Origin of the sequence: Streptomyces sp. NPDC007971 (assembly GCF_042958635.1) — a bacterium.
Taxonomy (GTDB): domain Bacteria; phylum Actinomycetota; class Actinomycetes; order Streptomycetales; family Streptomycetaceae; genus Streptomyces.
The window spans coordinates 57,672-115,342 of sequence record NZ_JBIBJK010000018.1 but is presented as its reverse complement, the minus strand read 5'-3'; the positions used below and the strand labels follow the sequence as shown (position 1 = coordinate 115,342).

Sequence of the window (57,671 nt, the reverse complement as noted above, 5' to 3'; positions counted from 1 at the left end):
CGGCGCAGCCGGGGCCGGCCGGCAGCAGGGGGCGCACCTGGGCCGCGCTCGCCGCGTCGTCCAGCACCAGGAGGATGCGGGCCGGAGCGAGGAGCGAGCGGAGCAGGGCGGCGGCCGCGTCCGGGTGTTCGGGGATGTTGCGGGGCTCGGCACCGAGGTCGCGCAGGAGTGAGGTGAGCGCCTGAGAGGTGCTGAGCGGGGGCATGCCGGGGGTGGCGCCGTGCAGGTTGATGTACAGCTGGCCGTCGGGAAAACGCTCCCGCAGCGCGTGGGAGACGTGCAGGGCGAGGGCACTCTTGCCGACGCCGGCCATGCCGCTGATCACGGCGAGGCGGCTCTCCCGGGTGGCGAGGGTCTGCTGGAGCTCACGCAGTTCGGCGGCTCGGCCCGCGAAGATGGCTGGGGCGGGCGGAAGTTGGGCAGGGGCGGGCGGGCCCTGCACGGCGGGCGAACCCTGGGTGACGGGCGGGCCCTGGGTGACGGGTGCCGCGCCGGCGGGTGTTCCGGCGGCGGATGTCGCGGCGGCGGCCGCGCGCGTGCCGTGGGGGGTTGAGCCGCCGTCGCCGGATGGCGGCGCGCCGCGGAGGGCCGGCTCGGCGCCGGTACGTCCCGGTGCGACGTGGAGAGTCGGCCCGGCGTCGGCATGTGCCGGTGGACCGGGGGCGGGCGGTGCACCGTCGGCAGTCGGTGCGGCGTGGGCGGGCGGCGCGCCGTGGGCGGTCGGTGCACCGTGGACGGGCGGCACGGCGTCGGCGGGCGACCTCGGGCTCGGGTCCGGTCTCAGGTCCGGGTCCGGGCTCAGGTCCGCATTCCTGCTCAAGTCCGCGTTCGGGCTCGGGGAAACCGGCCGGCCGGCCGCCGGAGCGGGTGCACTGTGCGGGGCCGGTCCGCCGTGGGCGGACGACGGGGCGCCGTCGGCCGACGGGTGGTCGGTGGGCCTGTGCGAGGGCAGGGGCGCGGGTCCGGCGGCCGGGCCATCAGACCTCGGGGGCGAGAAGGTGCGCAGCACCTCCAGGTGGGCCTCGCGGACCGCATGGCCGGGCTCGACGCCGAGTTCCTCGATGAGGCGGGCGCGCAGGTCGCGGTGGACGGCCAGGGCCTCCGCCTGGCGGCCGGTGCGATGCAGGGCGAGCATCAGCTGGCGGTGGTACGCCTCGCGCAGCGGATGCTCGGCGACCAGAGCCGCCAGCTCCGGCACGAGTCCGGCCGTCCGGGCGCCCCCGAGGGCGAGTTCGGCGTCGTAGCGCCACTCCAGCAGGAGCAGCCGCGCCTCCTCCAGACGCTGCACCAGGGCGTAGCCGCCGAGGTCGGCGGGGAGCCCGCTGAGCGGTGTGCCGCGCCAGAGCCCGAGCCCCGCCGCGCAGGCGCGTACGACGCCCGCCCAGTCCCGCCGGGCGTGCGCGGCGCGCGCCTCGACGACCCGGGTGTCGAAGACGTGCACGTCCAGCTCACCGTCGTCGACGCGCAGCAGATAGCCGGGCGATACGGCCCTGAGCCGTTCGGGGTCGTCCAGGAGCCGGCGCAGCCGGGTGACGTGGTTGTGCAGCGAGGCCTGCGCCGAGACGGGCGGTGCCCCACCCCACAGGGCGTCCTTGAGGGCGTCCACCGACACCACGCGGCCGGCCTCCAGCAGCAGCGCGGCGAGCAGGGCCCGCACCTTGGGGCTGCCGATGGAGTGGACGAGGTGGTCGGGGGCGATGTCGAGGACGGCGCCGGTGCCCTCGTACGAGTCCGCACTGCCGGAGTCTGCGCGACCCAAGCCCGCACTGCCGGACCCCGCGTTGCCGGAGTCCGCGTCACTGAAACCTGCGTCACCGGAACCCGCGTTGCCGGAGCCCGAACTGCCGGAGTCCGCGGCGCCCGGCACCGGGTGTTGGCCGCCGGGGGCGCCGGTCGAGGCACCGCGGGCGGTGGCGTGCGAAATACCGTGCGGCGGTCGGTCGTACAGGACGGGAGGCCCCAGGAGTCCGAAACGCAGCTTGCATCGCCGCATCACGCCGCCACTGCCTTCCCGCGGTCCTGTCCGACCGTGCTGTGCGGGCCGGTGCCCGCCGTTCCCTGGCGGAGTTCCGCCCCATCTCAACGGCTTCCCGCCGCGGCCTGCCGGTCGGGGCCGGACTCCGTCAGGGTCCGGCTTGCTGCCGCCGTCCCCCAAAGACGTCCGGCCAACCGGTTCGCGACCTACGGAGGAACCGTTGGCCACATGTTAGCGATCTGTTGGTGAGCCCTGATGTGATCATTCCATCGGATCCGGCCCCACGGCGCGCGCGTCATGTCGCGCAACTCGGGGGAGTGTCGCCGCAGGCCTGGTCCGGGGACGTCAGTGGGTCCCGGTCGTCGGAGGTGAACGACCGGGGCCCTGTCCCGCATCCCGGGTTCGGCTCCTCGAACCCCGCTCGGCACCCGGTCCGAGCCCCTCGAACCCCGCGCCGAGCCCTCCTCCCCCGGACCTTGCTCATCCGTGGCTCAGATGACGGGCGGGCGCCCCAGCCGGGCGAGCCGCCACACCGTCCGCCAGCGCATGGGCCGGCGCTCACCGGCCGGTTCCCGCAGCCCCTCCACGAATCCGCCGAACCAGGCCCGCAGCCCGGCCACCGACCGGGTACGGGCCAGGGTGAGCAGCGTCCACACCCCCAGATGCACCGGAACGAGCGGCAGGGGCAGCCGGCGCCGGACCAGCCAGACCCGGTTGCGCGCGTTGACGCGGTAGTAGATGGCATGCCGGGCGGGCGAGGTCTTGGGGTGCTGGAGCAGCAGCTCGGGGACGTAGCGGATCCTCCAGCCGGCGTCGGCGGCCCGCCAGGCCAGGTCGGTCTCCTCGTGCGCGAAGAAGAACTCGGCGGGCCAGTCGCCGGTCTCGGCCAGCATCTCCATGCGCAGGGCGTGTCCGCCGCCGAGGAACCCCGTGACGTCGCCGCCGCGCATCGGATCGGACTTGCCCACCCTGGGCACGTGCCGCTGCTGGGTCTCACCGTGTTCGTCGGCGATGCGGAAGCCGACGATGCCCAGGCGCGGGTCGGCCGCGTACAGGTCGCGGACCCGGCGCAGCACGTCGACGTCCACGAGCAGCCCGTCGTCGTCCAGTTCCACGACGACGTCGACGTCGTCGTACTCGCGCAGCCGGGCCAGGGCCACGTTCCGCCCGCCCGGGCAGCCGAGGTTCTCCTCGACGTCGATGGTGGTCACCTGCCCCGGCAGGAACAGCCGCTCGGCGAACTCGGGCAGTCGGCAGCCGTTGCCGACGATCACGATGCGGGCGGGTTCGACGTCCTGCTTGGCCACGGACTCCAGCAGGGCATCGACTTCGGCGGGCCGGTTGCCCATGGTCACCACGGCGACCGCGATCCTCGGCTCCACCACGTCCCTCACCCCATCCGGCAGAGGGCGGCACCGCGTCCCGACCGCGCAGCGCTCGCCGTTCACCAAGATGTTGCCTCAAGGGTGCCGGTTCACCAGAGGCCGGTTCACTTGACAGCCCCTTTGCGCTTGTTTTGTCCGTGCGTTTGGCCGTCTTTCCCTGTACACGGCGTGGACGCGGACGCAGACCGGCGGACGTCGCCGGACACCGCCTTCCGAGCTCGTACGCCCGGCCGGCCACAGAGGCAACCCGCGCCCTCTCCCCCGCCCTCTCCCCCGCCCTCTCCCCCGCCCCGGGCCTGCGCCTTTTCCGCGCTCCACTCAACCCGGCGAACAGTCCGCGGAGTCTTCCCAAGTCCGCGAACCGATGACCACCGGTTCGCACCGCTACTTCGGGGGCCTCAACAACTTCATGTCTTCCCGCATAGCCGCGCGGCGCCGCCGCCTGCTCACCCTGCCCATCTGGTGGATCCCGGTCCTGTGGACCCTGGCCCTCGGCCTGTGGGGACTGCCCCGGCAGCACAGCGTGTGGCGGGACGAGGCCGCCACCTGGCAGGTGGCCGAGCGGTCCGTCCCCGAGATCTCGCACATGCTGAGCCATGTCGACGCCGTGCACGGGCTCTACTACCTGCTGATGCACGGCCTCTTCGAGGTCTTGGGGCCCGGCACCACGACCCTGCGGCTGCCCTCCGTGCTGGCCATGGCCGTGGCGGCGGCCTGTGTGACGGTCCTCGGCCACCGGCTCGCCGGACCGCGGGCGGGTCTGGGTGCCGGCCTGGCGCTGGGTCTCCTGCCCTCCGTGCAGTTCCAACTCCAGGAGGGCCGACCGTACGCCCTGGTCGCGGCGGGGGCGGCGATCTCGACGCTGCTGCTGGTGACCCTGCTCAAGGACCGCTGCCGTGCACGTCGTTGGGCGGCTTACGGCGGCACCGTCCTGCTGTGCGGTCTGCTGAACTGGCTCTCGCTGATGATCCTGCCGGCGCATGCGGCGACCCTGCTGTGGACGCGGGCCGGGCGCCGGGTGTGGAGGCGCTGGGCCGCGGCCTCGGCGGCCGCCACGACGGGGGTGCTCCCGCTGATCCTGTTCAGCCGGAGCCAGTCCGAGCAGATCTCCTGGATCCCTCCGCTGACCTGGCACATGCTGATCGGCCCGGCGGTGCTGCTGGCGATCGGCGGCCTGGGGGCCCTGCTGGACCGCCCGGCGGCGGGCCGTCTGTCGGCCGCGGCCGTCGGACTGCCCCTCCTCGCGGTGCCCCAGCTCACCCTGATCGGGCTGTCCCTGGTCCGGCCGCTGTTCCTCGACCGCTATGTGCTGTTCAGCATGCTGGGACTGGCCCTGTTGATCGGGGCGGCACTGGGCGGTGCGGTACGGGCGGCAGCGCCCCGCTTCCCGAGAGCGTCCCGGTGGATCCTGCCCGTGACGGTCGCCGTGGCGCTCGTGGCCCTGCTGCCGCAGTCGCTGGCCGAGCGCTCCCCCGCGAGCCGGGTGGACGATGTCATGGCGGTGGCGGCCCACGTCCAGCGGCTCAAGCGGACCGGGGACGCGGTGCTGTTCGTACCGGCCGCCCGGCGCGACACCGCGCTGGTCTGCCCCGAGGACTTCACCGGCCTCCACGACATCGCCCTGCGGGACAGCCCCGAGGACTCCGGGACCCTGAAGGGTGTGGAGGCCGCCCCCGGGCAGATCCGCGCCGCGATGCTGGCCCGGCACCGCATCCTGCTGGTCACGGACGCGACCGGGGTGGCGAGCCCGGTGTCGGCGGAACGGGACCGGGTGAAGATCTCGGTGCTCAGGGGACACTTCGCCGTCGTCGCGGACGAGGAGGTGCGCGGCCGCAGGGTGACGGTGTACGAGCGTCGGGCACCCGGCCACTTGCCGCCGACGCGGCGGGCTGCGAGCCGTGGGCGTGCGGGCTCACCCGTCGGGATCGTCGAACTGGTCGAGGAGGAAGTCGACCGGGGTGTGGCTCATGGCGGGTGAAGTGCTGTCGTGGAGAAGCAGTTCGGCCCAGATGACCTTGCCGCGGGTCGTGTAGCGCGTTCCCCACCGCTGGGCGAACTGCGCCACCAGGAACAGCCCCCGCCCGCCTTCGTCCATGGTGGCCGCCCGCCGCAGGCGTGGAGAGGTGCCGCTGCCGTCCGACACCTCACAGATCAGACAGCGTCCGTGCAGCAGCCGCACACCGACCGGTGGCGAGCCGTAGCGGATCGCGTTCGTGACCAACTCGCTGAGGATCAGTTCCGTGGCGTATCCGGTTTCCTCAAGGCCCCATTCCCGCAACGTCTCCCTGCACCTGGCCCGCACCGAGGGAACCACCGCCGGGTCCGAGGGCACGTCCCACTCGGCCACGTGCGAGCGCGGGAACATCCGGGTGCGCGCCGCCAGCAGCGCGATGTCGTCGCAGGAGTGTGACGGCTTCAGCGCGTCGATCAACGCCTGGCAGGTCTCCTCGGGAGTACGGCGTTCGCAACCGTGCAACGCGCGGCGCAGCCTCTCCATCCCGACGTCGATGTCCTGGGTGCGGTCCTCCACCAGGCCGTCGGTGTAGAGCACCAGTTGCGAACCCTCCGGCAAGGAGAACTCCGCGGTCTCGAACGGGTAGCCGCCCAGGCCGAGAGGCGTCGACGCCGGGACGCCGGGACAGGTGACCGTCCCGTCCGGACGCACCACCACCGGTTCCGGATGTCCCGCACGGGCCATCGTGCAGACCCCTGTCACCGGGTCGTAGACGGCGTAGAGACAGGTCGCCCCGGTCACCCCCTCCCCCTCGTGGCCCTCTGCGGCACGGCCCGCGTTCTGCGCGCTGTTCGTGCCATGCGTGCTCTCGGCGATATCCGTGTTCTCCTCGTTGTCCATGCGGACGACGAGGTCGTCCAGGTTCCCGAGCACCTCGTCCACAGGGAGATCCAGGGTGGAGAAGTTGTGCACCGCGGTGCGCAGCCGGCCCATCGTCGCCGCCGCGTGCAGCCCGTGACCGACGACGTCACCCATGACCAGGGCCACCCGGGCGCCCGGGAGCGGGAGGACGTCGAACCAGTCCCCGCCCACCCCCGCCTCCGCGGGCAGATACCGCCAGGCCACCTCCAGAGCGTCCTGCTCCGGGTGGGCCCGCGGCAGCAGACTGCGCTGCAGGGTCACCGCCATCGCGTGCTCCCGGGTGAACCTCCGGGCGTTGTCGATGGCGAGGGCCGCCCGCGCGGCCAGTTCCTCCGCGAAATAGAGATCCTCCGGCTCGAACGCCGGGGAATCCACCGTCCGGTAGAAGTTCACCACGCCCAGCGGTACGTTCCGCGCCCGCAGCGGCACGGCCACCAGCGAACGCACCCCGCACTCCAGTGCCTTGCGGGCGCGCTCCGGATCCTGTTCCAGCCAGCCCTGTGCCTGCCGCAGGTCCGGCTCCAGCACGACCCGTCGCTCCTGCAGCGTCCGCATCTGCGGTGTCCGGCGCGAGAACGTGATCACTTCGCCGAGCGGATACACCGGGATCATCCGCTGCTCGCCGCCGATCGCGGCCCGGCGCAGATGCCGCCAGCCCTCCGCCGTGGGCTCCCACCCCCTCAGCACCGCGTCGAGCAGGTCCACCGTGACCAGATCGGCGAACTGCGGCGCCGCGACGTCGGCGAGTTCCTGGGCCGTACGCCTCACGTCCAGCGTCGTGCCGATCCCCACCCCGGCCTCGTACAGCAGCTTCAACCGTTCCCGCGCGACCTCGGCCCGCCCCGAGACCGCCGACAGTTCCGTGGTGTCCCGCAGGGTCACCACACTGCTCGCCGGGTCGGCCTGCGGATACGTCGGCCGCTTGTTCACCGCCAGCAACCGGTCCCCTGCGAGGTGCACCTCGTCGGTGACCGCCTCCGGCGACGACAGCAGACGCATGAGCGGCTCCGGCAGTCCCAGCTCCCGCACCGGGCGCCCGTGCACGTCCGCCGGCAGTCCGAGCAGCCGTTTCGCCTCGTCGTTGGCCAGCAGCAGTCGTCCGTCGACGCCGGTGATCAGCACTCCTTCCCGCACGGCGTGCAGGACCGCGTCGTGGTGCTCGTACAGCTGCGCCAGCTCCTCCGGGGCCAGGCCGTGCGTCTGCCGCCGCAGCCGCCGGGACACCAGCGTCGTTCCCGTCACGGCCAGCGCCAGCGCGGCCGCGCCGCTGCCCAGGATGATCGGCAGCTGTGGCATCCACAGTCCCGACACGTTCCTGACCGTGATCCCGGCGGCGACCAGGCCGACCACCTTGCCGTGCGAGTCGGTCACCGGGACCACCGCCTGCACGTCCGTCCCTCTGCCCGCGGGCAGCGGCGGCCCGCCGGCCTGTTCGACGACGGTACGGCCCTTCAGCGCCGGTGCGATGGTGCCGACGAACTTCTTCCCTATCTCCCGCGGATAGGGATACGTGTACCGAATCCCCTGCGTGTTCATGGCGACGACGAAGTCCACGCCCGTGCGTTTGCGTGCCGCCTCGGCCCGCGGCTGGAGCACCGCCGTCGGATCACTGCTCTGCAGCGCCTCGGCCGTACCAGGGGCGCTCGCGAACGCCTGGGCCGTGACCACCGACTCACGACGCCCCCGCTGCACCGCATCGTGCGCCGTCTGGAACACCATGGCCGCCACCGCGGCCACGACCAGCAGGACCACGATGACGACCTGGAGAAGGAACACTTGACCGGCCGCACTGCACAGGTCCAGCAGGGGAGCCCGGCCGTGCCGCGAGCGCCCGATGAGCGGATGACGTTCCGGACCCCGAGAGCGTCCGGAAAATACCTCCATACACCTTTGATAACACCGCTGCGCCCAAGCTGACGCCGATCCCGCCGGTTGCACCGCCGTATCCATGACCCCTGGCGGGACGCTCGGCGAGAGACAACGAAAGAACCCCAGGTCAGATGATGTCTGTCCTGGGGTTCCGATGGAGCCGCTTTCGGGATTCGAACCCGAGACCTACGCATTACGAGTGCGTTGCTCTGGCCATCTGAGCTAAAGCGGCGCGCTGCCCGCACTATGGTGCGATCAGCAACGTCGGTAAGTCTACACAGTTTCCGGGGGTGCTTCGCACACGCCCCGGAGCGCCGGGTCCGGGGCGGGCGCGCGCGGCTACGAGCAGCGTTTTCCGTGCGCCGGCGGGGTGCCGTGCAGGAGGTAGGCGTCGATCGCCGAGTCGATGCAGGTGCTGCCCCGGCCGTAGGCGGTGTGGCCGTCACCGACGTAGGTCAGCAGGCGGCCCGCGGAGAGCTGGCGGGCGAGGGACTGCGCCCAGGGGTAGGGGGTCGCCGGGTCGCGGGTGGTGCCGACGACCACGATGGGAGCCGCTCCCTTCGCCTCGATGCGGTGCGGCCGGCCCGTGGCCTTCACCGGCCAGTACGCGCAGTTCAGCGAGGCCCAGGCCAGGCCCGCGCCGAAGACCGGGGACGCCTTCTCGAACTCGGGCAGGGCCTTCTCCACCTGCTCGGGGCTGGTGAACGCGGGCGGCAGATCGAGGCAGTTCACGGCGGCGTTGGCCATCATCAGGTTGCTGTAGTGGCCGTTCGCGTCACGCTCGTAGTAGCTGTCGGAGAGGGCCAGCAGGCCCGCGCCGTCCTTGTTCTTCATCGCCGAGGACAGCGCCTCGCGCAGCTGCCCCCAGGTCGCCTGGTCGTACATCGCCGCGATCACCCCGGTGGTGGCCAGCGACTCGGTGAGAGTGCGGTGGTCCGCCGGGACGGGGTGGGCGTCCAGCGTGCGGAAGAAGGCCGTGAGGTGGTCGCCGACCTGTGCGGGCGTGGTGCCCTTGCCGCCGAGCGGGCAGTCGGTCTGGCGTACGCAGTCCCTCGCGAAGGCCTGGAACGCCGTCTCGAAGCCGGCGGTCTGCTCCAGGTTCAGCTTGCGGGCGTCGAGGTCCGGGTCCATCGCGCCGTCCAGCACCACGCGGCCCACCCGGTGCGGGAACAGGCCGGCGTACGTCGCCCCGAGGAAGGTGCCGTAGGAGGCGCCGACGTAGTTCAGCTTCGGGTCGCCCAGCACCGCCCGCAGGATGTCCATGTCCCTTGCGGCCTCGACGGTGGACACGTGCCGCAGCAGCCGCGCCGAGTGCGCCCCGCAGCTCTCGGCGAAGTGCTTGTACTCCCCGACCAGCGCGTTCGTCTCCGGCTGGTCGTCGGGGGTGGTGTCCGACTGGGTGAAGGTGTCCATCTGGCGCCCGCTCAGGCATGCGACGGGCTCGCTGCGGGCGACGCCCCGCGGGTCCATGGCGACCATGTCGTAGCGGGCGCGGACGTCGGCGGGGTAGCCGATGCCCGCGTACTGCTGGAGGTAGGCGATCGCCGAGCCGCCCGGGCCGCCCGGGTTGACCAGCAGCGAGCCGAGCGGCCTGCCCTTGCCAGTGGCCTTCTTGCGGGCGACGGCGAGCCGGACGTCACCCGCGCCGGGGTCGGCGTAGTCCAGCGGGGCCTTCATCGTGGCGCACTGGAAGCCGGGCGCACCACAGCTGCGCCAGCTCAGGTGCTGCGTGTAGTACGGCGACAGCGCCGCCGGTGTGGCACGGGGCAGTGCGGCCAGCGCCGCCTCCGCCGTACCGCCGGACGACATGGTCGAGCTCCCGGAGGAACAGGCGGACACGAGCAGCGCTACGGCCGCGACAAGAGCGCCCGTGACGCGCGCGGTCGCCCGGGTTCGGGGGCCGGTCCGAGTTCCGGTTCGGGTCCGGTGGTTCCAACGGGGGGAAGACCAGGTGTGCATCGGTCGAGCGTAACGCTGTGCGACAGGATGAGTGCGGCGCGTTCGGGCCGTGGCCTCGTACGAGGGATACGGGGCGTCAACCACCGTACGCCCGGTTCACCCTGCCCGCAGGGCCATCGTCATCGCCTCCACCGCCAGCAGTGGGGCCACATTGCGGTCCAGCGCCTCCCGGCAGGCGGCGATCGCCTCGATGCGGCGCAGCGTCGATTCCGGGCTGCTGCCGCGCGCCAGCCGGTCCAGGGCGTCCTCGGTGTCCGCGTTGGCGATCGCGACCCGGGAGCCCAGCTGGAGGGCGAGGACGTCGCGGTAGAAACCGGTCAGGTCACCGAGGGCGACATCGAGGCTGTCGCGCTGCGTACGGGTTCTGCGGCGCTTCTGCATGTCCTCGAGGTCCTTCATCACGCCCGCCGTACCGCGCGGCAGCCGGCCGCCCTGGACCGCGCCCAGCGCCGCCTTCAGCTCCTCGGTCTCCTTGCCGTCCATCTCCTCGGCGCGCTGTTTGGCGTCCTCGGCGGCCGCGTCGACCAGTTCCTGGGCCGCCCTCAGGCAGGCGCCGACCTCGTCCACACGCAGCGGGAGCTTGAGGACGGCGGCGCGGCGCTCGCGGGCGGCCGGGTCGGTGGCCAGGCGGCGGGCCCGGTCGACATGGCCCTGAGTGGCGCGGGCGGCGGCCGCGGCGACCTCCGGTTCGATCCCGTCACGGCGTACGAGCATGTCGGCGACCGCGTCGACCGAGGGTGTCTGCAGGTTCAGGTGGCGGCAGCGGGAGCGGATCGTGGGCAGGACGTCCTCGACGGAGGGGGCGCACAGCAGCCAGACCGTACGGGGGGCGGGCTCCTCCACCGCCTTGAGGACGGCGTTGGCCGACTTCTCGTTCAGCCGCTCGGCGTCCTCGACCAGGATGATCTGCCAGCGGCCGTTCGCCGGGGCGGTGAACGACTTGCGGACCGTGTCCCGCATGTCCTTCACCAGGATCTCGGCGCCGACGGCGGCGACCGTGTTGACGTCGGCGTGGGTGCCCAGCAGGGCGGTGTGACAGCCGTCGCAGAAGCCGCAGCCGGGGGATCCGCCGAGGGCACGGTCGGGGCTCACGCACTGCAGGGCCGCGGCGAAGGCCCGCGCCGCCTGGTTCCGGCCCGCGCCGGGCGGGCCCGTGAACAGCCAGGCATGCGTCATCTTCGACGCCTCGGGCAGCGGCTCGGCCGCCGCCGCGGCCGTGACGAGCGCGTCGGCGTCCCGCGCGGCGGCGTCGAGCACCGCGCTCACCTTCTCCTGCCCGACGAGGTCGTCCCACACGGTCATGGGTCACGCCGCCCTTCCGTCACACTCCGCGTTCCGGAGTCCATTGTGCGGGTCCCCACTGACAGCCGGGGCCGTACGGGGCGAGGACCGACCGCACCCGGCGGACCCAGCAGACCGACCGGGCCGACGCCGGGCCGAGCAAGCCGAGCAGGCCGAGCCCCCCCAGTCTCAGGTCCCGACAGTCTCGGGGGCCGGCCGCAGCCTGCTCCCGGCCGTCTCGTGGCCGGGCGCGCAGCCCGGTCCCGTCGGTCTCAGCCGCGGCGGTCTCAGCCGCGGCGGCCGCGGCCCCGGCGGCCCTGGTCCTCACCGGCTTCGCCGTGCTGCTCCTCGTCGTACGACCCGAGCAGTTCGTCCGCCAGCGTCGGCAGATCGTCCAGCGGGGTCTCCTCGGCCCAGTCGGAGCGCGGGCGGCGGCGGGGCCTGCCCTCGGCGTCGACCTGGGGCATCTCGCGCGTGCGGCCCTCGGAGCCGTCGGGGCCCGCCGCGGGCCGCTCGTCGCGGAAGAAGCCGGACGGCATGCGCCCCGCCGGATCGTCACCCCGTACGGGCGGCAGCACGGCGGTCTCCTCGGCGGACACGGGAGGCAGCACCGCGGTCTCGTCGGCCGCTCCCGGGACCACCGGCGGCAGCACCGCCGTCTCGTCCGCCGCGCCGGAGGCCACCGGCGGCTGCGGCAGCTCGGCCGTCACCTCGGACTCGGGGGCGGAACCCGCCTTCCGGCCGTCCGCGGCACGCTCCTCGCGCACCGGCCGCAGCACCGTCGTATCGTCCGTCTTCGGGGAGACGACCGGCGTCGGAACCGTCTCCTCGACACCGCGGGCCGGCGTCGCGTCCGCGCCCGTCGACACCACCGGCGTCGGCACGGTCAGCGCGTCCGCGGTCACGCCCGGAGCCGTCGGCCGCGGAGCGCTGGGCCGGCGGGCCGCCTCGTCGGCCGCCGCCGCGGCCTCGGCCGCCTGACGGCGGGCCTCCTCCGCACGCAGCAGGGCCTCCTCGGCCTTGCGCTGCTTCGCCAGACGCTGTGCCTCGGCCTCGGCGCGGATCCGGGCCTGCCGCGCCTCTTCCTCGGCGCGCAGCCGGGCCTCCTCCTCGGCCTGCTTGCGCCGCTGCTCCTCCTCGGCCCTGCGACGGGCCTCCTCCTCGGCGCGGGCCTTCTCCTCGGCCAGGAGCCGCTGCCGCTCCTCCTCGGCGCGGCGCTGCGCCTCCTCGGCCCGCTGCCGGGCCTCCTCCGCCTGCCGTTCGGCCTCGCGGCGCTGTGCCTCCTCCAGCTCGCGGCGCTTGCGCTCCTCCTCCTCGGCGCGCAGCTTGGCGAGCTGCTCCTCGCGCTCGCGCTCCAGGCGCTCCTCCTCGGCCTTGCGCGCGGCCTCTTCCTCCGCCTTGCGGCGGGCCTCCTCCTCGGCCTTCTTCCGCGCCTCCTCCTGGGCCTTGATCTCGGCCTCGGACAGCGGCAGCACGGTGTCGAGCCGGTGCCGGATCACGGTGGTGACCGCCTCCGGCTCCTGCCCGGCGTCCACGACCAGATAGCGGCCGGGGTCGGAGGCGGCGAGCGTGAGGAATCCGGCCCGCACGCGCGCGTGGAACTCGGCCGGCTCCGACTCCAGCCGGTCCGGTGCCTCGGTGAACCGCTCGCGGGCGGTCTGCGGCGAGACGTCCAGCAGGACGGTGAGGTGGGGGACGAGCCCGTTGGTGGCCCAGCGGTTGATGCGGGCGATCTCGGTCGGGGACAGGTCCCGGCCGCCGCCCTGGTAGGCCACGGACGAGTCGATGTAGCGGTCCGAGATGACGACCGCGCCGCGCTCCAGGGCGGGCCGCACGACGGTGTCGACGTGCTCGGCGCGGTCGGCCGCGTACAGCAGCGCCTCCGCGCGGTGCGACAGGCCCGCCGAGGACACGTCCAGCAGGATCGAGCGCAGCCGCTTGCCCACGGGGGTGGCCCCCGGCTCGCGGGTGAGCACGACCTCGTGGCCCTTGGCACGGATCCACTCCGCGAGGGCCTCGGCCTGGGTGGACTTGCCGGCGCCGTCGCCGCCCTCCAGGGCGATGAAGAACCCGCCCGCCGCGGGCGCCTCCACGGGGTCGTCGCCGCCGAGCAGCGCGTCCTTGAGGTCCTGCCGGAGCGGGATGCCGGAGCGGTCGTCGACCTTGGCGAGCACCAGCGCGGCCACCGGCAGCAGCAGCGCGCCGACCAGCATCAGCGTGAACGAGGCACCGCCGTGCGCGAAGACGAACCGGCCGTTCTCCAGCCGGTGCCGGCCGATGAGGCCCGCGACCACGGGCGCGATCAGGACGCCCAGGGCGATGAAGACCCGCACGACCGCGTGCAGGTGCTCGGTGACGCGTGCCTTGCGGTACTCCTCGGTCTCCTGGTCCAGCAGGGCGTGCCCGGTGTTCGCGGCCACGCCCGCGGCGACGCCGGCCAGCGTGACGATCAGCAGCACGGTGGTGACGTCCGGGACGAGCCCGGCGGCCAGTAGGGCGATGCCGGTGAAGGCGATGGTCAGAGCGAGGAGCCGACGGCGCGAGAGCGAGGGCAGCAGCGAGGGCGCCGTACGGATGCCGACGGCGACACCGCCGGTCAGGCCCAGCACCAGCAGGCCGTAGAGGACCGGGCCGCCGCCCAGGTCCTTGGCGTGCAGGACGCACACCCCGACCGCCGCGGAGATGGCCCCGGCGACGGCGGCGCAGGCGGGGACGAGCAGCGGGATGGCGCCCGTGCGGCCCTTGTCGACGCCCGTGCCGGTGCGCGGGCGGCGCAGCCCCTCCAGCGGGGACCGCGCGCGCGGGGTGCGCGTGTCGGGCAGCTCCAGGTAGGTCAGCACGGACAGGGACGCGGCGAACAGCCCGGCCGCCACGTACGACGCGAGGGCCGCGTGATGCTGGTCGAACCAGGCCACGACCGTGCCCAGCAGGTTGTTGAGCAGGCCGGCGACGACCAGGGCGGCGGCGCCCAGCGGGATCGCCAGGAAGCCGGTGCGCAGCGCGAGGCGGCGCAGGGCGTCCATGTGGTCGGGCAGCGGCCGTACCGTGGCCCCCTCCAGGGGCGGGGCGGGCAGCAGGGCGGGCGCCGCGCTCTCCCGGCACACCGTCCACAGCCGCTCGGCGACGCCGATGACGAAGGCGGTGACCAGCAGGGCGGCGAGTGCGTTGTCCGGGGTCCAGTCGATCCACAGAGGCGCGATGATCAGCAGGAGGGCGCGCAGGCCGTCGGCGCCGACCATGGTCCAGCGGCGGTCGAGCGGGCCCTCCTGGGCCGTGAGCGTGGTCACCGGGCCGAGGAGGACGGCGCCGAAGAGCAAGGTGGCGAGGATCCGCGCGGCGAAGACGGTCGCCACTGCGAACGCCACTCCCCGGTAGCCGCCGCCGAAGGAACCCTCGGTGACGGCCGCCTGGAGGGCGAGGAGGACCAGCACGAGAAGCGCGAGGATGTCGCCGACACCGCTCACGAGCTGTGCGCTCCACAGGCGCCTCAACTGAGGTCGGCGCAGTAGGGCGCGGACGGCGCGCTCGCGGGAGTCCGCGACCAGGGCGTCGTCGGGTGCTGTGGTGGGGGCCGTTGGCTGCTCGGCTCGCGTCATGCGTTCAGCCTATCCGCAGCCACCGACACGACACCTCGGTCGCCCGGGCATGAGCACGCCCCGACACCAAAGTGATGCCGGGGCGGTGCCGGGGCGTTCGTTTCGCGAAGCCGGGCCGGGGGCCGACGGAGCGTCAGTCCTCCGCGCCGGAGGAGGTCGCCTTCGAAGCCGCCGCCTTCTTGGCCGTCGTCTTCTTCGCCGTGGTCTTCTTCGCGGCCGCGGTCGTCTTCTTCGCCGCCGTCTTCTTGGCCGCGGTCTTCTTCGCCGGAGCGGCCTTCTTCGCCGTGGCCTTCTTCGCCGTCTTCTTGGCGGGCGCCTTCGCGCGCTTCTCGGCGAGCAGCTCGAAGCCGCGCTCCGGGGTGATCGTCTCCACGCTGTCGCCGGAGCGCAGGGTCGCGTTGGTCTCGCCGTCGGTGACGTACGGGCCGAAGCGGCCGTCCTTGACCACGACCGGCGTGCCGGAGACCGGGTCCGTGCCCAGCTCCTTCAGCGGCGGCTTTGCGGCCGCGCGGCCACGCTGCTTCGGCTGGGCGTAGATCGCCTGCGCCTCCTCCAGCGTGATCGTGAAGAGCTGGTCCTCGGTCTGCAGCGAGCGCGAGTCCGTGCCCTTCTTCAGGTACGGGCCGTAGCGGCCGTTCTGCGCGGTGATCTCCACGCCGTCGGCGTCGGTGCCGACCACGCGCGGCAGCGACATCAGCCTGAGCGCGTCCTCCAGCGTCACCGTGTCCAGCGCCATGGTCTTGAAGAGGGAGGCCGTGCGCGGCTTGACCGCGTTCTTGCCGGTCTTCGGGGTGCCCTCGGGGAGGATCTCCGTGACGTACGGGCCGTAGCGGCCGTCCTTGGCGACGATCGCGTGCCCGGTCTGCGGGTCGGTGCCCAGCTCGAAGTCGCCGCTCGGCTTGGCCAGCAGTTCCTCGGCGAGTTCGACGGTCAGCTCGTCCGGCGCCAGGTCGTCCGGGATGTCGGCGCGCTGGTGCTGCTCGGTGTCCTTCTCGCCGCGCTCGATGTAGGGGCCGTAGCGGCCGACGCGCAGCACGATGTCGCCGCCCACCGGGAACGAGGACACCTCGCGCGCGTCGATCGCGCCCAGGTCGGTGACCAGTTCCTTGAGGCCGCCGAGGTGGTCGCCGTCGCCGTTGCCGGCCTCGGCCGCACCCGCGACGGTCCCCTCGCCGAAGTAGAAGCGCTTCAGCCACGGCACGGCCTGCGCCTCGCCGCGGGCGATGCGGTCGAGGTCGTCCTCCATCTTGGCGGTGAAGTCGTAGTCGACGAGCCGCCCGAAGTGCTTCTCCAGGAGGTTGACCACGGCGAAGGACAGGAAGGACGGCACCAGGGCCGTGCCCTTCTTGAACACGTAGCCGCGGTCGAGGATCGTGCCGATGATCGACGCGTACGTCGAGGGGCGGCCGATCTCGCGCTCTTCGAGCTCCTTGACCAGGGAGGCCTCGGTGTAGCGGGCAGGCGGCTTGGTGGCGTGGCCGTCGACCGTGATCTCCTGGGCGGACAGCGCGTCGCCCTCGGCGACCTGCGGCAGCCGGCGCTCGCGGTCGTCCAGCTCGGCGTTCGGGTCGTCGGCTCCTTCGACGTAGGCCTTCAGGAAGCCGTGGAAGGTGATCGTCTTGCCGGACGCGCTGAACTCGACATCGCGGCCGTCGGCGGCGGTGCCACCGATCTTCACGGTCACGCTGTTGCCGGTCGCGTCCTTCATCTGGGAGGCCACGGTCCGCTTCCAGATCAGCTCGTAGAGCTTGAACTGGTCACCGGTCAGGCCGGTCTCCGCCGGGGTGCGGAAACGATCACCCGAGGGACGGATCGCCTCGTGCGCCTCCTGGGCGTTCTTCACCTTGGCGGCGTAGGTACGCGGCTGCGGGGGCAGGTAGTCGGCGCCGTACAGCTGCGTGACCTGGGCGCGGGCGGCCGCGATCGCGGTCTCGCTCAGCGTCGTGGAGTCCGTACGCATGTACGTGATGTAGCCGTTCTCGTACAGCTTCTGCGCGACCTGCATCGTGGCCTTCGCGCCGAAGCCGAGCTTGCGGCTGGCCTCCTGCTGCAGCGTCGTCGTACGGAACGGGGCGTACGGCGAGCGGCGGTACGGCTTGGACTCGACCGAGCGCACGGAGAAGCGGGTGTTCTCCAGGGCGGCGGCGAGGGCGCGGGCGTTCGCCTCGTCGAGGTGGAGGGTGTTCGCGGTCTTCAGACGCCCGACGGAGTCGAAGTCGCGGCCCTGTGCGACACGCCGGCCGTCGACGTTCTGCAGGCGGGCGACCAGGGACGACGGGTCCGAGGGGTCACCGGCGCGGCCGGTCGCGAAGGTGCCCGTCAGGTCCCAGTACTCGGCGGAACGGAAGGCGATGCGCTCGCGTTCCCGCTCGACGACGAGCCGGGTCGCGACCGACTGGACACGGCCGGCGGACAGGCGCGGCATGACCTTCTTCCACAGGACCGGCGAGACCTCGTAGCCGTAGAGGCGGTCGAGGATGCGGCGGGTCTCCTGGGCGTCGACCAGCTTCTGGTTGAGCTGGCGCGGGTTGGCGACGGCCTCGCGGATCGCGTCCTTGGTGATCTCGTGGAAGACCATCCGCTTGACCGGGATCTTCGGCTTGAGGACCTCCTGGAGGTGCCAGGCGATCGCCTCGCCCTCCCGGTCCTCATCGGTGGCGAGAAACAGCTCGTCGGAGTCCTTCAGCAGGTCCTTGAGCTTCTTGACCTGGGCCTTCTTGTCGGCGTTGACCACATAGATCGGCTGGAAGTCGTGTTCGACGTCCACACCGAGGCGACGGACCTCGCCGGTGTACTTCTCCGGCACCTCGGCGGCGCCGTTGGGAAGGTCACGGATGTGCCCGACGCTCGCTTCGACTACGTAGCCGGGGCCGAGGTAGCCCTTGATCGTCTTCGCCTTGGCAGGCGACTCGACGATGACGAGTCGGCGGCCGCCCTGTGCGGTCTCGCTGGTCGGGGACAACTTCGCTCTTCTCTCCGGTCGACGCTGGGCCCTCCCCAGGGCCTTGGTCCTGGGGTCGCGGCGTGCTTCTGGCTCGTGTGACGCTGCGGAGTGTGACGGTACATCCCGCCCCCGTGTCAAACGGGAAAAGCCCACAACGGCCACTCGAACGGTAACCCGACTCCCGGCATTCCTGCCGCCCGGAGTCCTCGGCGATCCTTCGGCCCCTGTCCGGAGCGTAATGCTCCAGTTACCCGTACGACGGTACGGCCGCCGATGTCAGAGGCGGGTGAGGCAGTACGCGCCGAGGCCCAGCGAGATGATCGCGACGGTGCCGGCGAGGGTGGCCGATGCGACCTGGTTCACACCCTGGGCGACCGGTTCGCCTCGTCGCACCCGGGTACCGGTCCACGCCAGCAGGGCGCCTCCGAACAGGGCGAACACCATTCCCGCGAAGATCGCCGGCCCACTCTCCATGACCCCGCCCGCCCCTTTCGCACCGTCCGTCCGAACCCAGCGCGGGGAGGGTGGCACGCGCGGGAGACGGACGGGCGACATCGGGGTGAACGGAAGGCCTACGCGATACCGAACGGACACTCGATCGAGATCCCCGGGGACCGGCGCCCGTATCTTTCCGGCCGTTTTCCCGGCACCGGCGCGCCCCCGCTCGTGCCACCTGACATACGTACGCGGGCGATCCCGACGCAGGCACTGCGGGCCGGCCGGGGTACGGGGCTGGGCCGGCCCCGTACCGCGCTCAGACCACCGGCTCCAGGAAGCCCTGCTCCACCAGCAGCCGGATCTGCGCGGGCGTACGGTCGCGCAGCAACACCGGGTCCTCGCCGACGAGTTGGGCGATGGCGTCCAGGATGCGGCCGGCCGTCAGCGAGCCGTCGCACACGCCGGCGAAGCCCGCACCGACGGTGTCCACCTTCGTGGCGCGGCGCATCCCGCGGTGCTGGCGCAGCACCACGTGCTCCGGGTCCTCGGCCCCGGGCAGCCCAACCTGCTCCTGGACCACCTCGGCGGTCAGCCTGAAGTGGGCTTCGAGCAGGGCCGCGTCGTCGTGCTCCCGGAGGTAGTCCAGGCGGTCGAAGTGCGCCCGGATCGCCTCCCCGAGCGGCTGTTCGACCGGGTGCGGCCACTCCTCCACGACGACCGAGGGCTCGGCGGCCTCCGTCCGGCGCAGGGTGATCCACCCGAAGCCGACGGCCTTCACCTTGCGCGCCTCGAACTCGTCGAGCCAGGCGTCGTAACGCGCCTGGTACTCCGCCGGGTCGCCGCGGTGGTCACCGGCGTCCCTGAGCCACAGCTCGGCGTACTGCGTGACGTCCTGCACCTCGCGCTGCACGATCCAGGCGTCGCACCCGCGCGGCACCCACGACCTGAGCCTGTCCTGCCAGTCCTCCCCCGCGACGTGCTGCCAGTTGGCGAGGAACTGCGCGAACCCACCCTCGTTCAGCCGTTCCCCCGCCTGCTGAACGAGCGAGCGGCACAGATCGTCCCCGCCCATGCCGCCGTCCCGGTACGTCAGCCGGGCGCCCGGCGAGATCACGAACGGCGGGTTGGACACGATCAGGTCGAACGTCTCGTCGTCCCGGACCGGCTCGAACAGCGAGCCCTCGCGCAGATCGGCGGCCGGCGCGCCGGAGAGCGCCAGTGTGAGCGCGGTGATGTGCAGCGCACGCGGGTTGAGATCGGTCGCCGTGACGCGTGTGGCGTGCTGGGAGGCGTGCAGGGCCTGGATGCCGGAGCCGGTACCGAGGTCGAGCGCGGAGGCGACGGGGGTGCGGACGGTGATGCCGGCCAAGGTCGTGGAGGCGCCGCCGACGCCCAGGACGACGCGCTCGTCCCGCTGTCCGATGCCGCCCGCCCCGCCGACCGCGCACCCGAGGTCGGACACGATGAACCAGTCCTCGCCGCCGGGGCCGCCGTAGGGCCGTACGTCCACGGTCGCGGCCACCTCGTCGCCGCCCACGCGCGCGAGCCACCCGCCCTCCAGGGCCTCCTCGACCGGCAGAACGGCCCCCACGCGCGCGTGGGGCACCGGCTGCTGGAGCAGGAACAGCCGCACGAGCGTCTCCAGCGGCGTGTCGCCGCGGGTCGCCCTGAGGGCGGGCACGGTCTCACTGCGGGCCAGGGCCGCATAGGCGGGGGCGCCGAGCAGATCGAGCAGCCCGTCCGCGGTGAAGGAGGCGGCGAGCAGGGCGTCGCGCAGACGTGCGGCGATGTCGGGCCGGTCGGTGGCGGGCAGGGGGGCGAGGCCGGTGTCAGTCACGCCCCCATTGTGGCCTGCGTCGGCCGCCCGGGGCTGCCCGAACGCGTGCCGACGAACGATGCCGGCCGACCACCTGCGCCGGCGGGGGCCGATGCCGGTCGACCCGCCTGAGCCGGCCGGTGCCGTCGCCTGCAGACCTCCGCCGTCAGACCCGCCGCCGGGTGTCAACCGGCCGTCCGCGTCAGCCCGCCGTCGGTGTCGACAGGCCGTTCACGTCAGGCCCGCCGCCGGTGTCGACCGGCCGCCGGCATCAGTCGGCTGCAGACGTGGGTCGGCTGCGGACGTCAACCGACCGCCGGCATCAACCGACCGCCGGCATCAACCGACCGCCGGCATCAGTCGGCTGTTGGTGCCGGCCCGCCGTCGGTGTCAGCCCGCCGTCGTCGAAGCCGTTGCGGACGCTGCCACCTGGCAGCTGGGCTGCTTCGCGATCGCTGCCTTGACGTCGCCCTGCTCCAGCCGCTTCAGCGCCTCGGTGCCGCTGTTGCTCTGCTGGCCGATCTCCTTCGTCTGGTCGGCCACGTCGTGCAGACCCTTGGCGAACTTGCCCTGGTCCTTGGTGTCGAGCCCGTCGACCTTCTTCTTCAGGTCGGCGTAGGAGGAGGCGAGGCCGTTGATGTTCTTGGAGGCGTCCTGCTGCCGCTTGGCGCCGTCGGAGATCCCGGGGGGCGCCCCGGCGCTGCTGATGGCGGCGGCGATCGCCTTGTAGCCGTCGGACATGTCCTGGAAGGCCTGCGAGTACGTTTCCTTGGCCGTCTTGGGCGGCAGGTTGCTGTCCGTGGCGATCTTGGCGATCGACGCGTTCGCCGCCCTGATCTTCGAGTCCTGCGCGGGCACCGCGTCACACACCGTCTTGGCCCAGGCCACGAGCTTGGGGTCGGGCCCGCTGTCCTTCTTGCTGCTGCATCCCGACAGCGCCACCACCAGTACCGCACCGCCGGACAGTGCGGCCGCGAGCTTCATGTTCACCGGATTGGTCCCTTCCATCGCTCTCGGCCCCCGGAATCTACACGGCGGACCGGGGTTCTCCACATGCCGGACGCCCTGATAGTCGGGTTTTGTGACTCTTTGCCCTGTGGGGCCGGGAGAGAGAAGGCTCACGACGTGGGCGAGCCCACACACGGAGGCGGGCGGGCGGCACGTCAGTACGTGCCACCCGCCCGCCCGTTGAGCAGGACCCGCCAAGGCGGGCTACGAAACCACCGCCGGATCGGGCGAGTTGGCCACCCGCTCGGCGCTCTCCTCGTCACCGACCGCGATGCCGCGCCGCTTGGAGACGTACACGGAGACGACGATCACCAGGAGCGCGAAGATCGCGACCGCGATCCGTACACCGATGTTCTTGTCGGCGCCGTAGGAGAACTTGATCACTGCGGGCGCGATGAGCAGCGAGACCAGGTTCATGACCTTCAGCAGTGGGTTGATCGCCGGTCCTGCGGTGTCCTTGAAGGGGTCGCCGACCGTGTCGCCGATCACCGTGGCCGCGTGCGCCTCGCTGCCCTTGCCGCCGTGATGACCGTCCTCCACCAGCTTCTTGGCGTTGTCCCAGGCACCGCCGGAGTTGGCGAGGAACACCGCCATCAGCGTGCCGGCGCCGATGGCGCCCGCAAGGTAGGAGCCGAGCGCGCCGACACCGAGCGTGAACCCGACGAAGATCGGCGCCATGACGGCGAGCAGACCGGGCGTGGCCAGCTCCCGCAGGGCGTCCTTCGTGCAGATGTCGACGACCCGCCCGTACTCGGGCTTCTCGGTGTAGTCCATGATCCCGGGGTGCTCGCGGAACTGCCGCCGCACCTCGTAGACCACCGAACCGGCCGAGCGCGACACGGCGTTGATGGCGAGTCCGGAGAAGAGGAAGACGACCGCGGCACCCGCGATGAGGCCGACGAGGTTGTTGGGCTGCGAGATGTCCAGCGAGAGACTCAGCGGTGCGCCGGGGCCGGTCAGCTTCGCCCCCACGTCCTGCACGTTGGTGGTGATCGCGTCCCGGTACGACCCGAAGAGCGCCGACGCCGCGAGGACGGCGGTGGCGATCGCGATGCCCTTGGTGATGGCCTTGGTGGTGTTGCCGACCGCATCCAGGTTGGTGAGCACCTGTGCGCCCGCCCCCTCGACGTCGCCGGACATCTCGGCGATGCCCTGCGCGTTGTCGGAGACCGGCCCGAAGGTGTCCATGGCGACGATCACGCCGACCGTGGTGAGCAGGCCGGTGCCGGCCAGGGCGACCGCGAACAGCGCCAGCATGATCGACGTCCCGCCGAGCAGGAACGCCCCGTACACGCCGAGCCCGATGAGCAGCGCGGTGTAGACGGCCGATTCCAGACCCAGCGAGATGCCGGAGAGGATCACGGTGGCCGGGCCCGTGAGGGAGGTCTTGCCGATGTCCCTGACCGGGCGGCGGTTGGTCTCGGTGAAGTAGCCGGTCAGCTGCTGGATCACGGCGGCGAGCAGGATGCCGATGGCCACCGCGACCAGCGCGAGGATCCGCGGGTCGCCGGCCTTGCCCCGGATCGCCGCGTCACCGACCCCCTCGAGGGCGGAGTACTTCGAGGGCAGGTACACGAAGACCGCGACCGCGACCAGTGCGAGGGAGATCACCGCGGAGATGAAGAAGCCGCGGTTGATCGCGGTCATGCCGCTGCGGTCGGTGCGCCGTGGGGCGACCGCGAAGATTCCGATCATGGCCGTGATCACGCCGATCGCGGGCACGAGCAGCGGGAAGGCGAGCCCGGAGTCCCCGAACGCGACCTTGCCGAGGATCAGCGCGGCCACCAGGGTCACGGCGTACGACTCGAACAGGTCGGCCGCCATGCCCGCGCAGTCGCCGACGTTGTCGCCCACGTTGTCGGCGATGGTCGCGGCATTGCGCGGGTCGTCCTCCGGAATGCCCTGCTCGACCTTTCCGACCAGGTCGGCGCCGACGTCGGCGGCCTTGGTGAAGATGCCGCCGCCGACACGCATGAACATCGCGATCAGGGCGGCCCCGAGGCCGAAGCCTTCGAGCACCTTGGGTGCGTCGGCCGCGTACACCAGCACCACACAGGAGGCGCCCAGCAGGCCGAGCCCCACCGTGAACATGCCGACTACGCCGCCCGTGCGAAATGCGATCTTCATCGCGGTGTGCGAGACGGTGGTGAGATCCTTTTCGGGTTCGCCCTCGGCCGGGGTCGCTTCCCGGGCCGCCGCGGCGACGCGCACATTGCTGCGCACGGCCAGCCACATGCCGATATAGCCGGTGGCCGCCGAGAACAACGCGCCGATCAGGAAGAACACCGATCGTCCGGCGCGCTGATTCCAGTCGTCCGCGGGCAGCAACAGGAGCAGGAAGAACACGACGACGGCGAATACGCCGAGCGTGCGCAACTGCCGGGCGAGGTAGGCCTTGGCGCCTTCCTGGACCGCCTCGGCGATCCGCTTCATACCTTCGGTGCCCTCGCCCGCCGCCAGCACCTGGCGCACCAGGACGCCCGCGACCGCGAGCGCGGCCAGGGCGACGGCCGCGATCACCGCCACGATGATCCGGTTGTCGTCGGTCAGGACTGCGGCTGCGAAGGTTGTGGGGTGGCCAAACTGATGAGGGGTAGAAAGCCCCGCCATTCGTCCTCCTTGGCGCTTGGGCTGAGCTCAAGATGTGGACGGATTGTAGGTACCCGACGGTGATCTAAACAGGGCGCGGTAAGCGGAATTGGCCTTCTCGTGCTCTTCAGCAAATGATCGAGGTCATGCCAGGTGGCCCGAAAGTAGTAATGCCTCAAAGGCATTGACGACCACATTGATGCTTGATCAAATTATCGGGATATTGATCGTGAATTCATTCACGAATTCCCGGGCCGCTCGGAACGAGGCCGGAACAACACGAAGGGCCCTGCTCAGCAGGGCCCTTGCGACGTACTGTGCACGGTGCCTCAGCGCCGTGCGCGCGGATCAGAGCCGCATCACAGGAGAGCGGCGGCCGGCGGGGCGGCCGGCCAGGTCATGCGGATCAGCCCGCCGTTCTCCCCCGTGGAGACCTCCACGTCGTCCACGAGGCCGCTGATGACCGCGAGGCCCATCTCGTCCTCCTCGGCCTCCACGTCCGCGTCGGCGGCGGCACCCCCGGCCACCCGCGCGGCGGGCGCCGCGTGCGGGGCCTCGTCGCCGACCTCGATGGAGAACTGTTTCTCCTCCTCGATCAGCGCGACCCTCACGGGCGCCGTGATGTCATTGATCTGGTGCAGCCCGACGGCACGCGAGCAGGCCTCGCCCACGGCGAGCCGGACCTCGTCCAGGACGGCCTCGTCCACTCCGGCCCTGCGCGCCACCGCTGCCGCCACCAGCCGGGCGGTCCGGACGTGCTCGGGCAGCGCGCTGAAGCGAAGTTCGACGGTGGCCATGCATCCCCCTCGCAACTACGGGCGTGCGGTGCGGGAGCGGGGCCGCCGGCCCGCACCCCCCTGAGAACTTCTGTGCCCCGGGCACACTGGCCCGGGGCGGGGCCCACCTGTGTCCGGACCGGCCAGCGGCCCGGACCCGGCTTGGCGGCCCTGGGTCAGTCGGTGGCCGCCACCGCTTCATCGACCGAGGCGTGGATCGGGAACACCTTGGTGAGACCGGTGATGCGGAAGATCTTCAGAATGCGCTCCTGGTTGCAGACCAGGCGCAGCGAGCCCTCATGGGCACGCACCCGCTTCAGGCCGCCGACCAGCACGCCGAGCCCGGTGGAGTCGAGGAAATCCACGCCCTCCATGTCCACGACGAGGTGGAAATTCCCGTCGTTCACCAGCTCGACCAGCTGCTCGCGCAGCTTGGGCGCGGTGTATACATCGATTTCGCCACCGACCTCGACGACCGTACGATCGCCGACGGTACGGGTCGACAGGGACAGGTCCACGGATCCTCCAGCACCTTGCTATCGAGCGGTCGTCCCTCGGGACACCTCGGCTTGCGGCCCCCGAGAACGCATCGCCAGCCGCGATGGCATTCAATCACTTACTGGCAGGCGTGCACGACGCCTTGGCCCCATTGTCCGTCACTCCAGTGACAGACTCGGTGCCGATGGCCAAGAATCACCGATCCGATCAACCCCTGGCGGACCCGGCGTCCCGCCCGTCTCCGGGCATCGTCCTGGACCGGCTCGCCTCGGGACCGAGCCGCTCCGCGCGCATCACTCATACGGAGCACTTGCCCCCGCGCGCGGGTCGGCATGCCGTCTGGCCTGATCGAATTCGCCCGGAGGTGATCGCGGCCGTCCGGGCGGGCGGCATCGAGCACCCCTGGGCCCATCAGGCGCTGGCCGCGGAGCACGCCCTGGACGGCGACTCGGTGGTCGTCGCCACCGGCACCGCCTCCGGAAAGTCCCTGGCCTACCTCGTGCCGGTCCTGTCGGCCCTCCTGGACGGCGCGCAGGCCCCGAACGGCCGCGGAGCCACGGCGCTGTACCTCGCCCCCACCAAGGCGCTTGCGGCGGACCAGTGCCGGTCGGTGAAGGAACTTTCACAGCCACTGGGCCACTCGGTGCGCCCGGCCGTGTACGACGGCGACACGCCGTTCGAGGAACGCGAGTGGATCCGCCAGTACGGCAACTACGTCCTCACCAACCCCGACATGCTGCACCGGGGCATATTGCCCTCCCACCCCCGCTGGTCCTCCTTCCTGAAGTCGCTCCGGTACGTCGTCATCGACGAGTGCCACACCTACCGGGGCGTCTTCGGCTCGCACGTCGCCCAGGTGCTGCGCCGGCTGCGGCGCCTGTGCGCCCGCTACGGTGCGTCGCCCGTGTTCCTGCTGGCCTCCGCCACGGCCGCCGAGCCCGCCCTCGCCGCCCGCCGGCTGACCGGCCTGCCGGTGATCGAGGTCGCCGATGACGCCTCACCATGCGGGGAACTCGTCTTCGCCCTGTGGGAGCCCCCGCTCACCGAGCTGCACGGCGAGAAGGGCGCACCCGTACGGCGTACCGCCACCGCCGAGACGGCCGACCTGCTGACCGACCTCACCCTGCAGGGCGTCCGCTCCGTCGCCTTCGTACGCTCCCGGCGCGGCGCCGAGCTGATCTCGGTGATCGCCCAGGAACGGCTGGCCGAGGTGGACCGCTCCCTGGTCCGGCGGGTCGCCGCCTACCGCGGCGGCTACCTCCCCGAGGAACGCCGCGCCCTGGAACGCGCGCTGCACTCCGGCGAGCTGCTCGGCCTGGCCGCCACGACCGCCCTGGAGCTGGGCGTGGACGTCTCGGGCCTGGACGCGGTGGTGATCGCCGGCTACCCGGGCACCCGCGCGTCCCTGTGGCAGCAGGCCGGCCGCGCGGGCCGCTCCGGACAGGGCGCCCTCGCGGTGCTGGTGGCCCGCGACGACCCGCTGGACACCTACCTCGTCCATCATCCCGAGGCCCTGTTCGACCAACCGGTGGAATCCACGGTCCTCGACCCCGACAATCCCTACGTCCTGGCCCCGCATCTGTGCGCCGCCGCCGCGGAGATCCCGCTGACCGACGAGGACCTCGCCCTCTTCGGACCCGCCTGCGAGGAGCTGCTGCCGCAGCTGGAGGCCGCGAAGCTGCTGCGCCGCCGGACGAAGGCCTGGCACTGGACGCGCCGGGAGCGGGCCGCCGACCTGGCCGACATCCGGGGCACGGGCGGGCAGCCCGTACAGGTCGTCGAGGAGGGCACGGGCCGTCTGCTGGGCACCGTCGACGCGGCCGCCGCACACTCCACGGTGCACGAGGGCGCGGTCCACCTGCACCAGGGCCGCACCTACCTGGTGCGTTCCCTCGAACTGGAGGCGTCGGTCGCCCTGGTCGAGCAGGCCGACCCGCCGTACTCGACGGTTGCCCGGGACACCACGTCCATCTCGGTCCTGGAGACGGACGTCGAGGTGCCCTGGGGCTCCGGCCGCCTGTGCTACGGCTCCGTCGAAGTCACCAACCAGGTGGTCTCCTTCCTCCGCAGACGCCTGATCACGGGCGAAGTGCTGGGCGAGACGAAACTCGATCTCCCTCCTCGTACGCTGCGCACGCGTGCGGTGTGGTGGACGGTCACCGAGGACCAGCTGGACGAGGCCCGGATCGTCCCGGAGATCCTCGGCGGCTCCCTGCACGCCGCCGAGCACGCCTCGATCGGCATGCTGCCCCTCTTCGCGACCTGCGACCGCTGGGACATCGGAGGCGTCTCGGTCCCCCTCCACCCCGACACCCTCCTGCCGACGGTCTTCGTCTACGACGGCCACCCGGGCGGAGCAGGCTTCGCCGAGCGCGCCTTCCACACCGCCCGCGCCTGGCTCACCGCCACCCGGGAGGCCATCGCCTCCTGCGAGTGCGAGGCCGGGTGCCCGTCCTGCATCCAGTCCCCCAAGTGCGGCAACGGCAACGACCCGCTGCACAAGAGGGGGGCGGTACGTCTCCTCACGGTGCTGTTGCGGGGGGCGCCGGAGGAGAGGCCGGACGAGACGCTCTAGGAGGCGCGGGAGGAGCCGGGGACCCTGGACGCCCTGTTCGCCCCGGAGGAGCCGGAGGAGCCGGAGGAGCCGGAGGAGCAGCGAGAGGTTGGCTGAGATTGGCTGAGAGTGGCGGGGTCCAGGGTGCGTCCGATGCGGCGTCCAGGGCGGCGTCCAGGGCGGGCGCCTGCCTCGGACCGGTGGACGGTACCGGTCTCATTTCCACCGCTTCCGCAGCCACCGATCCCGCCGACACCGCCGCTCCCATCGGCCTGCCTCCCCTCAGCCTGTCGCCCATCGGATCCACCCCTGTCGGCCCCTCGGCCCAGCTCCCATCAGCCCGTCTCCCATAGGCTCCGCCCCTGTCGGCCCGTCTCCCATAGGCTCCGCCCCTGTCGGCCCGCCTCCCCTCGGCCCGTCAACCATCGGGTCGGATCCTGCCGGCCCGCCTCCCATCGGCACCGGTCCCGACAGCCCTGCCGCTGACAGCCCCGGCACTCTCGGGGGGCACCACCCCCGGCGGCTCCGCTCCGGCCTGCACCGGCTGCGTCGGCAACGCTCCCGCCGGTCCCGCTCTGGCCCTCACCTCCGCAGCGAACGGCCCCCGTCCCGACGCCGCCGTCACGTCCGAGATCTCGCCCACGATCGCGCACCGCATCAGCCGTGTCCCCTGAGCCACCGCGATCTGCCGGGCCCGGGCACAGGCCCGATCGCCGCCCTCGGCCCAGTGGTCCGCAGCCGCGAGCGCCGCCAGATCCGCGGCGCCGGCCGCCCTGTGCCGCACGACAACGGCCTGCCCGAGGGCGAGGACGGCGCCAAACACCGCGCACAGCACGGCGATCGCCCCGAGGCTCCAGATCGTGGCGGACCCGCGATCCGCGCCCCCACGCTCACGCAGGCAGCGCTTCATGGCCCCACCTCCGCCGCTCGTGCCGCCGTCCCACGGCCGGTGCCCGCAGTTCCCGCGGCTCCGGAGCCAGCCCGTTCGGCCGGATCCTTCGCCGTGCCCGAGCGGGATCCCACGCCCTGCTCCGCCGCCGTACCTGAGCCGGACCCCACGCCCCGCACCGCCGCCGAACCCGAGCCAGAGCCGGTGCCGGTGCCGGAGCCGGAGCCCACGGTCTCCTCCGCCGCCGCCACGGCCTCCTCCCGGAGTTCGAACGGCAACCCTGTCAGGACCGGCGGTCTGGCGACCACCGTGACCCGGATCCGGTCGCCCTCGCGTCCGACGGTCACCCGTGCTCCGCGCGGGGCCGCCTCCCGGGTCACCCGCATCACCGCGCCGGGCGGGTCCTGCCGGGCGGCGGCCCGGGCGCCCGTGCGGGCGGCGTCCACGCACTGGATCTGGGCGGCCACCACGAGCAGCCCCCAGACCAGCGCCATGGTGAACGCCACCAGCACGGACAGCACGACGGCCGCCTCCGCGGTCACGAACCCCCGGTCCGCCCCTCGCTCACATCCGCGCACTGAGGGCCCGCTTCACGATGGACTGCAGCTCCGCCTTGACCTGGCCGCTGGTGACGACCTCGTACAACAGCAACGCGAAGCCGACCGCCGCGACGATCCCCATCGCGTACTCGGAGGTCACCATCCCCGCGTCCCGGCGGCACCGCCTCCGCAACCGCGTCCACAGCTCTTCTGTCTTCTCTCGCATCTCGAACTCCTTTCGTTCCAGCCCTGTTGTCCTCACCACGTGCCTCCTCGCCCTCCGCCGTCAGCCCCCACCTCCTCCCACCACGCCGCCCGCCAGTCCGATCACCACGGGCAGCACACCGATCGCGATGAACGCGGGCAGGAAACACAGCCCCACCGGTGCGGAGATCAGCACGGCCGCCCGGCGCGCCCGGCTCGTGGCGGCGCGTGACCACTCCGCCCGCGCGTCCGAGGCGAGGCGGGCGACGGGACCGGATGCGGGCAGTCCGGACTCGTCGGCCCGTTCCAGCAGCCGTGCCAGGGCACCGGCGCCGGGCAGCGCGGCCAACCCCCGCCAGGCACTGGCCGGTTCGCCGCCGAGCCGTACCTCCGCCGCGCCCCGCGCCAGCGCGTCCCCCGCGGGGCCGCCCAGGGCTTCCCCCACCGCCTGCGCGGCGATCACCGGACCGGCACCGGCCGCGATGCAGGCGGCCAGCAGATCGGCCGCGAGCGGGAGCTGTCGGGCGGCGAGCACCATGTCGGCCTCCTGAGCCGGATGCGCCCGCGCCTGCCGGTGCCGCCACCGCCACAGCCCTGCGCCGACAGCAAGTCCCACGGCGGCACCGGCGACCCCGCCGACCAGCACCCACGCACCGCACACCGCCCCGGCCACGGGCAGCCACCGCCGCGCCACCCGCCCGATCTCCCAGCGCGGGCCCGGGCGGGCCGTCTGCGCGGCCAGCAACTGCGCCGCCCTGCGCCGCGCCCGGCGCCTTTGCCGGACCGCCTCCAGCGACCACACCGCCCAGATCAGGGCGAGCGCCGCGGCCACGGCCGTCCCCAGCCTGTGGACGACTTCCCCGCTCATACCGCCTCGGCTCCCCGTACGATCCGGGCCGCCCACCACATCCCGGCGCCCTCGAACAGCGCTCCGGCCGCCAGGCAGCCCAGTCCGGCCCCGCTGTGCAGCAGCACGCGCAGCGGGTCGGCTCCCATGGCCGAGCCGAGGAGCAGCCCGAGCGCGGGGAGTGCGGCCAGGAGCAGTGCTGTCGCCCGGGCACCCGCCAACTGGGCACGCAGGTCGGCACGCTGGTCCCGCTCGGCACGCAGGGCGCCCTCCAGCCGGTCGAGGCCGGCCGCGAGTCCGGCGCCCTGGTCGACGGCCACCCGCCAGCAGGCGGCGAGGCCCAGCAGGCCTTCGGCACCCGGCTGCCGGGCCGCGACCGCCAGTGCGCCGGGCACGTCTCCGCCGAACCGCGCCGCCGCGATCACGGCCGCCTGCGCCTCCCCCAGCCCGTCGCAGTCCCGCGCGGCCCGCAGCAGCGCCTCACCCGGCTGCCGTCCCGCACGCACCTCGCAGGCGAGCGCCGCGCACAGGCCGATCACCGCGTCCGCGCGGCGTTCCCGGGCCCGCCCGGCCCCGCGGGCCAGCCGCATCCGGCGCAGCACCGGCACCCCGGCCGCCCCCGCGACGGCCGGAATCACGGAGGCGCCCAGCAGCGCGAGCAGCAGTCCGGCCGCGAGCGACCACCATTCGGCACCCAACCTGCCCCGCAGCCGCCGCAGTTCCTGCGTCGCCCGTTCCCAGGAGGGCGGAGCGGACGTCACCGCTCCGCCGCCCGAGAACAGCAGCCGGGCCCGCCGCGCGCCGTAGTGGTGTCCGCCCAGCAGCCAGGCCGCGGCCCCGACGCAGGCCGCCGCGCTCATCGACATCCCGGTGCTCACGTCCGTCACCGCTCTCGCTCCTGTCGTGTCCCGTGTCGTTCCTGCCGGTCGCCGCTTCCGCTCCCGAACTCGCCGCGCAGCAGGTCCCGCAGCCGCTCCCAGCCGCGCTCCCGGGTGAAGGCGGACGCGCCCCAGCGCAGTGCCGGTACCGTCCGCACCAGCCCCGAGCCGTCCCGTTCCAGCACGTGCACCTCGGCGATCCGGCGCCGCCCGGACCGGTCCCGTACGAGGTGGAGCACCACCGACAGCGCGGCCGCCAGCTGGCTGTGCAGCGCGGCCCGGTCGAGCCCGGCGGCCGTCCCGAGGGCCTCCAGCCGGGCCGGCACGTCCGCGGCCGCGTTGGCGTGCACGGTGCCGCAGCCGCCTTCGTGGCCGGTGTTGAGCGCGGCCAGCAGATGCACCACCTCGGGGCCGCGCACCTCGCCGACGACCAGCCGGTCGGGCCGCATCCGCAACGCCTGCCGGACGAGGTCCTCCAGGGTCACCAGGCCGGCCCCCTCCTGATTGGCGGGCCGGGTCTCCAGCCGTACGACGTGCGGGTGTTCCGGCCTCAGCTCCGCCGAGTCCTCGGCGAGCACGATCCGTTCGCCGGGTCCGACCAGGCCGAGCAGGGCGCTCAGCAGGGTCGTCTTGCCTGTGCCGGTACCGCCGCTGACGAGGAAGGACAGCCGGGCCTCCAGCAGTGCCCGCAGGATCCGGTCCCCACCGGGCGGCACGGTGCCCGCCTCGACGAGTTCCCCGAGGGTGAACGCCCGGGGCCGTACCACCCTCAGGGACAGGCACGTGCAGCCGACGGCGACCGGGGGCAGCACCGCGTGCAGGCGGGTCCCGTCGGGCAGGCGGGCATCGGCCCAGGGCCGTGCGTCGTCCAGCCGGCGTCCGGCCACGGCGGCCAGCCGCTGCGCGAGGCGCCGTACGGCTGCCGCGTCGCGAAAGGCCACCCGGGTCAGTTCGAGGCCACCGCCGCGGTCCACCCACACCCGGTCCGGGGCGGACACGAGGACGTCGGTGACGCCCGGGTCGGCGAGCAGCGGCTCCAGCGGGCCGCTGCCGACGAGTTCCGAGCGCAGGTGCTCGGCCGTACCGAGGACTTCGGCATCGCCCAGGACCCGGCCCTGTTCCCGCAGGGCCTGGGCCACGCGCGCGGGGGTGGGTTCGGCGCCGCTCTCGGCCAGCCACCGGCGGACTCCGTCGAGCAGGGCCGCGCCGTCGGCCCGGTCGAGTCCGGGGAGCGTCATCGTGTGCCTCCCGCCTCGACCAGGGCCTGCTCCCAGAAGGCGGTGCAGAAGCGGGACAGGGGGCTGCGTCCGCTCGCGCCGGGCGGTTCGGGGGCCGGGTGCGGGCGCAGCAGCGCCGGCTCGACGGGCACCTCACCGGCCAGGGGAAGGCCGAGCAGCCGGGCCACCTCACGGTCGTCGAGTCCGGGGGCGTAGGGCCCGCGGACCGCCACGCGCAGGTCCCGGACGACCATGCCGACGGCGGACGCCACCCGGCCGGCCGCCGCCACGGCGCGCAGTTCGGCCGGGACGACGAGCACCGCAAGGTCGAGCTGGGCGAGGGCCTCGGCGACCCCGTCGTCCAGGCGGCGCGGGAGGTCGACGACGACCGTGCCGCCGCGCCGCCGGGCGGCGGCGAGGACCGCGCGTACGGCCTGGGGCGGAATGCCGACGCAGTCTCCGCGATCCCAGCTGAGCACCCGCAGGGCGTGCAGTTCGGGCAGCGACTCCTCCAGGGCACCGCCGCCGACCCGGCCGCGCGAGGCGGCGAAGGCGGGCCAGCGCAGCCCCTCGGCCGTTTCGCCGCCGAGGAGTACGTCGAGTCCGCCGCCGAGCGGATCGGCGTCCACCAGGAGGGTGCGCAGCCCCTCGCGTGCGGAGGTGACGGCCAGCGCGCAGGCGAGCGTGGACGCACCGGCCCCGCCGCGGCCGCCGATGATCCCGACGGTGAGGGCCGGGCGGCCGACGCCCTCGGCCACGTCGGCGATCCGGTCGACCAGCCACTGCTCGCCGTCGGGCAGCATCAGGACGTGGTCGGCGCCGATCTGGACGGCCCTTTTCCACACCCCGGAGTCGTCCTGGTCGCGGCCGATCAGCACCACTCCGCGTCGGCGGGCGGCCGAGCGCACCCGGCGGGCGGCGTCGTCGCCGACGAGGACGAGCGGGGCCGTTTCCCAGCCACCGCCGTGGTCGGGTACGCCGTGGTGGACCTCGGGCGTGGCGCCTGCGGCCGCGCACAGGCGCAGCAGATCGTCGAGGAGTTCTGTGTCCTCGGTGACGATGAGCGGCTGTCCCGGCCGGTCTCCGGCGGTGGGTGACGGGTCGTGGGTGACGGTTCCGGCCACGTGTGATCCCCCCTTGGCTGCGGCTTCCGCGCAGCCCCTGCGGCCACGCGATTCCCAACGATGTGGAGAACCGGCAACCGGTCTCCATATGAGCGGCCGATAGGAACCGGCCATACGCGCCCCGGCAATCGGAACCGGCCATGAACTCGCCGCGGTCGGGGCGCGTTGGAATCACGGTGCAACGAACCCGGAAATCGTGTGGATCTTGGTCGAAAACCGTGGACAACTCAGTGGTTGTGAATATCGCCGTCACTCATACCGGTGACCTCTGGACCGATCCCTGCACGACTTCCACAGAGCAATCTTGTGATTACCCTGAGTAAGTAATCATGGACATGGCGAAGCAGTGTCCGAGCTGCCGCACGGCAGCCTCACGGCCAGGGAGAAAGGAGCGAAAACCCATCCGGACATGCGACGACCCCCGCCGGGGGGGAGAGCGGGGGTCGTCCCCACGGCCGACTCGGGGGGGGAGGAGTCGGACCGGGTTAGCACGGTCGCGAACGATCCGTGACTTCCATGGTGTACCCGAGAGCCCTCTCAGGCAAACCCACACGCCCCACCTTACGCCGAATGGTGGGCGCATATGCTCAGGGCGTGGAAAACCACTCCTTGCCCCGCGCAGCAGCCTTCTTTGACCTGGACAAGACGGTCATTGCGAAGTCGAGCACGCTCACCTTCAGCAAGTCCTTCTACCAGGGTGGACTGATCAACCGCAGGGCCGCACTGCGTACCGCATATGCCCAGTTCGTGTTCCTGGTCGGCGGCCTCGACCACGACCAGATGGAGCGCATGCGCGAGTACCTGTCCGCGCTGTGCCGCGGCTGGAACGTCCAGCAGGTCAAGGAGATCGTCGCCGAGACCCTGCACGACCTGATCGACCCGATCATCTACGACGAGGCCGCCTCCCTCATCGAGGAGCACCACACGGCCGGACGCGACGTCGTGATCGTGTCCACCTCGGGGGCCGAGGTGGTCGAGCCGATCGGCGAGCTGCTCGGCGCCGACCGGGTGGTGGCCACGCGCATGGTCGTCGGCGAGGACGGGTGCTTCACCGGAGAGGTGGAGTACTACGCCTACGGCCCGACGAAGGCCGAGGCGATCAGGGACCTGGCCGCGACCGAGGGGTACGACCTCGAACGCTGCTACGCCTACAGCGACTCCGCGACCGACCTGCCGATGCTCCGGGCGGTCGGGCATCCGCACGCCGTGAACCCGGACCGCGCGCTGCGCCGCGAAGCGCTCGCGCACGGGTGGCCGGTTCTGGAGTTCCGCCGGCCGGTCCGCCTCAAGCAGCGGCTGCCCACCTTCTCCGTGCCGCCCCGCCCGGCGCTCGTCGCGGCGGCGGCCATAGGAGCGGCGGCCGCCACCGCGGGTCTGGTCTGGTACGCGAGCCGGCGCCGCAGCATCGCGTCCTGACCGGTTCACCCCTGTTTGAACCCGAAAGTAAAGAAGTGCAGGCAAGGGTTCCGCTTGCACATTGTTTGCAGTACAAAGGACTTAACGGCCCGCGAGACCAGAGGACATCCGAGAGGATCCCCTACCACTACGCACTTGGCCCACGGACCTTGCATGAACATCGGGCACCCACGCGACGTCGACCCGTCGATTACGGGCCAGCCGCACCAGGTGACGGGCAAAGTCCCCGGCCTGATGGGCAACATATCGAGGACGCTTGGTAACCGGGTGAACATGCCAGCGGCGGTACGAGGACTCGTACCGCCGCAACCCGTGTCCGGGGGTTTTTCTCAGGCCGCTCCGCGCTGCAGCGCCTCGCACACCGCGGTGGACTCGCGCACACCCAGCTCGACCGCCCTGCCGCAGTGGGCGATCCAGGCCGCCATGCCCTCCGGAGTGCCGGAGACGTACCCGTCGAGCGCGGCGAGGTAGGAGGCGCGGCCCAGTTCGGCATGACCCACCTCGGCCGGGCAGACGGCCTTGGGGTCGAGACCGCTGCCGATCAGGACGATCCGCTCGGCCGCGCGCGCGACCAGGCCGTTGCGGGAGGTGAAGGGGCGCAGCGCGAGCAGCTCGCCGTGCACGACGGCGGCCGTCACCAGCGCGGGCGCGGACGTGCCCGCGCCGATCAGGTCCGCCAGGCCCTCCAGCCGGCCTGACACCTCCTGGGCGTCCGGCAGCGGCAGTTCGACCAGCGGCTCGTCGACCGGCTCGCCCGCCTGGCGCGGCCGGCCGACCTCGGCGTCGTCGTCCGCGGCGGCCACCAGGTGCAGCCGGGCGAGCACCCTGAGGGGCGACTGGCGCCAGATGGACAGCAACTGCCCCGCCTCGGCCGTCAGCCTGAGCGCCGCACCCATGACACGCGCCTCGGCGTCGGCGCTGAAGTCGGTGCGCCGCCGCACCTCCTCCAGGGCCCAGTCGGCACCGGACAGCGCCGCCGAACCACGGGCGCCGCGCAGCGCCGCCTCGGAGGTGATCTCGTTGCTGCGGCGCCGCATGACCCGGTGCCCGTAGACCCGGTCCACGGCCTTGCGCACGGACTCCACGGACTCGGCCACACCGGGCAGCGAGCCCAGAGCCGCCAGCGGATCGGCGGTCGCACCTGTCGTACTCATGAGTACGACACTACGCGCCCGCCCTCCGCCCGGCCTCGCCCCCGGTGGGCTTCGCGCGCCCTGCGATCGGCCTCGCCCCTCGAAGGAGTGGTCTTCTCCCCTCCGACTGACACATACAGCTATCGCCTGACTACCCTTGGTGAACATGAAAATTGCTTTCGTCGGGAAGGGCGGCAGCGGCAAGACCACGCTCTCCTCCCTCTTCATCCGCCACCTCGTGGCCGCCGGCCGGCCGGTGGTCGCCATCGACGCGGACATCAACCAACACCTCGGCCCGGCGCTCGGCCTGGAGGAGACGGAGGCAGCCGCCCTGCCCGCCCTGGGCGAGCGTCTGTCGCTGATCAAGGACTACCTGCGCGGCGCCAACCCGCGCATCGCCTCCGCCGCCACGATGATCAAGACGACCCCGCCCGGCGAGGGCTCGCGGCTGGTACGGGTGGGAGAGCCCAACCCGGTCTACGACGCCTGCGCGCGCCCCGTGGAACTCGACGGCGGTGCCGCGCGTTTGATGGTCACGGGCCCCTTCACGGACGCCGACCTGGGGGTCGCCTGCTACCACTCCAAGACGGGCGCGGTGGAACTGCTCCTGAACCACCTCGTCGACGGCCCCGACGAGTACGTCGTGGTCGACATGACGGCGGGTTCGGACTCCTTCGCCTCGGGCATGTTCACCCGCTTCGACATGACGTTCCTCGTCGCCGAGCCGACCCGGAAGGGGGTCTCCGTCTACCGCCAGTACAAGGACTACGCCCGGGACTTCGGCGTCACCCTGAAGGTCGTCGGGAACAAGGTCCAGGCTCAGGACGACATCGACTTCCTCCGCGCTGAGGCCGGTGACGACCTGCTGGTGACGGTCGGGCACTCGGACTGGGTGCGCGCGATGGAGAAGGGCCGCCCGCCGCGGTTCGACCTCCTGGAAGAGGCCAACGCCCGCGCTCTGCACACGATGCGGGCCGCCGCCGACGCGACGCACGGGCTGCGCGACTGGGCGCGCTACACGCGTCAGATGGTGCACTTCCATCTGAAGAACGCCGAGGCATGGGGCAACGAGCGCACCGGGGCCGACCTGGCGGCGCAGGTCGACCCCGACTTCGTGCTCAGCGAGAGCGTGGCAACTCCCGCCTGACGGTCACTGCTTGACGGCCGGCGCTCCGGGGACACCCTTCGGGGCCGGGGCCGGGCGGCCGGAGAGGAAGGACGCCCAGCCCTGCCGGGGCGCCTCGCCCACCTTCAGGGTGCGCAGCTTCGCCAGTGCCTGCGGGTCCTGCGCATCGAGCCAGTCGACGAGCTGGTGGAAGGAGACGCAGCGCACCTCGGGCTTGTTGCACACCTCCTTCACGACCTCGTCGACGGCGCGCATGTACGTGCCGCCGTTCCAGGACTCGAAGTGGTTGCCGATGATCAGGGGCGCGCGGTTGCCGTCGTAGGCCCGGTAGAAGCCCTTGATCAGGCCGTCGCGCATCTGGTCGCCCCAGTAGTCGAACTTGTCGGGGTCACCCTGGGTCTGGGTGCCGGACTGGTTGACCATGAAGTTGTAGTCCATGGTCAGCTGCTCATAGGTGTGACCCGGGAAGGGGACCAGTTGCATGGACACGTCCCACAGCCCCTCCCTCTTGTTGGGCCAGACCTGGTCGTCGACTCCGCTGGAGTCGTAGCGGAAGCCCAGCTGGCGGGCCGCCTTCCTGAAGTTCTTCTGCCCTTCCAGGCAGGGCGTGCGGGCGCCGATCAGCTCCTTTTCGTAGTCGAAGGGCAGCGGGGTCGCCTTCTTCATGCCGGTGTTCGTCTTCCAGGACTTCACGAACTCCTTGGCCTGGGCGATCTCGCTCTTCCACTCCTTGACCGACCACTCGCCGACCCCGCCGTCGGGGCCGCAGAAGTGGCCGTTGAAGTGGGTGCCGATCTCGTTTCCCTCCAGCCAGGCCAGCCGTACCTGCTTGAGGGTGTCGGCGATGCCCTGCTCGTCGTTGAAGCCGATCTCCGAGCTGCCCGGCGAGTGCTGGGGCGGATGGTAGAGGTCACGTTTCTCCTCCGGCAGCAGGTACACACCGCTGAGGAAGTACGTCATCGTCGCCTTGTTCTCCTTGGCGACCTTGCGGAAGTGGGAGAACAGCTTCTGGCTGTCCTCGCCCGCGCCGTCCCAGGAGAACACCACGAACTGCGGTGGCTTCTGGCCGGACTTCAGCCGCTCGGGAACGGGCAGATGCGGCTGCGAGCCGGTGTACGCGGTGGACCCGTCGCCGATCAGCCGGAGCACGCTATTGGGTGCGGGCGCGGGCGCCCCCTTCTGCGGGCCGGAGGTTGCTTGTTTTGACCCGTTGGAGCCGGTCGCGCAACCGGCGAGTGACGCGGCACAGGCCGCGGCGACCATGGCGCCGGCGGCGATCCTCTGAGTGGCGGCCATGTTCCGCCCACCTTCTTCCTTCTCTCACGAGAACGCTGGCGAGGGGCGTTTTCTGTTGATCTGCCGGGTTGTGCCGACAGCGCCGCCAAGGTCGCACGGGTCCAAGAAGGAATTAATACGACAAGCCGATAAAATGACTGGTTCGCCAATAGGAGTGAATGAATACTCCATTTGCCTCGAAAAGTTATAAATACCCTTTACCTTGCATTACGGTTCATTTACCAAGCATTGATCTCATCCTGCCGCTGCCCGCCGTGACCCCCATGCCGCGACCGAGCCCCCCGCACCGACGGGGACCACCCGGTCCGCGACGCGCCGCCCGGAGGAGACGGGACCATGTCTTCCTGCTCACCCCCTCGCACCCAGCACCCCCACGCGCCGCACAGCACCCCGCCGGCCGCGCCCCGCCGCTTGCGCATCGAGGGCGCCGATCTGTCCGCGTCCCTCGCCGTCTTCCTGATCGCCCTGCCCCTGTCCCTCGGCATCGCCCTCGCCACCGGCGCCCCGCTCCAGGCAGGGCTCGTCGCCGCCGCCGTCGGCGGACTCGTCGCCGGACGGCTCGGCGGCAGCCCGCTGCAGGTCAGCGGCCCCGCCGCCGGACTCACGGTGGTCACCGCCGACCTGATCCACCGCTACGGCTGGCGGGTCACCTGCGGCATCACCGTCCTCGCCGGGCTCGCCCAACTGGGCCTCGGCTGCCTGCGCGTGGCCAGCGCTGCGCTCGCCGTGAGCCCCGCCGTGGTGCACGGCATGCTCGCCGGTATCGGCGTCACCATCGCCGTCGCCCAGCTGCACATCGTCCTCGGCGGCAGCCCGGACAGCTCCGTCCTCGCCAACCTGATCGCCCTGCCCGCCCAGTTGGCGCACCTGCATCCGGCCGCCGTGTCGATGAGCGCGCTGACCCTGACCCTGCTGCTCGCCTGGCCGCGCGCCCCCGGCCGTGCCGGGCGCCTCACACGCAGCATCCCGGCCGCCCTGGTCGCGGTCGCCGGAGCCACCGCCACCGCCGCGCTGACCGGGCTGGAGCTGCCCCGGGTCGACCTGCCGTCCTGGCGCAGCCATGCCCTGGCCTCGCTGCCCGAGGGGCCGGTGCTCGGCATCGCCGCCGCCGTCCTCACCACCACCCTGGTGTGCAGCGTGCAGTCGCTGCTCGGCGCGGTCGCCGTGGACAAGCTGGCCGCCGCCCGGCCCGGGACCCCGGCCGGGCGCTCGGACCTGGACCGCGAACTGCTCGGCCAGGGTGCGGCCAACATCGTCTCCGGCGCGCTCGGCGGACTGCCGGTCGCGGGAGTGGCCGTGCGGAGTTCGGCAAATGTGCGTTCCGGTGCCGTGAGCCGGAACTCCACGATGCTGCACGGCGTTCTCGTAGTAGTCGCCGCGCTGCTGATGGTCCCGCTCCTGGAGCAGATCCCGCTCGCCTCGCTCGCCGCCCTGGTGATGGCCGTCGGTATCCAGATGGTGTCCCTGCACCACATCCGCACGGTGACCCGCCACCGTGAAGTGCTGGCGTACGCCGCCACCGCACTCGGCGTGGTGTTCCTCGGCGTCCTGGAGGGCGTGGCCCTCGGGGTCGCCGTGGCGGTCGCCCTCGCCCTGCGCCGCCTCGCCCGCACCCGTATCACGCATGAGCAGAAGGAAGGAGTCCATCACGTACATGTACGAGGCCAGTTGACGTTCCTCGCGGTGCCCCGGCTCAGCAGAGCCCTGCATCTCGTACCCCAAGGCGCCCACGCCGTCGTGGAGTTGGACGGTTCGTTCATGGACCACGCGGCGTATGAGTCACTGCAGGACTGGCGGAGCACCCACACCGCGCGCGGCGGTTCCACCGAGCTGTCGGGCCGGCGCAGCGGAGTCCGGACCACCGATCCCGCCCCGCGGGCCGCATGCCACTGCCGGCCGTGGACACCCTGGCGCAACCACCGGGCCTGTTTCCCCGAGGCTCCCTTCGCGCCGGTCCCCCATGAACTCGCCCGTGGCATCGGCTCGTTCCAGCGCAACACCGCCCCGCTGGTGCGGGAGGAGCTGGCGCGGCTGGCGCGGGAGGGGCAGCAGCCCGCGCAGCTGTTCCTCACCTGCGCCGACTCCCGGCTCGTCACGTCGATGATCACCTCCAGTGGTCCCGGCGACCTGTTCGTCGTCCGCAACATCGGCAACCTGGTGCCGCCGCCGGGCGAGGAGTACGGCGACGACTCGGTGGCGGCCGCCGTCGAGTACGCGGTGGAGGTGCTCGGGGTGCGGTCCGTCACGGTGTGCGGGCATTCCGGGTGCGGGGCGATGCAGGCACTGCTGACCGCCGGGCCCGGGGACGTGGCGACGCCGCTGAGGCGGTGGCTCGGACACGGCCTGCCGAGCCTGGAACGGCTCGCCGACGACCGGCGCACCCGGCCCCGGCTGGCCGGGCGGGCGCCCTGCGACGAGATGGAGGAGCTGTGCCTGACCAATGTGGTCCAGCAGCTGGAGCATCTGCGGGCGCACCCCCCGGTCGCGCGGGCGCTGGCGACCGGGGCGCTGGAGCTGCACGGGATGTACTTCCACGTGGGCGAGGCGCAGGCCTATCTGCTCGACCGAACCGGGAAGGTGTTCGAGGACGTGAGAGATGACGGGAGCGCGGCGGAGGAGCTGCGCAGTCCGGTGTGAGCGGTCACGACAGACAGGTCTAAACCAATTTCGCGGATGGCTCTTGTCATCGGCCCCCCGTGTCTGATGAGCTGTGGCCCAGGACACAACGGACACCCCGGGAAAGGGAGATGTCGTGAGCAACGAAAGCCTGGCCAACCTCTTGAAGGAGGAGCGACGCTTCGCGCCGCCGGCCGACCTGGCCGCGAACGCCAATGTCACGGCCGAGGCGTACGAGCAGGCCAAGGCTGACAGGCTCGGCTTCTGGGCCGAGCAGGCCCGTCGGCTGACCTGGGCCAAGGAACCGTCCGAGACGCTGGACTGGTCGAACCCGCCGTTCGCGAAGTGGTTCAAGGACGGCGAGCTGAACGTCGCCTACAACTGCGTCGACCGGCACGTCGAGGCGGGCTTCGGAGACCGGGTCGCCATCCACTTCGAGGGCGAGCCCGGCGACAGCCGGTCGATCACCTACGCGGAGCTCAAGGACGAGGTCTCCAGGGCCGCCAACGCCCTGCTGGAGCTGGGTGTCCGCAAGGGCGACCGGGTCGCCATCTACATGCCGATGATCCCGGAGACGGCGATCGCGATGCTGGCCTGTGCCCGTATCGGCGCCGCCCACTCGGTGGTCTTCGGCGGCTTCTCGGCGGACGCTCTCGCCACCCGGATCCAGGACGCGGACGCCAAGGTCGTCATCACCTCCGACGGCGGCTTCCGCCGCGGCAAGCCGTCCGCGCTCAAGCCGGCCGTGGACGACGCGATCGCGCGCGTGGACAACGTCGAGCACGTGCTGGTGGTGCGCCGCACCGGGCAGGACGTGGCCTGGAACGCCGAGCGCGACGTGTGGTGGCACGAGCTGGTGGAGCGCCAGTCCGCCGAGCACACCCCGGAGGCGTTCGAGGCCGAGCACCCGCTGTTCATCCTCTACACCTCCGGCACGACGGGGAAGCCGAAGGGCATCCTGCACACCTCCGGCGGCTACCTCACGCAGGCGTCGTACACGCACTGGGCGGTGTTCGACCTCAAGCCGGAGACGGACGTCTACTGGTGCACGGCGGACGTCGGCTGGGTCACCGGTCACTCCTACATCGTGTACGGCCCGCTGGCCAACGGTGCGACGCAGGTGATGTACGAGGGGACGCCGGACACCCCGCACCAGGGCCGCTTCTGGGAGATCGTGGAGAAGTACCGGGTCACGATCCTCTACACGGCGCCGACCGCGATCCGGACGTTCATGAAGTGGGGCGACGACATCCCCGCGCAGTTCGACCTGTCCTCCCTGCGGGTCCTCGGCTCCGTGGGCGAGCCGATCAACCCCGAGGCGTGGGTCTGGTACCGCAAGCACATCGGCGCCGACAGGACGCCGGTCGTGGACACCTGGTGGCAGACCGAGACCGGCGCGATGATGATCTCGCCGCTGCCCGGTGCGACCGAGGCCAAGCCCGGTTCGGCGCAGCGCCCGCTGCCCGGCATCAGCGCGACGGTCGTCGACGACGACGCGAACGAGGTGCCCAACGGCGGCGGCGGTTACCTGGTGCTCACCGAGCCGTGGCCGTCGATGCTGCGCACCATCTGGGGCGACGACCAGCGGTTCCTCGACACCTACTGGTCGCGCTTCGAGGGCAAGTACTTCGCCGGTGACGGCGCGAAGAAGGACGAGGACGGGGACATCTGGCTGCTGGGCCGGGTGGACGACGTGATGCTCGTGTCCGGGCACAACATCTCGACCACCGAGGTGGAGTCGGCGCTCGTCTCGCACCCGGCGGTCGCCGAGGCGGCCGTCGTCGGTGCCGCGGACGAGACCACCGGCCAGGCCATCGTCGCCTTCGTGATCCTGCGCGGCACGGCGTCGGAGGACGACAAGCTCGTCGGCGAGCTGCGCGACCACGTGGGCGCCACACTCGGCCCGATCGCCAAGCCCAAGCGGATCCTGCCGGTGGCGGAGCTGCCGAAGACCCGCTCGGGCAAGATCATGCGCCGGCTCCTGCGGGACGTGGCGGAGAACCGTCAGCTCGGAGACGTCACCACCCTGACGGACTCCACGGTCATGGACCTCATCCAGGCCAAGCTCCCGGCGGCGCCGAGCGAGGACTAGAGCGAGGACTGGACGGCAGTCCCCTGAGGGGCGCCCGGCGTGCACACACGCCCGGGCGCCCCTTCTGCGTGCAGCGCATATCTGCGTGCAGCCCGAATCTGCGTGCGGCGCGAATCCCGGCCGGACGAACGCAAGGAGCGCCCACCTCGTCCGCACAGCGGGCCCCCTCTGTCCGCACCGAGAACCCCGGCCCGCACGCACCGCGAACCCCCGCCCGCACGCACCGCGAATCTTCGCCCCACACGCAGGGTGAAGCTCACCGGATGCATCTCGCGTCAACATTAGGTAAACTAAGCAAAGCCCTCAATGCGAAAAGATCCTCATGGTGTGCCGGGAAGTCTGGTCGGCAAGTGCTCCGTCCTGCCCACCCGATCCGGAGGTCCCCGCCGTGGCCGCGCCCCGAAAGACCGCGCCCCGTAGCCCGAACACCGCCCGCAAGCTCCTCGGACGCCTGTCCCTGCCCGAGCGGACGTTCGTCGCGGATGCGCTGCGCACCGAGACCGTCGGCGGTGTCCTGCTCCTCCTCGCGGCGGTCGCGGCACTGGTCTGGGCGAACATCCCCGCGCTGCGCCACAGCTACGAGTCGGTCAGCGACTTCCACTTCGGCCCCGGCGTCATCGGCTTGGACCTCTCCGTGGCCCACTGGGCCGCCGACGGTCTCCTGGCGGTGTTCTTCTTCGTCGCCGGCATCGAACTCAAGCGCGAGCTGGTCGCCGGGGACCTGCGCGACCGCAGGGCGGCCGCGCTGCCCGTGGTGTCCGCGCTGTGCGGCATGGCCGTACCGGCGCTCGTGTACACGCTCACCAGCCTCACCGGCCACGGCTCCCTACAGGGCTGGGCGGTGCCCACCGCCACCGACATCGCCTTCGCGCTCGCCGTCCTCGCGGTCATCGGCACCTCGCTGCCCAGTGCCCTGAGGGCCTTCCTGCTGACCCTCGCGGTCGTCGACGACCTCTTCGCGATCCTGATCATCGCGGTCTTCTTCACCGACCGGATCGACTTCTCCGCGCTCGGCGGGGCCGTCGCCGCACTGGCGGTCTTCTGGCTGCTCCTGCGCAAGGGCGTACGCGGCTGGTACGTGTACGTGCCGCTGGCGGTCGTGATCTGGGCGCTGATGTACAACAGCGGCGTGCACGCCACCGTCGCCGGCGTCGCGATGGGCCTGATGCTGCGCTGCACCACCCGCGAGGGCGAGCAGCACTCGCCGGGCGAGCACGTCGAGCACCTGGTACGGCCGCTCTCGGCGGGTCTCGCGGTACCGCTGTTCGCGCTGTTCAGCGCCGGTGTCTCGATCACCGGCGGGGCGCTCGGGGACGTGTTCGCCAAGCCGGAGACCCTCGGGGTGGTGCTCGGGCTGGTCGTCGGCAAGACGGCCGGCATCTTCGGCGGCACCTGGCTGACCGCCCGGTTCACCCATGCCGAGCTGAGCGAGGATCTGGAATGGGCCGACATCTTCGCGGTGGCCTCCCTCGCCGGGATCGGCTTCACCGTGTCGCTGCTCATGGGCGAGCTGGCCTTCGCGGGCGACACGGTCCTGACCGACGAGGTGAAGGCGGCCGTCCTCGTCGGATCGCTGATCGCGGCCCTGTGTGCGACGGTGCTGCTGAAGATGCGCAACGCCAGGTACCGCAGGCTGTGGGAGAACGAGGAGCGCGACGAGGACCGGGACGGCATTCCTGACATCTACGAGCAGGACGACCCCGGCTACCACCTGCGGATGGCGAAGATCTACGAGAACAAGGCCGCGGAGCACCGGCGCATCGCCGCCGAGAAGGCCGGCGCGGCGCGCCACGGGCTTCAGGAAGTGGCGGGCGGGGCAAGCGAGGAGGACGGTCGTCCGGCATGATCTGACGAGACGGTACAAACCAAGACGGTCTTCAAGACGGCAGACGGTCTTCAAAACGGCAGAAGAGACTTCAGAGGGAGAACGCGATGAGCGCACCCGACGGCAGCCCGGTCGGTGCCGAACGCAGCATCGGCCAGCTGTTCGCCTCGGCGACGACCGAAATGTCGGCGCTGGTGCACGACGAGATCGCGCTGGCCAAGGCCCAGCTCAGGCAGGACGTGAAGCGCGGCGCGACGAGCGGCGGCGCGTTCGCGGCGGCCGGCATGGTGCTGTTGTTCTCCCTTCCGATGCTCAACTTCGCGCTGGCGTACGGCATTCGGACCTGGAGCGGCTGGAACCTCGCCATCTGCTTCGTGCTGTCCTTCGCGGCGAACGTCCTCGTCGCCGGTCTCCTCGCGCTCATCGGCACGGTGTTCGCGAAGAAGGTCAAGAAGAGCCAGAGCCCGCAGATGGTCGCCGCGTCGATGAAGGAGACGGCGGGCGTCCTGCAGAGCGCCAAGCCGCATCCGCGCCCGGAGCTGCCGCAGGACCGCGCTCCTCAGGCCATCGAAGCTGTGGCACGCTCGTCGTCATGACGGAGCCCGCCGCCGCATCGGCCGTACGGATCGAACTTCCCCACGGGGAGAAGGTGACGCACCGGGACGTCGCCGCCAACGGCGCGCGTTTCCACGTCGCAGAACTCGGCGACGGCCCCCTGGTGCTGCTGCTGCACGGCTTCCCGCAGTTCTGGTGGACCTGGCGGCACCAACTGGTCGCGCTCGCCGACGCGGGCTACCGGGCCGTGGCGATGGACCTGCGCGGTGTCGGCGGCAGCGACCGCACCCCGCGCGGGTACGACCCCGCCAACCTCGCCCTGGACGTCACCGGCGTGATCCGCTCGCTCGGCGAGCCGGACGCCGCGCTGGTCGGCCACGACCTGGGCGGCTATCTGGCGTGGACGGCGGCGGCGATGCGGCCCAAGCTCGTACGGCGGCTCGCGGTCGTCTCGATGCCGCACCCCCGGCGCTGGCGCGCGGCGATGCTGCGCGACGCCCGGCAGACGGCCGCCAGTTCCTACATCTGGGGGTTCCAGCGGCCGTGGATCCCTGAGCGTCAGCTGACCGCCGACGACGGCGCGCTGGTGGGCCGGCTGATCCGGGAGTGGTCCGGGCCGCGGCTGCCCGAGGACGCGGACGTGGAGACGTACCAGCGGGCCATGTGCATCCCGTCCACGGCGCATTGCTCGGTCGAGCCGTACCGCTGGCTGGTGCGCTCGCTGGCCCGCCCGGACGGCATCCAGTTCAACCGCAGGATGAAGCGGCCCGTGCGGGTTCCCACGCTGCATCTGCACGGCTCGCTGGATCCGGTGACCCGCACGCGCAGCGCGGCCGGCTCGGGCGAGTACGTCGAAGCCCCTTACCGCTGGCGGCTGTTCGACGGCCTCGGTCACTTCCCGCACGAGGAGGACCCCGCGGCCTTCTCGACCGAGCTGATCAACTGGCTGAAGGATCCCGAACCCGACCGCTGAGACGTCGCACGGCGCCCGCGCCGCGTCTGTGGCGCAACCGCCACCGCGACCGCAATGCCCCCGGGGCCCGGGAGGCTCCGGGAGGGCGCTGTGCGAGACCGGTCGGTGACCGGGTCGGTGCGTGGAGTATCCGCTTCCTGGACACTTGTTCCTCGAACGGCCACATGCCTGCCGCATAGGCCAATTGGGGGGCGCCCAGGCGGTTATCGACCTTGGGGCAGGGGCACACGTCGGGGTATGGGCTGGACGCACGACTACAGTGACGCACCGCGCAACCACCGTTCCGCCGCCGGGCCGGGCTCCCCGCAGCGGGGCACCCCGCAACTGGCGGGGACCGACCTGAGGGTGGGGATTCCGCGCATCCTGCGCCGCCGGGCCCGCTGGGTCTCGATGCGCCTGCGTCACCCGCGCGGCTGAACCCCCTCGCCGGGAATCACAGGGCGCAGCTGTCCGTGCCCACCTGCTCGTTCGCCGTACGCCCCCGGGCGATGTCCTGCTGGATCTCGTCCGCCGTGAGGGCGTAGCCGGTGTCGGCGTCGTCGAGTGACTTGGCGAACACCACGCCGTAGACCTTGCCCTGGGGCGTGAGCAGGGGGCCGCCGGAGTTGCCCTGACGGACGGTCGCGTACAGGGAGTAGACGTCGCGGCGGACCGTGCCGCGGTGGTAGATGTCCGGGCCGTTGGCCGTGATGCGCCCGCGCACGCGCGCGGCGCGGACGTCGTACGAGCCGTTCTCCGGGAAGCCCGCGACGATCGCGCCGTCACCGCCGGCCGCGTCCTGGGCGGAGAAGCGGAGGGCGGTCGCCCTCAGGTCCGGCACGTCGAGGACGGCGATGTCGCGCTTCCAGTCGTAGACGACGACCTTCGCGGCGTACTTGCGGCCCTCCCCGCCGATCTGCACGGTGGGCGCGTCGACGCCTCCGACGACATGGGCGTTGGTCATGACGCGCCGGTCGGCGAAGACGAAGCCGGTGCCCTCCAGGACCTTGCCGCAGCTCTGGGCGGTGCCGGTGACCTTGACGATGGACCGCTCGGCGCGGGTGGCGACCGTGCTGTGCGCCAGGGCCGGGTCGGGCGGCCGGACGTCGGCGATCGGCTCGTTGGCGAAGGGGCTGAAGACCTGCGGGAAGCCGTTCTGCGCGAGGACGCTGGAGAAGTCCGCGAACCAGGTGTTGGCCTGGGCGGGCAGCGCCCGGGAGACGCCGAGGAGCACCTTGGAGCCGCGGACCTCCTTGCCGAGGGTCGGCAGGGTCGTACCGGCGAGGGCGGAGCCGATGAGCCAGGCGACCAGCAGCATCGCGACGACGTTGACCAGGGCGCCGCCGGTGGCGTCCAGGGCGCGGGCCGGGGACCAGGTGATGTGGCGGCGCAGCTTGTTGCCGAGGTGGGTGGTCAGGGCCTGGCCGATGGAGGCGCAGACGATGACGACGACCACGGCGACGACAGCGGCGGTGGTGCCGACCTCCGCGTTGTCGGTCACGGCGTCCCAGATGACGGGCAGCGCGTACACGGCCACGAGACCGCCGCCGAGGAAACCGATCACCGACAGGATGCCGACGACGAAGCCCTGGCGGTAGCCCACGACCGCAAACCACACGGCTGCCGCCAGCAACAGGATGTCCAGCACATTCACCGCTTCAGGCCTCGCCTATCCGCTCCGGTCCCAGCACCACGGCCGGGGATCCGGGAGCCCGCACCGCAGCCGCCCCTGCCCCGGCACGCGGAAAGACACAGCTCACAGCACCCGGAAATACACAGCACGGACGACAGCCTGTCATGACCGCCAGTCGAGCGGGACCTGCTTCTCCCTGTCCCAGGGGCGCTCCCAGCCCGCGTAGTGCAGCAGGCGGTCGATCACTCCGGCCGTGAAGCCCCAGACCAGGGCCGATTCGACCAGAAATGCCGGACCTCGGTGTCCGCTGGGGTGCACGGCGGTGGCCCGGTTGACGGGGTCCGTGAGATCCGCCACGGGGACCGTGAAGACACGGGCGGTCTCGTTCGGATCGACGACGCCGACCGGGCTGGGCTCGCGCCACCAGCCGAGCACGGGCGTGACGACGAAGGCGCTGACCGGGATGTAGAGCGCGGGCAGCACGCCGAAGAGCTGGACGCCCGCCGGGTCGAGCCCGGTCTCCTCCTCGGCCTCGCGCAGGGCGGCTCTGAGCGGCCCCTCGGTCTTCGGGTCGCCGTCCTCCGGGTCCAGGGCGCCGCCCGGGAAGGACGGCTGGCCCGCGTGGGAGCGCAGGGAACCGGCGCGCTCCATGAGGAGCAGCTCGGGGCCGCGCTCTCCCTCGCCGAACAGGATCAGCACGGCCGACTGACGCCCCGAGCCGTTCTCCGGCGGCAGGAAGCGGCTGAGCTGGAGCGGCTCGACCGTCTCCGCAGCCCGCGCCACCGGGGCCAGCCAGCCCGGCAGACCCTCCTTGCGCAGCGCCACCGGACCGTCGTGCGTGTCGCGCGTGTACGTCATCGCCACCCCCGTCCCGCCGTGTCCAACGCCCGAAGGCCCCGAGATCGTTCCCTCATCCGGCCCCCAGCGGCGGCGCCGCCTTCCCGCCCGCGTCGAGGTAGGCCTGCGGGGGGTTCAGGCGCTGGCCCGGGAAGCCGCCCTTCTCGTACTTCAGGAGCTTGTGCGCCTTGTCCGGATCGGTCTCGCCCTCGCCGTAGGCCGGGCACAGCGGGGCGATGGGGCAGGCGCCGCAGGCGGGCTTGCGGGCGTGGCAGATGCGGCGGCCGTGCCAGATCACGTGGTGGGACAGATCGGTCCAGTCGCTCTTGGGGAACAGCGCGCCGACGGCCGCCTCGATCTTGTCGGGGTCGGTCTCGGTGGTCCACTGCCAGCGCCGGACCAGCCGCTGGAAGTGGGTGTCCACGGTGATCCCGGGACGCCCGAAGGCGTTGCCGAGCACGACGAACGCGGTCTTGCGCCCCACGCCGGGCAGCTTGACGAGGTCCTCCAGCCGGCCGGGCACCTCGCCGCCGAAGTCCTCGCAGAGGGCCTTGGAGAGCCCTGTCACCGACCTCGTCTTGGCCCGGAAGAAGCCGCAGGGACGCAGGATCTCCTCGACCTCCTCCGGGTTGGCGGCGGCGAGGTCCTCGGGGGTGGGGTACTTGGCGAAGAGCGCCGGGGTCGTCTGGTTGACGCGCAGGTCCGTGGTCTGGGCCGACAGCACCGTGGCGACCAGCAGCTGGAAGGGGTTCTCGAAGTCCAGCTCGGGGTGGGCGTACGGGTAGGCCTCGGCGAGCTCACGGTCGATACGGCGGGCACGGCGGACGAGAGCGGTGCGGGACTCGTGCGTCGGCGGCTTCACGGCGGCCTTCCCGCCGGGCGCGGCCTTCTTGGAAACAGCCTTCTTGGCAGCGGCCTTCTTGGCGAGTCCCGCAGCCTTCGCGGGCGCCGTCTTCGCGGCAGGCGCCTTCTTCGCGGCGGCCTTCTTGGACGGAACGGCCTTCTCGGCGGACAGAGCCGTCCCGGCAGGCGTAACATTCTTTACAGATGCGACCCTTTTAGCCGTTTTGCCTGTTTTATTACCACCGCCGGGGCCTTGTTCGCCCACAGCGGAATTGCGACGTACAGCCACCCGCCCAGCCCCCTTGGCCTGTGCTCTCACCGGCGTTTTGGACACCCGGCCAGCCTAAAGCCCGGCACCGACATCCGCCCCGGACCCGGAAGATCAGCCCCCGATTGGACCCCTGCCGCTTACCTCGCGAGACCTGTGCGGCATCCTTGTGACAGATCACACTGTTTGGACTGTCCGGCAAGATGGGGAACACGGTCCCCTGGTACCAAGGGGGAGCAAGATCCCCTGAGCAGGTCTACAAGGAGAGAACTCGTGGACGACGTTCTGCGGCGCAATCCGCTCTTCGCGGCTCTCGACGACGAGCAGTCCGCGGAACTGCGCGCCTCCATGAGTGAGGTGACCCTCGCACGTGGCGACTCCCTGTTCCACGAGGGCGACCCGGGCGACCGGCTCTACGTCGTCACCGAGGGCAAGGTCAAGCTCCACCGCACCTCACCCGACGGCCGCGAGAACATGCTGGCCGTCGTCGGCCCCGGCGAGCTGATCGGCGAGCTGTCGCTGTTCGACCCGGGTCCGCGGACGGCGACCGCCACCGCGCTAACCGAGGTCAAGCTGCTCGGCCTCGGCCACGGTGACCTCCAGCCCTGGCTGAACGCCCGACCCGAGGTGGCCACCGCGCTGCTGCGTGCGGTCGCCCGCCGACTGCGCAAGACCAACGACGCCATGTCCGACCTCGTCTTCTCCGACGTGCCGGGCCGGGTCGCGCGTGCCCTGCTGGACCTCTCGCGCCGGTTCGGCGTGCAGTCCGAAGAGGGCATCCACGTCGTGCACGACCTCACGCAAGAGGAGCTGGCCCAGCTGGTCGGCGCCTCGCGCGAGACCGTGAACAAGGCGCTGGCCGACTTCGCCCAGCGCGGATGGCTCCGCCTGGAGGCGCGTGCCGTGATCCTGCTGGACGTCGAGAGGCTCGCGAAGCGTTCGCGCTGAGGCTCCTTCACGTCGAGGTCCCCGGAGGGTGTCGCCCGCCGGGGACCTTTCGCGCCGAGGTCCCCCCGGGAGTCTTGCCGCCCCGGACCCCACCGCCCTGCCTGAACGGGTCCCGCCGACGGAACCGGCCTCCGGACTCCGGACCGTCACGACTTTCGTCGGCCCGCTTCGGAAAGTCGTCGCAGGCCCGCCGCAAATCACCTGTCCCGGCGCCGGGGACCGGGCACAGTAGCCCCATGGCCGGAACCGTTCCCCGCAGAGGTCTCGACGCCCAGGGCTGCATCGAGCGCGAAGGCTCCCTCGCGCGCGTGCCGCACGCGTTCCGTCCGGTCGTGGCCGCCGCCCGCGACGGGCTGCTGGACGTCTTCGGCGCGCGGCTGCACAGTGCGTACCTCTACGGGTCGATTCCGCGCGGCACCGCGCGCGTGGGGCGCAGCGACCTGGATCTGCTGGTCGCCCTGCGCGAGGAGCCGGCCGACGCCGACCGGGAGGCCGTGCGTGCCCTCGGCGAGGCGCTCGACAAGGAGTTCTTGCAGATCGACGGCGTGGGCACGCTGGTGTACGGCCGGGCGCGGCTGCTGAGCGACCTGGAGACGTACGACCTGGGCTGGTTCGTGGCCTGCGTGTGCACCCCGCTGCTCGGTGACGACCTCGCCGAGTACCTGCCCCGTTACCGTCCCTCCTCCCTGCTCGCCCGCGAGACCAACGGGGACCTCGCGCTCCTCCTCCCCCGCTGGCGGGAGCGGATCGCCTCCGCCGGGGACACGGAGGATGCCCTGCGCCCCTTGGTGCGCTTCATGTCCCGGCACCTGGTGCGCACGGGTTTCACCCTCGTCATGCCCCGCTGGAACGGCTGGACCAGCGACCTCCTGGAGATGGCCGAGGCGTTCGGCACGTACTACCCGCAGCGGGCCGCCCAGCTGCGCGGGGCGGCGGAGTACGGCTGCGAGGCCGTCGGCGATCCGGACGTCCTGCGGTCCTACGTGGACGATCTGGGGCCCTGGCTCGCCGAGGAATACGCGCGCGTGCACGGCGTCAAGGCGCCCCGCCCGGACTGAGGCCACCGCCCGCGCCGAGGGCTCCGCGGCCCGGACCGAGGGCTCCCCGCCGGGTGGTGGCGGCCTTCCCGGATCCCGCCCGGGCCGAGGGCTCCCGGCCCCCGGTCGGGCCCTAGATCAGGCCGTGCTCGCGCAGGTAGTCCAGCTGGGCCCGCACCGACAGCTCGGCGGCCGGCCACAGGGAACGGTCCACGTCGGCGTACACGTGGGAGACGACCTCGGCGGGGCTGCGGTGGCCGTCCTCGACGGCCGTCTCGACCTGGGCGAGGCGGTGGGCCCGGTGGGCGAGGTAGAACTCGACGGCGCCCTGGGCGTCCTCCAGGACCGGTCCGTGGCCCGGCAGGACCGTGTGCACGCCGTCGTCGACCGCCAGCGACCTCAGGCGGCGCAGGGAGTCCAGATAGTCCCCCAGGCGGCCGTCGGGGTGCGCCACGACCGTCGTACCGCGCCCGAGGATGGTGTCGCCGGTCAGCACGGCCTGGTCGGCCGGGAGATGGAAGCACAGCGAGTCCGCGGTGTGCCCGGGGGTCGGTACGACCCTCAGCTCCAGGCCGCCGAGGGTGATCACGTCCCCGGCGGCCAGTCCCTCGTCGCCGAGCCGCAGGGCCGGGTCGAGGGCCCGCACGCGCGTGCCGGTCAGCTCGGCGAAGCGGGCGGCGCCCTCGGCGTGGTCGGGGTGGCCGTGGGTGAGCAGCGTGAGGGCGACGCGCTTGCCGGCCCTCTCGGCCGTGTCGACGACCGTGCGCAGATGGCCGCCGTCCAGGGGGCCCGGGTCGATCACCACGGCCAGGTCGGAGTCGGGCTCGGCGACGATCCAGGTGTTGGTGCCGTCGAGGGTCATCGCGGAGGCGTTGGGGGCCAGCACGTTGACGGCCCGTTCGGTCGCGGGGCCCGAGAGGACCGCGCCACGGGGCTGGCCGGGCAGGGCTGCTGCGTCGGTCATGCGGGGCCTCCACCGGTGCTCGGAGCGGTCGGGACGTGCTTGGTGAACTCGTCGTGCCCGGGCCAGGTCAGCACGATCTCGCCGTTCTCCAGGCGGGCGCGCGCCAGCACCGGGGTCATGTCCCGCGTGGGCGCCGCGGCGAGCGCGTCGGCCGCGGTGGCGCACGGGAGCAGCTGGCGGAGGGTGGCGATGGTGGGCGGCATCATCAGCAGCTCGCCCCGGTCGTACCCGGCGGCGGCCTCCTCGGGGCGGATCCACACCGTGCGGTCGGCCTCCGTGGAGGCGTTGCGGGTGCGCTGGCCCTCGGGGAGGGCGGCCACGAAGAACCAGGTGTCGTAGCGGCGGGACTCGAACTCGGGGGTGATCCAGCGGGTCCAGGCGCCCAGCAGGTCGGAGCGCAGCACCAGGCCGCGGCGGTCCAGGAACTCGGCGAAGGACACCTCGCGCGCGACCAGGGCCGCACGGTCCGCCTCCCAGTCGTCCCCGGTGGTGTCGCCGACCACCGAGTCGGGGTCGGGCCCGGCGAGCAGGACGCCCGCCTCCTCGTACGTCTCCCGCACGGCCGCGCAGACGATCGCCTGGGCGCCGGTCTCGTCGACGCCCAGCCGCTGTGCCCACCACGCGCGCGTGGGGCCCGCCCAGCGGACCTGACGGTCGTCGTCGCGCGGGTCGACACCGCCCCCGGGATACGCGTACGCGCCTCCGGCGAAGGCCATGGAGGCGCGTCTGCGCAGCATGTGGACGACGGGGCCGTCCGGGGCGTCCTTGAGGAGCAGCACCGTGGCCGCGCGTTTGGGGGTCACCGGTGTGAGGGTGCCGGCCGCGTGCGCGCGGATGCGGTCAGGCCATTCCTCTGGGTACCACTGACCGTTCGCCATGGCCGGAGGCTATCCCGTATAGGGCGAATGTTCGAGAGGTACCCGAGGTCAGAGGGGCTGCGGAAGGGGGCGGGCCGGGCTACGGAACCAGCTCGACCTGGATCTCGACCTCCACCGGCGCGTCCAGCGGCAGAACCGCGACACCCACCGCACTGCGGGCGTGCACGCCCTTGTCGCCGAGGACCTCGCCGAGCAGTTCGCTGGCGCCGTTGACGACACCGGGCTGCCCGGTGAAGTCGGAGGCCGAGGCGACGAAACCGACGACCTTCACCACGCGCGCGATGCGGTCGAGGTCGCCGGTCACGGACTTCACGGCGGCCAGCGCGTTCAGCGCGCAGGTGCGGGCCAGGCCCTTGGCCTCCTCCGGCGTGACCTCGGCGCCCACCTTGCCGGTGACCGGCAGCTTGCCCTCGACCATCGGCAGCTGGCCGGCGGTGTACACGTACATGCCGGACTGCACGGCCGGCTGGTACGCGGCCAGCGGCGGTACGACCTCCGGCAGGGTCAGGCCCAGTTCGGCCAGCTTGGCCTCGATCGCGCTCATGCCTGCTTCTCCCGCTTCAGGTAGGCGACGAGCTGTTCGGGGTTGGGCCCGGGCACGACCTGGACGAGCTCCCAGCCGTCCTCGCCCCAGGTGTCCAGAATCTGCTTCGTGGCATGGACGAGCAGCGGCACGGTTGCGTATTCCCACTTGGTCATGGGGCGACTGTAGCCGCTGTGACCCGGGGGACCGGCGGACGGCCGGGGCGCCGTTGTCCACAGCCTCCCGCGTGGCCGTCGGCCGGACTGGTTAGGCTCGAGGACGTGAGCAGGCTCCAGGTCGTCAGCGGCAAGGGCGGGACCGGAAAGACGACGGTCGCCGCCGCACTCGCGCTGGCCCTCGCGACCGAGGGGAAGCGGACGCTTCTCGTGGAGGTCGAGGGCCGGCAGGGCATCGCCCAGCTCTTCGAGACGGAGGCGTTGCCCTACGAGGAGCGGAAGATCGCGGTCGCTCCCGGGGGCGGAGAGGTGTACGCCCTCGCCATCGATCCCGAACTGGCCCTTCTGGACTACCTCCAGATGTTCTACAAGCTCGGCGGCGCGGGCAGGGCCCTGAAGAAGCTCGGCGCGATCGACTTCGCCACCACCGTCGCGCCCGGGCTCAGAGACGTCCTGCTGACCGGCAAGGCGTGCGAGGCGGTGCGCCGCAAGGACAGGAGCGGGCGGTTCGCGTACGACTACGTCGTCATGGACGCCCCGCCGACCGGCCGCATCACCCGCTTCCTGAACGTCAACGACGAGGTGGCGGGCCTTGCGAAGATCGGTCCGATACACAGTCAGGCGCAGGCCGTCATGCGGGTGCTGAAGTCGCCGGAGACGGCGGTGCACCTGGTGACGCTGTTGGAGGAGATGCCGGTCCAGGAGACCGCCGACGGCATCGCCGAACTGCGCACGGCGAGGCTGCCGGTGGGCCGGGTCATCGTGAACATGGTCCGGCCCGAGGTGTTGGACGCGGCCGACCTGGAACTCGTACGGACCGTGCCGCGTTCTTCTGTTGCCCGGGCGCTGTCGGCCGCCGGGCTCGGCGGGGCACGGCGGGGCGGGAACGCCGAGCGGCTGGTGGACCCGCTGCTGGAGCAGGCCGCGGAGTACGCCGAGCGCTACGCGCTGGAGCAGGACCAGCGCGCGGCCCTCGGCGAGCTGGACCTGCCGCTGCACGAACTGCCACTGCTCGCCGAGGGCATGGACCTGGCGGGCCTGTACGAACTCGCCACCGAGCTGCGGAAGCAGGGGTTGTCATGAGTCCGGACCCGGCCGAGGCACAGGACGCCGCCCGCCCCTCCCTCTCCCCCGCGCGCGTGCTCGACATCGACTCCCTGCTGGACGACCGGAAGACCCGGATCGTGGTGTGCTGCGGCTCGGGCGGGGTCGGCAAGACGACGACGGCGGCGGCGCTGGGCCTCAGGGCCGCCGAGCGGGGCCGCAAGGTGGTCGTCCTCACCATCGACCCGGCCAGGCGCCTCGCCCAGTCGATGGGCATCGACTCCCTGGACAACGTGCCGCGGCGGGTGAAGGGCACCGAGGATCGCCCAGGGGCGTCGCGCAGCGGTTCGGTCGAGGGCGACGGCGGGCGCGAGCCGGGCGGCGAACTGCACGCGATGATGCTCGACATGAAGCGCACCTTCGACGAGGTCGTCGAGGCGCACGCGGACCCCGAGCGGGCGGCCGCGATCCTGGCCAACCCCTTCTACCAGTCGCTCTCTGCGGGCTTCGCGGGCACGCAGGAGTACATGGCGATGGAGAAGCTGGGCCAGCTGCGGGCGAAGGACGAGTGGGACCTGATCGTGGTCGACACCCCGCCGTCCCGCTCGGCGCTGGACTTCCTGGACGCGCCCAAGCGGCTCGGCTCCTTCCTGGACGGCCGGCTGATCCGGCTGCTGACCGCCCCCGCCAAACTGGGCGGACGCGCGGGGATGGCCTTCCTCAACGTCGGCATGTCGATGATGACCGGCACGCTGGGCAAGCTGCTGGGCGGTCAGCTGCTGAAGGACGTCCAGACGTTCGTGGCCGCGATGGACACCACCTTCGGCGGTTTCCGCACACGCGCGGACGCCACCTACAAACTGCTGCAGGCGCCCGGTACGGCGTTCCTGGTGGTGGCGGCCCCGGAGCGGGACGCGCTGCGCGAGGCCGCCTACTTCGTGGAGCGGCTGGCCGCCGAGGACATGCCGCTGGTGGGTCTGGTCCTCAACCGGGTGCACGGCAGCGGCGCCGGCCGGCTGTCGGCCGAGCGGGCGCTCGCCGCCGCGGAAAATCTTGAGGAGCCCCGCATTGTGGATCAGGGGGGCGGGAAAGCTGGACTTCGTAACTCTCCCGACACGTACGGCAGTTCAGAACCTCCCGCTTCGGCGACACCGGCTCCGGACGACGGCTCCCCCGCCGCGGACCCGGAGCGATCCGTCGACCAGCTCACCGCAGGCCTGCTGAGGCTGCATGCCGACCGCATGCAGCTGCTCTCGCGCGAGCAGCGCACGCGTGACCGCTTCACCGCCCGCCACCCCGAGGTGGCGGTCGTCGAAGTACCCGCGCTCCCCGGAGACGTCCACGACCTCACAGGCCTGCGCGACATCGGAGACCGGCTGGCGGCGGGGCACACGGAGCTGCCGTAGCGACGGCCGTGGCAGGGTCGTCGCGGGCTGTGCGCTCGCTGCGCACCGGCACCGAACGCCCTCACCCCTCGCCTGCCCGGTACCCGCCGTTGCTTCCTCCGGCGCCGGTCCAGCAGGTGTTGTCCCAGGACACGGGTCCGACCGCTGCTTCCCGTGGCTTTCGGCCGGCCGGAGCGGTCCTGGGTGTCTGTCGAGGGGCGATGCCCTCAGCTCACGGCCGCGTAGTGCTCGTACACCTCGTCGCTGTCGAGGGGCACGATGCCGACGCCCCGCTCGTACTCCAAGCGGGCGGTCTCCAGCAGCCTGCGCCAGGAGGTCACGGTGGGCCGCCGGCGCAGCAGTGCGCGGCGCTCGCGCTCCGTCATGCCTCCCCACACGCCGAATTCGACGCGGTTGTCCAGCGCATCAGCCAGGCATTCGGTGCGCACCGGACATCCGGTGCACACTGCCTTGGCCCTGTTCTGCGCTGCTCCTTGAACGAACAGTTCATCCGGATCGGTAGTGCGGCAGGCAGCCTGCGCACTCCAGTCGGTTACCCAGCCCATACCGGCGCCGTCCTCTCCCGAATCGAGGCTCCCCCACGGCGGCAGCGGCATATTCACCGCCGCCAGTTGAGGACGTTACGGAAGGTGGGGACAGCGCAACACCCCCTTCGGGCCCAATCTTGAATGGCCCGAACGGACTATGGGTAAGCGGCAGATCACCCGCGGGAGTGAGCTGGCGACATGCGTGATCATCCCGGCAAACCGGGACAGCTATGGTGCTTCACATCGGGCACCAGGTAACACACGAGGCGGATTCGGGCACGCCCCCACCAGAAAGTCGGGGTACTTCCGGAACGA

The 57,671-nt window shown here is 72.1% G+C and carries 43 protein-coding genes, 1 tRNA gene and 1 pseudogene (1 of these 45 only partly in view); 14 read left to right on the top strand and 31 right to left on the bottom strand.

Annotated features, from left to right (window positions below; translation table 11 throughout):
- Together ACFZCP_RS32595 and ACFZCP_RS32590 are read right to left on the bottom strand one after the other, a co-directional pair.
- On the bottom strand, window positions 1-1,993 hold the 5' portion of the coding sequence (locus ACFZCP_RS32595; RefSeq protein ID WP_391434278.1) for a BTAD domain-containing putative transcriptional regulator. Its footprint begins 1,721 nt before the window's first position; 1,993 of the gene's 3,714 nt are visible here — the first part of the coding sequence; its start codon is at window positions 1,991-1,993; the stop codon falls past the left edge of the window.
- A gap of 473 nt (window positions 1,994-2,466) precedes the next feature.
- A complete protein-coding gene (locus ACFZCP_RS32590) occupies window positions 2,467-3,360 on the bottom strand; it encodes a glycosyltransferase (RefSeq protein ID WP_362692761.1) in 894 nt (297 codons plus the stop codon).
- Between the two features lie 409 nt (window positions 3,361-3,769).
- On the opposite strand from ACFZCP_RS32590, the gene ACFZCP_RS32585 reads away from it, so the two are divergent.
- Complete coding sequence (locus tag ACFZCP_RS32585) at window positions 3,770-5,338, top strand: hypothetical protein (RefSeq protein WP_391434548.1); 1,569 nt, start codon at window positions 3,770-3,772, stop codon at window positions 5,336-5,338.
- Here the strand turns inward: ACFZCP_RS32585 and ACFZCP_RS32580 are convergent.
- The 12 genes from ACFZCP_RS32580 to bldG form a co-directional block, all read right to left on the bottom strand.
- Window positions 5,273-8,119 (bottom strand): SpoIIE family protein phosphatase, encoded by a 2,847-nt coding sequence (locus ACFZCP_RS32580; protein ID WP_391434272.1) that lies wholly within the window; start codon window positions 8,117-8,119, stop codon window positions 5,273-5,275. The genes ACFZCP_RS32585 and ACFZCP_RS32580 overlap by 66 nt on opposite strands.
- A 140-nt stretch (window positions 8,120-8,259) precedes the next feature.
- Window positions 8,260-8,336: transfer RNA gene (locus ACFZCP_RS32575), tRNA-Thr, on the bottom strand.
- Between the two features lie 107 nt (window positions 8,337-8,443).
- Entirely contained in the window at window positions 8,444-10,063 is a 1,620-nt protein-coding gene (locus ACFZCP_RS32570; RefSeq protein ID WP_391434268.1) for an alpha/beta fold hydrolase, read from the bottom strand.
- 96 nt (window positions 10,064-10,159) lie between these two features.
- On the bottom strand, window positions 10,160-11,365 hold the full coding sequence (locus ACFZCP_RS32565; RefSeq protein WP_391434265.1) for a DNA polymerase III subunit delta': 1,206 nt from the start codon (window positions 11,363-11,365) through the stop codon (window positions 10,160-10,162).
- Window positions 11,366-11,631: 266 nt separating this feature from the next.
- Entirely contained in the window at window positions 11,632-14,940 is a 3,309-nt protein-coding gene (tmk, locus tag ACFZCP_RS32560) for a dTMP kinase (RefSeq protein ID WP_391434262.1), read from the bottom strand.
- Window positions 14,941-15,073: 133 nt separating this feature from the next.
- Window positions 15,074-17,902 (bottom strand): type I DNA topoisomerase, encoded by a 2,829-nt coding sequence (topA, locus tag ACFZCP_RS32555; RefSeq protein WP_391434258.1) that lies wholly within the window; start codon window positions 17,900-17,902, stop codon window positions 15,074-15,076.
- Between the two features lie 258 nt (window positions 17,903-18,160).
- Entirely contained in the window at window positions 18,161-18,358 is a 198-nt protein-coding gene (locus ACFZCP_RS32550) for a hypothetical protein (protein WP_362692824.1), read from the bottom strand.
- A gap of 280 nt (window positions 18,359-18,638) precedes the next feature.
- Complete coding sequence (locus ACFZCP_RS32545; protein WP_391434253.1) at window positions 18,639-20,159, bottom strand: methyltransferase; 1,521 nt, start codon at window positions 20,157-20,159, stop codon at window positions 18,639-18,641.
- A 369-nt stretch (window positions 20,160-20,528) separates the two neighbouring features.
- A complete protein-coding gene (locus ACFZCP_RS32540) occupies window positions 20,529-21,128 on the bottom strand; it encodes a small secreted protein (RefSeq protein ID WP_391434250.1) in 600 nt (199 codons plus the stop codon).
- Between the two features lie 222 nt (window positions 21,129-21,350).
- Window positions 21,351-23,756 (bottom strand): sodium-translocating pyrophosphatase, encoded by a 2,406-nt coding sequence (locus tag ACFZCP_RS32535; RefSeq protein WP_391434248.1) that lies wholly within the window; start codon window positions 23,754-23,756, stop codon window positions 21,351-21,353.
- A gap of 338 nt (window positions 23,757-24,094) precedes the next feature.
- The gene (locus tag ACFZCP_RS32530; protein WP_361119539.1) at window positions 24,095-24,532 is read right to left on the bottom strand and encodes an ATP-binding protein; all 438 of its coding nucleotides are present in this window, start codon (window positions 24,530-24,532) and stop codon (window positions 24,095-24,097) included.
- Window positions 24,533-24,687: 155 nt separating this feature from the next.
- Window positions 24,688-25,029, bottom strand: coding sequence for an anti-sigma factor antagonist BldG (bldG, locus tag ACFZCP_RS32525; protein ID WP_361119537.1), 342 nt, complete (start codon window positions 25,027-25,029; stop codon window positions 24,688-24,690).
- An 83-nt stretch (window positions 25,030-25,112) separates the two neighbouring features.
- On the opposite strand from bldG, the gene ACFZCP_RS32520 reads away from it, so the two are divergent.
- Window positions 25,113-27,584: a DEAD/DEAH box helicase gene (locus ACFZCP_RS32520; protein WP_391434241.1), complete on the top strand. Its 2,472-nt coding sequence runs from the start codon at window positions 25,113-25,115 to the stop codon at window positions 27,582-27,584.
- A 397-nt stretch (window positions 27,585-27,981) separates the two neighbouring features.
- Here the strand turns inward: ACFZCP_RS32520 and ACFZCP_RS32515 are convergent, their stop codons facing one another.
- The 7 genes and pseudogenes from ACFZCP_RS32515 to ssd all read right to left on the bottom strand — a co-directional run bounded on the left by ACFZCP_RS32515 (window position 27,982) and on the right by ssd (window position 33,261).
- The gene (locus ACFZCP_RS32515) at window positions 27,982-28,473 is read right to left on the bottom strand and encodes an Rv3654c family TadE-like protein (RefSeq protein WP_391434237.1); all 492 of its coding nucleotides are present in this window, start codon (window positions 28,471-28,473) and stop codon (window positions 27,982-27,984) included.
- Window positions 28,474-28,670: 197 nt separating this feature from the next.
- Window positions 28,671-29,030, bottom strand: a pseudogene (locus ACFZCP_RS32510) (TadE family type IV pilus minor pilin); the annotation flags it as partial.
- On the bottom strand, window positions 29,017-29,217 hold the full coding sequence (locus ACFZCP_RS32505; RefSeq protein ID WP_362692844.1) for a DUF4244 domain-containing protein: 201 nt from the start codon (window positions 29,215-29,217) through the stop codon (window positions 29,017-29,019). The pseudogene ACFZCP_RS32510 and the gene ACFZCP_RS32505, both read right to left, overlap by 14 nt.
- 60 nt (window positions 29,218-29,277) lie before the next feature.
- A complete protein-coding gene (locus ACFZCP_RS32500) occupies window positions 29,278-30,063 on the bottom strand; it encodes a type II secretion system F family protein (protein WP_391434233.1) in 786 nt (261 codons plus the stop codon).
- Window positions 30,060-30,908 (bottom strand): type II secretion system F family protein, encoded by an 849-nt coding sequence (locus ACFZCP_RS32495; RefSeq protein WP_391434545.1) that lies wholly within the window; start codon window positions 30,906-30,908, stop codon window positions 30,060-30,062. The genes ACFZCP_RS32500 and ACFZCP_RS32495 overlap by 4 nt, the downstream gene beginning before the upstream one ends.
- Before the next feature lie 17 nt (window positions 30,909-30,925).
- The gene (locus ACFZCP_RS32490) at window positions 30,926-32,158 is read right to left on the bottom strand and encodes a TadA family conjugal transfer-associated ATPase (protein ID WP_391434230.1); all 1,233 of its coding nucleotides are present in this window, start codon (window positions 32,156-32,158) and stop codon (window positions 30,926-30,928) included.
- Window positions 32,155-33,261 carry a septum site-determining protein Ssd gene (gene ssd, locus ACFZCP_RS32485; RefSeq protein ID WP_391434227.1) on the bottom strand — a complete coding sequence of 369 codons (1,107 nt, stop codon included), beginning with the start codon at window positions 33,259-33,261 and terminating at the stop codon, window positions 32,155-32,157. Before ssd ends, ACFZCP_RS32490 begins: the two co-directional genes overlap by 4 nt.
- 570 nt (window positions 33,262-33,831) lie before the next feature.
- Between ssd and ACFZCP_RS32480 the strand changes: the two genes are divergently transcribed.
- Entirely contained in the window at window positions 33,832-34,677 is an 846-nt protein-coding gene (locus ACFZCP_RS32480) for an HAD-IB family hydrolase (RefSeq protein ID WP_391434224.1), read from the top strand.
- A 329-nt stretch (window positions 34,678-35,006) separates the two neighbouring features.
- Here the strand turns inward: ACFZCP_RS32480 and ACFZCP_RS32475 are convergent, their stop codons facing one another.
- Entirely contained in the window at window positions 35,007-35,831 is an 825-nt protein-coding gene (locus ACFZCP_RS32475) for an oxidoreductase (RefSeq protein WP_391434221.1), read from the bottom strand.
- Window positions 35,832-35,976: 145 nt separating this feature from the next.
- Here ACFZCP_RS32475 and ACFZCP_RS32470 point away from each other — a divergent pair, with 145 nt between their 5' ends.
- A complete protein-coding gene (locus ACFZCP_RS32470; protein ID WP_391434218.1) occupies window positions 35,977-36,957 on the top strand; it encodes an ATP-binding protein in 981 nt (326 codons plus the stop codon).
- Window positions 36,958-36,960: 3 nt separating this feature from the next.
- Here the strand turns inward: ACFZCP_RS32470 and ACFZCP_RS32465 are convergent, their stop codons facing one another.
- Window positions 36,961-38,232 (bottom strand): hypothetical protein, encoded by a 1,272-nt coding sequence (locus ACFZCP_RS32465; protein ID WP_391434215.1) that lies wholly within the window; start codon window positions 38,230-38,232, stop codon window positions 36,961-36,963.
- A 336-nt stretch (window positions 38,233-38,568) separates the two neighbouring features.
- Here ACFZCP_RS32465 and ACFZCP_RS32460 point away from each other — a divergent pair, with 336 nt between their 5' ends.
- The 6 genes from ACFZCP_RS32460 (at window position 38,569) to ACFZCP_RS32435 (ending at window position 46,710) form a co-directional block, all read left to right on the top strand.
- Window positions 38,569-40,869 (top strand): SulP family inorganic anion transporter, encoded by a 2,301-nt coding sequence (locus ACFZCP_RS32460; RefSeq protein ID WP_391434212.1) that lies wholly within the window; start codon window positions 38,569-38,571, stop codon window positions 40,867-40,869.
- 115 nt (window positions 40,870-40,984) lie between these two features.
- Window positions 40,985-42,940, top strand: a complete 1,956-nt coding sequence (gene acs, locus ACFZCP_RS32455) for an acetate--CoA ligase (protein ID WP_391434208.1) — start codon at window positions 40,985-40,987, stop codon at window positions 42,938-42,940.
- 388 nt (window positions 42,941-43,328) lie between these two features.
- Window positions 43,329-44,786 (top strand): Na+/H+ antiporter NhaA, encoded by a 1,458-nt coding sequence (gene nhaA, locus ACFZCP_RS32450; protein ID WP_391434205.1) that lies wholly within the window; start codon window positions 43,329-43,331, stop codon window positions 44,784-44,786.
- An 86-nt stretch (window positions 44,787-44,872) separates the two neighbouring features.
- A complete protein-coding gene (locus ACFZCP_RS32445) occupies window positions 44,873-45,361 on the top strand; it encodes a phage holin family protein (protein ID WP_362692878.1) in 489 nt (162 codons plus the stop codon).
- Window positions 45,358-46,293 carry an alpha/beta fold hydrolase gene (locus tag ACFZCP_RS32440; RefSeq protein WP_391434201.1) on the top strand — a complete coding sequence of 312 codons (936 nt, stop codon included), beginning with the start codon at window positions 45,358-45,360 and terminating at the stop codon, window positions 46,291-46,293. Before ACFZCP_RS32445 ends, ACFZCP_RS32440 begins: the two co-directional genes overlap by 4 nt.
- A gap of 237 nt (window positions 46,294-46,530) precedes the next feature.
- Entirely contained in the window at window positions 46,531-46,710 is a 180-nt protein-coding gene (locus ACFZCP_RS32435; RefSeq protein WP_391434197.1) for a hypothetical protein, read from the top strand.
- 16 nt (window positions 46,711-46,726) lie between these two features.
- On the opposite strand, the gene ACFZCP_RS32430 is transcribed toward ACFZCP_RS32435, so the two are convergent.
- The 3 genes from ACFZCP_RS32430 to nth all read right to left on the bottom strand — a co-directional run bounded on the left by ACFZCP_RS32430 (window position 46,727) and on the right by nth (window position 49,850).
- Window positions 46,727-47,926 (bottom strand): MarP family serine protease, encoded by a 1,200-nt coding sequence (locus ACFZCP_RS32430; RefSeq protein WP_391434193.1) that lies wholly within the window; start codon window positions 47,924-47,926, stop codon window positions 46,727-46,729.
- A gap of 141 nt (window positions 47,927-48,067) precedes the next feature.
- Window positions 48,068-48,763, bottom strand: a complete 696-nt coding sequence (locus ACFZCP_RS32425; RefSeq protein WP_362692888.1) for a CoA pyrophosphatase — start codon at window positions 48,761-48,763, stop codon at window positions 48,068-48,070.
- A gap of 52 nt (window positions 48,764-48,815) precedes the next feature.
- Window positions 48,816-49,850, bottom strand: coding sequence for an endonuclease III (nth, locus tag ACFZCP_RS32420; protein ID WP_391434188.1), 1,035 nt, complete (start codon window positions 49,848-49,850; stop codon window positions 48,816-48,818).
- Between the two features lie 276 nt (window positions 49,851-50,126).
- On the opposite strand from nth, the gene ACFZCP_RS32415 reads away from it, so the two are divergent.
- Together ACFZCP_RS32415 and ACFZCP_RS32410 are read left to right on the top strand one after the other, a co-directional pair.
- The gene (locus ACFZCP_RS32415) at window positions 50,127-50,801 is read left to right on the top strand and encodes a Crp/Fnr family transcriptional regulator (protein ID WP_018547939.1); all 675 of its coding nucleotides are present in this window, start codon (window positions 50,127-50,129) and stop codon (window positions 50,799-50,801) included.
- 236 nt (window positions 50,802-51,037) lie between these two features.
- Entirely contained in the window at window positions 51,038-51,859 is an 822-nt protein-coding gene (locus ACFZCP_RS32410) for a nucleotidyltransferase domain-containing protein (protein ID WP_391434183.1), read from the top strand.
- Between the two features lie 112 nt (window positions 51,860-51,971).
- Here ACFZCP_RS32410 and ACFZCP_RS32405 read toward each other — a convergent pair whose 3' ends face one another.
- The 4 genes from ACFZCP_RS32405 to ACFZCP_RS32390 form a co-directional block, all read right to left on the bottom strand.
- Window positions 51,972-52,802: an MBL fold metallo-hydrolase gene (locus ACFZCP_RS32405; protein ID WP_362692894.1), complete on the bottom strand. Its 831-nt coding sequence runs from the start codon at window positions 52,800-52,802 to the stop codon at window positions 51,972-51,974.
- Entirely contained in the window at window positions 52,799-53,680 is an 882-nt protein-coding gene (locus ACFZCP_RS32400; RefSeq protein WP_391434178.1) for an NUDIX hydrolase, read from the bottom strand. Before ACFZCP_RS32400 ends, ACFZCP_RS32405 begins: the two co-directional genes overlap by 4 nt.
- A 79-nt stretch (window positions 53,681-53,759) precedes the next feature.
- A complete protein-coding gene (locus ACFZCP_RS32395; protein ID WP_391434175.1) occupies window positions 53,760-54,224 on the bottom strand; it encodes an Atu1372/SO_1960 family protein in 465 nt (154 codons plus the stop codon).
- On the bottom strand, window positions 54,221-54,379 hold the full coding sequence (locus ACFZCP_RS32390) for a DUF4177 domain-containing protein (protein WP_009189813.1): 159 nt from the start codon (window positions 54,377-54,379) through the stop codon (window positions 54,221-54,223). Before ACFZCP_RS32390 ends, ACFZCP_RS32395 begins: the two co-directional genes overlap by 4 nt.
- Before the next feature lie 105 nt (window positions 54,380-54,484).
- On the opposite strand from ACFZCP_RS32390, the gene ACFZCP_RS32385 reads away from it, so the two are divergent.
- Window positions 54,485-55,462, top strand: a complete 978-nt coding sequence (locus ACFZCP_RS32385) for an ArsA-related P-loop ATPase (RefSeq protein WP_391434171.1) — start codon at window positions 54,485-54,487, stop codon at window positions 55,460-55,462.
- Entirely contained in the window at window positions 55,459-56,829 is a 1,371-nt protein-coding gene (locus ACFZCP_RS32380) for an ArsA-related P-loop ATPase (protein WP_391434167.1), read from the top strand. Before ACFZCP_RS32385 ends, ACFZCP_RS32380 begins: the two co-directional genes overlap by 4 nt.
- A 206-nt stretch (window positions 56,830-57,035) precedes the next feature.
- Here the strand turns inward: ACFZCP_RS32380 and wblA are convergent, their stop codons facing one another.
- Window positions 57,036-57,374, bottom strand: coding sequence for a transcriptional regulator WblA (gene wblA / locus ACFZCP_RS32375; RefSeq protein ID WP_023547781.1), 339 nt, complete (start codon window positions 57,372-57,374; stop codon window positions 57,036-57,038).
- Between the last annotated feature and the right edge of the window lie 297 nt (window positions 57,375-57,671).

Bases quoted from the DNA above. Each gene is read 5' to 3' on its own strand.
- ACFZCP_RS32585 (WP_391434548.1), top strand. From the start codon at position 3,770: ATGTCTTCCCGCATAGCCGCGCGGCGCCGCCGCCTGCTCACCCTGCCC.
- ACFZCP_RS32580 (WP_391434272.1), bottom strand. From the start codon at position 8,119: ATGGAGGTATTTTCCGGACGCTCTCGGGGTCCGGAACGTCATCCGCTC.
- ACFZCP_RS32570 (WP_391434268.1), bottom strand. From the start codon at position 10,063: ATGCACACCTGGTCTTCCCCCCGTTGGAACCACCGGACCCGAACCGGA.
- ACFZCP_RS32565 (WP_391434265.1), bottom strand. From the start codon at position 11,365: ATGACCGTGTGGGACGACCTCGTCGGGCAGGAGAAGGTGAGCGCGGTG.
- tmk (WP_391434262.1), bottom strand. From the start codon at position 14,940: ATGACGCGAGCCGAGCAGCCAACGGCCCCCACCACAGCACCCGACGAC.
- ACFZCP_RS32550 (WP_362692824.1), bottom strand. From the start codon at position 18,358: ATGGAGAGTGGGCCGGCGATCTTCGCGGGAATGGTGTTCGCCCTGTTC.
- ACFZCP_RS32535 (WP_391434248.1), bottom strand. From the start codon at position 23,756: ATGGCGGGGCTTTCTACCCCTCATCAGTTTGGCCACCCCACAACCTTC.
- ACFZCP_RS32530 (WP_361119539.1), bottom strand. From the start codon at position 24,532: ATGGCCACCGTCGAACTTCGCTTCAGCGCGCTGCCCGAGCACGTCCGG.
- ACFZCP_RS32520 (WP_391434241.1), top strand. From the start codon at position 25,113: ATGGCATTCAATCACTTACTGGCAGGCGTGCACGACGCCTTGGCCCCA.
- ACFZCP_RS32515 (WP_391434237.1), bottom strand. From the start codon at position 28,473: ATGAAGCGCTGCCTGCGTGAGCGTGGGGGCGCGGATCGCGGGTCCGCC.
- ACFZCP_RS32505 (WP_362692844.1), bottom strand. From the start codon at position 29,217: ATGCGAGAGAAGACAGAAGAGCTGTGGACGCGGTTGCGGAGGCGGTGC.
- ACFZCP_RS32500 (WP_391434233.1), bottom strand. From the start codon at position 30,063: ATGAGCGGGGAAGTCGTCCACAGGCTGGGGACGGCCGTGGCCGCGGCG.
- ACFZCP_RS32495 (WP_391434545.1), bottom strand. From the start codon at position 30,908: ATGTCGATGAGCGCGGCGGCCTGCGTCGGGGCCGCGGCCTGGCTGCTG.
- ACFZCP_RS32490 (WP_391434230.1), bottom strand. From the start codon at position 32,158: ATGACGCTCCCCGGACTCGACCGGGCCGACGGCGCGGCCCTGCTCGAC.
- ACFZCP_RS32480 (WP_391434224.1), top strand. From the start codon at position 33,832: ATGGTGGGCGCATATGCTCAGGGCGTGGAAAACCACTCCTTGCCCCGC.
- ACFZCP_RS32475 (WP_391434221.1), bottom strand. From the start codon at position 35,831: ATGAGTACGACAGGTGCGACCGCCGATCCGCTGGCGGCTCTGGGCTCG.
- ACFZCP_RS32470 (WP_391434218.1), top strand. From the start codon at position 35,977: ATGAAAATTGCTTTCGTCGGGAAGGGCGGCAGCGGCAAGACCACGCTC.
- ACFZCP_RS32465 (WP_391434215.1), bottom strand. From the start codon at position 38,232: ATGGCCGCCACTCAGAGGATCGCCGCCGGCGCCATGGTCGCCGCGGCC.
- ACFZCP_RS32460 (WP_391434212.1), top strand. From the start codon at position 38,569: ATGTCTTCCTGCTCACCCCCTCGCACCCAGCACCCCCACGCGCCGCAC.
- ACFZCP_RS32445 (WP_362692878.1), top strand. From the start codon at position 44,873: ATGAGCGCACCCGACGGCAGCCCGGTCGGTGCCGAACGCAGCATCGGC.
- ACFZCP_RS32440 (WP_391434201.1), top strand. From the start codon at position 45,358: ATGACGGAGCCCGCCGCCGCATCGGCCGTACGGATCGAACTTCCCCAC.
- ACFZCP_RS32435 (WP_391434197.1), top strand. From the start codon at position 46,531: ATGGGCTGGACGCACGACTACAGTGACGCACCGCGCAACCACCGTTCC.
- ACFZCP_RS32425 (WP_362692888.1), bottom strand. From the start codon at position 48,763: ATGACGTACACGCGCGACACGCACGACGGTCCGGTGGCGCTGCGCAAG.
- ACFZCP_RS32410 (WP_391434183.1), top strand. From the start codon at position 51,038: ATGGCCGGAACCGTTCCCCGCAGAGGTCTCGACGCCCAGGGCTGCATC.
- ACFZCP_RS32405 (WP_362692894.1), bottom strand. From the start codon at position 52,802: ATGACCGACGCAGCAGCCCTGCCCGGCCAGCCCCGTGGCGCGGTCCTC.
- ACFZCP_RS32400 (WP_391434178.1), bottom strand. From the start codon at position 53,680: ATGGCGAACGGTCAGTGGTACCCAGAGGAATGGCCTGACCGCATCCGC.
- ACFZCP_RS32395 (WP_391434175.1), bottom strand. From the start codon at position 54,224: ATGAGCGCGATCGAGGCCAAGCTGGCCGAACTGGGCCTGACCCTGCCG.
- ACFZCP_RS32390 (WP_009189813.1), bottom strand. From the start codon at position 54,379: ATGACCAAGTGGGAATACGCAACCGTGCCGCTGCTCGTCCATGCCACG.
- ACFZCP_RS32380 (WP_391434167.1), top strand. From the start codon at position 55,459: ATGAGTCCGGACCCGGCCGAGGCACAGGACGCCGCCCGCCCCTCCCTC.
- wblA (WP_023547781.1), bottom strand. From the start codon at position 57,374: ATGGGCTGGGTAACCGACTGGAGTGCGCAGGCTGCCTGCCGCACTACC.